Consider the following 41329-nt stretch of genomic DNA (forward strand, 5'->3'; position numbering starts at 1 on the left):
GGCGTTTCCGGGCCCCGGACCCATCCCGCCCCCGGCGCCCCTTCGCGCGGTCCGGGTTCCGCCGGCCGCGCGCTCCCGCGTTCTCATCAGTCTTTTATTTCGGCCTTATCGAGTCATCACGCGCCGTACCTAGCTTGCGGCCATGTTCTTCACCTACCTGAGGCGCGAACTGCGCCGCCGCAGAAGAGCGGCCCTCGTCGTCGCCTCCGGTCTCGCGCTCGGCATCGCGCTGGTCGTCGTGGTCTCCTCCGTCTCGGCCGGCATGGGCAGGGCCCAGGACAAGGTCCTCCAGTCCCTCTACGGCCTCGGCACCGACATGACGGTCACCAAGGCCGCCTCGCCCACCGCGAACGCCTCCGACCGTCCGCGCTTCCGGTTCGACGCGCAGGACGACGACTCCGGCGCGCAGCAGAGCACCGACCGCGTCATGGTGCAGGGCTTCCAGACCCTGGCGGCGACGACCGTCGCCCAGGTCGGCAGGCAGAGCGGGGTCGCCGACGCGGTCGGCGGGCTGAGCCTGCGGGTCGTCAAGATCGACGGGCAGTTCACCCGCGGCCAGTTCCAGCAGAACGGCGGCGGCACCGGCGGCGGCCAAGGCGGCGGCGGTCGGGCGAGCGGCGGCCCGCAGGGCGAAGTGCAGGGCGGCGGCGCCAACTTCGACGTCGACAACTACTCCGTCTACGGCGCCGACGTCACCGAGCCCGCACTCGGCCCGCTGACCTCCTCCACCATCACCGCCGGCCGCACCTTCAAGGCCACCGAGACCGACGGCGCGGTCGCCGTCGTGGACTCCGCGTACGCGAAGGAGAAGTCGCTCAAGGTCGGCTCCACGCTCACCGTCAGCGGCGTCAAGTTCTCGGTGATCGGCATCGCCACGGCCGACAGCGGCGACGCCGCCGCCAACGTCTACATCCCGCTGACCCGGGCCCAGACCCTCGCCGACGCCAAGGACAAGGTCACCACGATCTACGTCAGGGCGACCGACTCGAAGAAGATCGGCAGCGTCAAGTCGGCCATCCAGAAGAACGTCTCGGGCACGACGGTGACCACCTCCGCCGACCTCGCGGACACCGTCTCCGGCTCCCTGTCCACGGCCTCCTCGCTCGCCACCAGCGTCGGCACCTGGCTGTCCGTCGCGGTGCTGATCGCCGCCTTCCTGGTCGCCGGCCTGCTCACCTCCTCGGCCGTCTCCCGGCGGGTGCGGGAGTTCGGCACGCTGAAAGCGCTCGGCTGGAAGTCCGGCCGCGTCACCCGGCAGGTGGCCGGCGAGGCCATGGTCAACGGACTGCTCGGCGGAGCCCTCGGCATCGCGCTCGGCCTGGCGGGCGCGTACGCCGTCACCGCGATCAGCCCCACGTTGCAGGCCCAGCTGGGCGGTGGCGGCGCCCAGGGCGGCCCCGGCGCGGGCGGCGGCTTCGGCGGTCCCGGCCGCCGCGCGGCGGCCAGGACCCTCGACGTCGCCCTGACCGCGCCGGTGAGCGTCACCACCGTGGCCGTCGCGGTGGGCCTCGCCGTGGCCGGCGGACTGATCGCGGGCGCCTTCGGCGGCTGGCGGGCGTCGAGGCTGCGTCCCGCGGACGCGCTGCGCCGCGTCGAGTAGCCCACCCACCCACCGAACCCAGACCCAGGAGCGCAGTCCCCATGTACGAACTCACCGGCGTCACCAAGCGCTACACCCGCGGCAGGGACACCGTCCTCGCCCTCGACGGCGTCGACCTGACCGTCCCGGACGGCGACCGGCTCGTCATCCAGGGCCCCACCGGCGGCGGGAAGTCCACGCTGCTGCAAATGCTCGGCGCGCTCGACCGGCCCGGCGAGGGCGAGATCGTCCTCGACGGCGTCGACCTGGCCAAGCTCTCCGAGGCCAGGCTGACGAAGGTGCGCAGCGAGAACATCGGCTTCGTCTTCCAGTCCTTCAACCTCATCCCGACGCTCACCGCGCAGGAGAACGTCGAGACGGCCCTCGTCCCGCTCGGCGTGAAGACCCGGGAGCGGCGCGAGCGGGCCGCCGAGGCGCTGGTCTCCGTCGGCCTCGGCGAGCGCCTGCGGCACCTGCCCTCCGAGATGTCCGGCGGCCAGCAGCAACGCGTCGCGATCGCCCGCGCCCTGGTCAAAAAGCCCAAGGTGCTGCTCGCCGACGAGCCCACCGGCAACCTCGACGAGAACATGCGCGACGAGATCATGGACGTGCTGCACACTCTGTGGGAGGAGCACGGGCTGACCTTCGTCATGGTCACCCACGACTCCGCCATCGCGAAACGGGCCCCCCGGGTCGCGACCATCCGCAAGGGCAGGATCACGGTGAAGGAGAACGCCGCGTCCGCCTGACCGGGACCCCGCGGCCCCGGCCGACGCCACCCCGGCGCTGAGCCCTGAGAGAACGCCCGCCGGAAGGGACGCCTCCGGCGGGCCGTTCGTGCTTGCGTGGGCCCATGACGGCACCACAGACGGACCAGACGCCCACCACGCCCACCACCGTCGAGTACATCCGGTACACCATCCCCGAGGACCGCTCGGCGGAGTTCCTGGCCGCGTACAGCCGCGCCGCGCGCGAACTCGCGGCCTCCCCGCACTGCGTGGACTACGAACTCGCGCGCTGCGAGGAGGACTTCGGCCACTTCATCCTGCGCATCACCTGGACCTCCACCGAGGACCACCTGAAGGGCTTTCGCACCTCCGACCTGTTCCCCGCCTTCCTCGCGGAGATCCGCCCCTACGTCGGCGACATCGACGAGATGCGCCACTACAAGGCCACGTCCGTGCGCGGCGCCGGCTCCGCGGTGCCCACGCTGTACGAGTGGGCCGGCGGCGCGGAGGCCTTCACACGGCTGACCGAGGCGTTCTACGCCAAGGTGCTCCGGGACGACCTGCTCGCCCCGGTCTTCGCCGGCCTCGCCCCCGAGCACGCCGAGCACGTCGCCCTCTGGCTCGCCGAGGTCTTCGGCGGCCCGCGGACCTACTCGGCGACCCAGGGCGGCCACAGCCACATGGTCGCCAAGCACGCCGGCCGCCACATCACCGAGCCCCAGCGCCGCCGCTGGGTCGAGCTCATCCAGGACGCCGCCGACGAGGCCGGCCTGCCCACCGACGCCGAGTTCCGTTCGGCGTTCCTCGCCTACGTCGAGTGGGGCACCCGCCTCGCCGTGCACTTCTCGGGCCCGGACGCCACGCCGCCCGCCGAGCAGCCGGTGCCCCGGTGGGGCTGGGGCGCGGCTCCCCCCTACCGGGGCTGAACCGGACGGGCCGCGGGGCGGCGGACCGGCCCGCGCGCTCTCAGACGGACGGCGTGCGGGGGGACCCCGCCCGGGTGGCGTCGGCGCCCCAGCTCGCCAGCAGGCGCAGCGCCTCCGCCGACGCCGTCCCCGGCTCCGCGTGGTAGGTCACCATCACCTGCTCGCTGCCGTCCGACAGCCTGAACCCCTCGAAGTTCAGCGAGAGCTCGCCGACCAGCGGATGCCTCATCCGCTTCACGCCGTGGCTCTTCTCCTTGACGTCGTGCGTCGCCCACAGCCGCCGGAAGTCCTCGCTCTTCACCGACAGCTCGCCCACCAGCGCGGACAGCCGCGGATCGTCCGGATAGCAGCCCGCCTCCATGCGCAGCACGCACACGATGTCGATCGCCTTCTGCTCCCAGTCCACGAAGAGGTCCTGGTAGTCGGGGCGCAGGAACGTCAGCCGGGCCCAGTTGCGCTCCGGCGCCGGCAGCTCGCCCCAGTCACCGAAGAGCGCCGCCGCCATCCGGTTCCACGCGAGGATCTCCGAGCGCCGCCCGATCACGTACGCCGGGACCGCGTCCATCGCGTCCAGCAGCTGCTGCAACGCCGGCCGCGCCTGCGGGGACCGCGCCGCCTGCTTCTTCTTGTGCTTGGGCTTGGCGAGGTGGGTGAGGTGGGCGTGCTCGGCGTCCGTCAGCCGCAGGGCGCGCGCGATGGCGTCCAGCACCTCCGCCGACACGTTCCGCCCGTTGCCCTGTTCCAGGCGGGTGTAGTACGCCACCGAGACACCGGCCAGCTGCGCCAGCTCCTCGCGCCGCAGCCCCGGCACCCTGCGGTGCCGGCCGAAGTCGGGCAGCCCGACGTCCTGCGGCTTCAGCCGGGCCCGCCGGGTGCGCAGGAACTCGCTGAGCTCGGCCCGCCGGTCGAGCGGGGCGCCGGCGGGTTCGGGGCGTTCGTCCATGTCGTCCAGTATTCACGGTCGTACGCACACCATCCTGACCCCGCCAGTGGTAGGCACGGCAGACGTACGCAAAGGCGTGACCTGGGTGAATCGCCGACGGCGGGGCAGGCTGGGTGCCGTGCCCGGTTCGGAAAGGCAGGCCGGGCACGACGCAACCCCCGCTAGGAGACCCCCGGCATGACCACCACCGTCGCCGCGTACGCAGCCCCCGCCGCCAAGGCTCCCCTGGAGCGCACGACCATCGAACGCCGAGCCGTCCGCGAGTTCGACGTCCTGATCGACATCGAGTTCGCCGGCATCTGCCACTCCGACATCCACCAGGCCAGGGAGGGCTGGGGCGAGGCGATCTTCCCGATGGTGCCCGGCCACGAGATAGCGGGCGTCGTCTCCGAGGTCGGCCCGGGCGTCACCAGGTTCGCCGTCGGCGACCGGGTGGGCGTCGGCTGCCTCGTCGACTCCTGCCGCGAGTGCGACAACTGCAAGGCCGGTCAGGAGCAGTACTGCACCGGGGGCGGCGTCGGCACGTACAACGCCGTCGGCAAGGACGGCGAGCCCACCTACGGCGGCTACGCGCAGAAGATCGTGGTCGACGAGAACTTCGTCGTCCGCATCCCCGACGGCCTCGCCCTGGACGTCGCCGCCCCGCTGCTGTGCGCCGGCATCACCACCTACTCCCCGCTGAAGCGCTGGAACGCCGGCCCCGGCAAGAAGGTCGCCGTCCTCGGCATGGGCGGCCTCGGCCACATGGCGGTCAAGATCGCCCACGCGCTCGGCGCCGAGGTGACCGTCCTGTCCCAGTCGCTGCGCAAGAAGGACGACGGCCTGAAGCTCGGCGCGGACCACTACTACGCCACCAGCGACGAGAAGACGTTCCAGGAGCTCAGGGGCTCCTTCGACCTCATCCTCTCCACGGTCTCGGCCCCGCTGGACTTCAACGCCTACCTGTCGCTGCTCAAGGCCGAGGGCGCGCTGGTGAACGTGGGCGCCCCCGAGGAGCCGATCTCCCTCAACCTCTTCTCGGTGATCGGCGGCGGCAAGACCCTCGCCGGTTCCGCGATCGGCGGCATCGCGGAGACCCAGGAGATGCTGGACTTCTGCGCCGAGCACGGCCTGGGCGCCGAGATCGAGCTGATCGGCGCGCGGGAGATCAACGACGCCTACGAGCGGGTGCTCGCCAGCGACGTCCGCTACCGGTTCGTGATCGACGCCTCGACGATCTGACGCTCCGCCGGCCGGGTGCCGGTGGTCCGGAAGCCGGTCGTCCGTGACCGTCGGGAGACGCGACCGTCGGGAGAGGGCCGGCTTCCCGGGACGGGCAGGGCCCCCGGAGCACGCCTCCGGGGGCCCGCGTCGTCCGCTCGGCGTCGTCCGCTCGGCGCCGTCCGGGGCGCGGGCGGACGCCGTGGGCGGACATCGCAGGCGGGTCGGCAGGGGCGGGTCAACGGGGCGGTTCAGCGGGGACGGCGAAGGTCTCCCCGTGCCCGTAGGACCGTACGAGGACCCCGCCGCCCGGAGCCGGGCGCAGGGAGTGGGCCCGGCCGAGCCCCGCCACCCGCGCACGCCCGTCCGCGACCTCGACCAGCGTGTTCTCGTCGACGGCCACCCCGTGCGCGAGCCGCCCGCCGGCCACGAGGGCGGCGGCCCGGCCCGACGTGCCCCACTGCGCGGCGTGCACGTCCACCCCGAACGGCACCAGGCCCAGCCCGGCCCGCAGCTCGACCTCCTCCAGATCCTCGGCGGCGTCCGACGGACACACCGGGACTCCGTCCACCAGCCACCCTCCGACCACCGCGTCCCGCGCCGCGATCACGGCGCCGGCCGAGAACCCGGCGTAGGGGAGACCCCGCGAGGCGAGCACCTGGCCCACCCCGCCGGCGAACGCCTCCTGGTAGGCGGGCGTCAGGCCCCCGCAGACGAACACCCCGTCCACGGCCGGGAAGTCGCCGGGACCCCCGGCGTCCTCCGTGTCCTCGGGGTACCCGGTGTCCTCGGTGTCCTCGGTGTCCTCGGCGTCCTGAAGACCCTTGGACAACGCCCCGGGATCGAACCGCCGCCCGAGGGGCAGCAGCAGCGGCACCGGGGCACAGGCTCCCGCCCGGCGCAGCGCGGCGTCGTACCGGTCGAACTCCGCGGCCCCGTCGCCCTCGTCGACGACGACGCACAGGATGCGCGGAACGGCCCCCGCACCGCCGCGGGAACGCGCCGCCGCCCGCAGGAACGGCCCGTGGACGACGTCGGCCACCGACTCGTCCCAGCCGCCGCCGACCAGGAACACCGGCGCCCGGCCCCCGCCTGTCGCGTCGCCGCTCACGCGCGCAGCCCCCGCAGTCCGTCGGAGGCGGCCATCAGCATCCCCAGGCCCCGGGTGTCGGTCGCGGGTTCACGCATCTGGTTGGTCACGTACGCCACCGTCATGCGCGACTCGGGCTCGATCATGACCGTCGAACCGCCCCAGCCGCCCCACCCGTAGGTCCCGCCGAAGCGGCCGTAGCCGAGGCCCCAGCTGACCGGCATGCCCAGGCGGCGGTCCTGGCCGGCGAACTGCTCCTCCCAGGCGCGCTCGCACCCCGCCCCGGACAGCAGCCGCACCCCGCCCACCGTGCCGCCGCAGGCAGGGACCGACTGGACCAGGGCGACCGAACGGGCGTTGCCGAAGCCGCTCGCGGCGGGGATCTGCGCCCGCCGCCAGGCCACACTGTTGCCGTCCCGCACCCGCAACGCGGTCGGCGCGGGCGACGCGCCCGCCTCGCCCGGCCGGTCGGCGGAGTCCTCCGAGGCCGTCGTCGCATCCGACGCGGCGGCGCTCGCGGTGTAGTCCTCGCCCCGCGAGGGCGGCGGGACCGCCGGGGCCACCCGGTGGTCGTCCCGCGCCGACAGCCCGATGTGGAAGTCCGCGCCCAGCGGGCCCGCGATCTCCTCGGCGAAGAACGCGCCCGGCATCCGGCCGGTGATCCGGCGGACGACCTCGCCGACCAGGAACCCCTGGGTCAGCGAGTGGTAACCGGCGGCGCTGCCCGGCTCCCATCGCGGGGCCTGTGCGGCCAGCCGTCCCGTGGCGGTCGGCCAGTCGTGGAGCTCCGCCACCGGCCAGACCCAGTCGGGCAGCCCCGCGGTGTGCGAGAGCACGTGCCGGACCAGCACGCCCTCCTTGCCCGCCGCGGCGAACTCCGGCCAGTACCGGGCCACCGGCGCGTCCATGTCGAGCTCGCCCCGGTCGGCGAGCACCAGCGCGCACAGCGCCGTCATCGTCTTCGTGACGGACCAGACGTTGACCAGGGTGTCGCGCTGCCAGGGAACCGTGCGCCCGGCGTCGGCGAATCCGCCCCAGACGTCGACCACCGGCTCACCGTCCACGAACACGGCCACCGAGCCCCCGACGTCCCCCTCGTCCAGCGCGGCGGCCAGCGCGGCGGGCACCGCGGCGAACAGATCGTCGTACGACCCCTGAATGTCAGCCATGACGCCATCTAGCACCCACGGCCCGGGCCCCGGCAACCGAATTCCGCCCCGGCGCCGGTGAACGCGCCAGGGGCGCCCGCCCGGACGGGCCGCGGCCCCTCCCCCCGACGAGGGGCCGCGGACCGTCCGGCGGCCAGGGGCCGGCCGAGGACCGGCTACCGGTCGCCGTCGTCGGCGAACGTCCACACCGCGTGGGCGCCGGGGCCCACGGTGAGCGTCGAGTGGCCGAGCCGCTCCACGTGACGGTCCTTCACGGGCCGGTTGAGCGACATCTCGACCCGCTGCATCCCCGCCCGGGCGCGCGGGACGGCGTCGAGGCGGATGGTCGTGCCGCCGCCCTCCGCGACGACGCCACCGCCCGGCAGCGTCCGCACGGCGAACCCGCCGGCCCGCAGCAGCGGCAGGGTGTCGGCGAGGTCGTCCGCGGTGATCCCGATGCGGACGGAGGTCACGTCCCGCATCAGATGGGTGCGGTAGTCGTCGGACAGGTAGCGCTCCCGGCCGACGTCACCGGGGAAGCGCTCCGGTTCGGTGTGGCCGCGGGGATCGGCGAAGTACTCCGGCCGGTACTCCATCGCCCACGCCTGGAAGGCGTCGTACTCGGTGCTGGTGAGGAGGGCGTCGAACCACGGCACGGGCACACCGTCGCCGAAGTCCTTGGTCTGGAGGAAGTCGACGGGCGTGGCCCCTTCGCTCTTCATGCGCTCGGCGACGGTCGCCAGGTCTCCGTCCCGTTCGGTCGACAGGCCCAGCCCGGCGGCGCCGAGGACGCCGTCCGGTCCGGGGAGGTCACCGACCCCGAACAGCTCCAGGTAGGTCTCACGGCCCATCAGATAGCGGCCGGTCCAGGTCTGCCCGCCGCTGCCGGTCGTGGTGCGGACCTGGAAGGAGGCGAAGTCCCTGAGATAGGCGGAATGCTCGATGGCGTCGGCGGTCTCCCGGTCGAGAACGCCGTAGGAGTGGTTGTAGAACAGCACCTGCCGGTCGTGCGAGGACGAGCGGCTCCCGTCGGCCTGCGCCGCCCCCACCCCACCTCCGAGGACTCCGGCCAGCGCCACGGCGAACACGACGATCATCTGTAATGTCCGGCGAATCAGCATGCGAGCGATCGTAGGCCGGGCCCGCCCGGACGTCGGCTCATTTCGAACGACCTCGAAATGCTTGACACACGCCGAGCGGGAGTGCGGTCGGCTTGCCGGTCGCCGGCGCGGATTTCGGCCTCCAGTCACGTTGACCTGTGGGTTGAGTGGGTCCGACGGGCTTCGACGAGTGGATGTGCGAGACGGCCGTCGCTGGATAGAGTCGTCCGGTGACAATTGGTTGCGGGGACAACCAGAGTGTCTTTCGGCTGCCGACGTCCTGGGGAGGGCCTGCAGCAGATGAGTCGTCGCTCTACTCGTTCCGTCGGCGTCTGGGCCGAGATGCAACGGCAGCACCAGCGCCGGCTGGAGGCCGAAGCCAGACAGCGGAGGCAGGAGGCGCAACAGGCGCGCGCCTACCAGCGCCGGGCCGCGCAGAGTCACCGCGAGTACCGCCAAGCGGAGGCACAGCGTCGCACGGAAGAGCTGGACGCGCAGGTCGCGTCCCTGCAAGGCCTTCTCGCCGTCGGCTGCCAGGCACAGCCCTTCAGGGCTGCGTCACTCATGCGGGCAGAAGACGTCCAGCCGTTCAGCCCCGGACCGCTGGCCTACCCAGCGCCCATGCCAAGCCCGGAGCAGTACCAGGCGCAGGGCGGCTGGACCGCGAACCGTCGTGCGCAGGCGCAGGCCGAAGCCCGTGCACGCTTCGAACGGGATTGGCAGGCGGCGCAGGCTGCAGAGACCCAGCGGCAACAGCAGCTTGCCGTGGCGCAACGGGAGTACGAGCAGTGGGCCCATGCCCAACTGGCGGACGTGCGTCGGCACAATGCCGCGATTCGCGAAGTGATCGACGGCGTCCGACACGGGGACCCCGACTCCGTGGTCGAGTACTTCACCGCAGCGCTCTACTCGTCGGGCACGTGGCCTGAGGAATTCCCTCGGCAGGTTTCGGCGGCCTACGATCCGGCGGCCCGGCAGTTGGTCCTCGACTGGGAACTGCCCGGATTCGGCGTGGTCCCCGAAACGAAGTCCGTGCGATACGTGTCCTCGCTCGACCAGGACAAGGAAACCCCTCGCCCGGTGAGTCAGCGGCGGGCTCTGTACAGGGAAGTTCTCGCACAGTCTGCGCTGCTCGTCGTCCACGAGCTCTTCGCCTCCGACGAGCTGGGCGCGCTCGAGTCGGTGACCATGAACGGATTCGTGGACGAGCACGACCCCACGACGGGACGGCGCGGTCACATCTTTCTCGCGACGGTCATGGCTTCGCGGTCGTCGTTCCGCGAGCTGCACCTGACCCAGGTGGACGCCGTCAGCTGCCTGACCGACGGTCTTCGCGGGCAACTCTCGGCGCGACCCGACCAACGTGCCCCGGTGCGGCCGAGCCGTCGGCCGCACGATGTCGGCCATCGCGTCGTCGCCCACGGAAGCACTGAGGAACCCGATCTGTACGACATGGATCCGATCGCATTCGAAAACCTTGTGGCCGAGCTCTTCCAGGCCATGGGCATGCAGGCGGTGACCACCCAGCGCTCGAACGACGGCGGTGTGGACGTCGACGCCACGGACCCGACGCCGATCCGCGGCGGCAAGATCGTCGTGCAAGTGAAGCGATACCGCAACACCGTGCCGCCCACGGCGGTGCGCGACTTGTACGGGACCGTTCAGGACGCCGGCGCCAACAAGGGCGTCCTCGTGACGACGTCGGGGTTCGGACCCGGTTCGCACACCTTCGCCAACGGCAAGCCTCTGGAACTGATCTCCGGAACGGAGCTCGTCGACCTGCTGCATCGTCATGGCCTGCGTGGGCGACTGGGCGAAGCCGGTCGTCCGGTCACCGCGCCGCCGACACCGGTCGGCCCGGCTCAACTGCCCCCCGACTACAACATCCTGGGCATGTCGTGGACCGGCGAGGTCGCCCTGGACGTGTGCGCCCTCGTGTGCCGGGGGAGCCGCGTCCTCAGCGACGATCACTTCGTGTTCTTCAACAACCCCGGGACGCCGGACGGCTCGGTGCGCGCCCTTCCCGCGTCCGCCCCGGACAAGGCCGCGATCTGTGTCGCCTTCGACGGCCTGCCGGACACGGCCGACCGGTTCGTACTCGTCGCTGCCGTCGACCCGGAGGTCAACCCGGACGCCGACCTCTCCGGTTTCACGGACGCCCGGATCCGACTTCTCGATCCAGGGATGACCGAGCTGGGACGCCTCGAGGTCTCCGACGGCCGGCCGCACGAGACGGCCCTGGTGCTCGGCTCCTTCCGGCGCAGGTCCAACGGGGACTGGGACTTCGTCCTCGGTGGCAAGGGGTACACAGGCGGCTTGGAAGAACTCGTCCAGGACTACGGCGTCGACGTCGAGTAGGTCAGCAGGCGTTCGGGCGGCAGGGCAGCCGTCCCCGGATCCGGGCAGCCGGGCGCGCGACCGTGCGCACGGACGTCCACGGCGGGATCGAGCGGACCCGCGCCCGCGCTCCCGCGGCCCCGCCGCACCGGTCCGGCACCGACGAAGGCGGTACAGGTACAGCTGGTCCCCGTCCGCTGTCGCGGTCACCGGTGCAGGTGGGGCAGTCCCTCTTCGGGCTCCGGGTAGACACGCTCCGCGGGGAGGAGGGCTCGTGCCGCGGGCAGGTCGCCGTTGCGGACGTGGGCGTGCATCGCGTGCGCGAGGGGGGTGACGTCGGTGATGGAGACCGTCCACTCGTCCGCGTAGCGGCGTGCGGCCTCGCCCGCGAGGCCGAGTTGCAGCGAGCGGTGGGGGAGCGGCCTCAGGTGCAGATCCCGTTCCGGGTCCCACTGGACCCGCGCCGGGGCCCGGCTCAACCGCCGCTTCCATTCGGTCTGGTCACCGTGCAGCTCCGGGACGAAGTGCGAGAGGCACGCGTTGCGCAGCGCCCACTCGAAGCCCTCGCGGGTGATCTCCACGGCGAGGACGGTCTCCTGCCCCTCCTTGGCGCCCCACCCGCAGCGGTACATCATCCACAGGAAGCTGGGCTTGATCCATGTCATGCGGTCCCGCTTCCACGCCGGTGGGAAGCGGCCGTCGCGGACGGCGGGGAGGGCGATGCCCGGTGTGTACGCCTGGTAGACGGTGATCGTGGACGGCGAGTACACCGCCCGGATCTCGTGTCGTGCTGCTTCCATGGCGTACAGCGTGCGGGGCGGGCGGGCCGGGCGGCCACCGGATTTCGCCGGGCCGGCCCGCCCCGTCGGGGTCAGTGGGGCATCGTCGCCGGGCTGCCGCCGTTCGCCTCGTATCCCGCGACGGCCATCGCGCGGTGGACGGCGAACTCGCCGGCCGGGTCGGGGGAGAGCGTCCAGGGCAGGGCGCCGACGTGGCCGTCCACGTGGACGAGCTGGCTCATGGCCTCCGACCACCGTTCGGAGCGCACGAGGAAGAACACGAGCAGGTGGCGGACGTGCGCCAGCATCGGGTCGTCGGGCCGGGCCGCCTGCACGGCGAACAGGGCGCCGTGCACCGCCTTGGTCACGACCTCGCTCTGGTAGAAGCTGCGGACCAGGTTCACCTCGGGGAGGTGCTCGAAGACCGCGAAGAGGGGCATGGCCGCGAGGAGGGAGCCCCGCGGGGCCCTTGCCGCCGCGGACTCCGCGAACTGGTAGGCCAGCTCACGCGAGCCGTGCCACTTCTCGCACCAGTAGTGCAGCGCCGCCAGATGCGCCCCCATGTGGGCCGGATCGCGGTCCAGGATGTTCAGCCAGAGCTGCTCGAACTCGGCCTGCGAGTACCGCAGACCGCGGGCCACCGACAGCTCGACGATGTACGGGACCGGGTCGTCGGGGGACAGCAGCGCCGCCTGGCCGCACGCGTCCCGCGCCTCCTCCATGATGATCCGGAAGTCGTCGGTGCCCGGCGTCGACGTCCGCCAGGCCTGCTGCACCAGGAACTCGGCGTGCACCGCGGCGCCGCCCGCGTCCTTCGGCGCCTCGGTGCGCCACACCCGCAGCCACTGCCCGCCCGGGGCCTCGCCGACGCCGCCCGGCCGCTGCTGAAGCTCCAGCGCCGCCGCGCCCGCGAAGGCCTGCACGCGCTGCCAGCGCAGCTCGCCCCGCGTCTCGGTGCCGGCCAGCAGCTGCTGCGCGGCCCGGTAGTCCTGCGTGTGCTGCACCACGTCCAGGACGTCGACCAGGTCGTGGTCGGGGCCGGGCATGCGGACGTCCAGCTCGTCGGTCGGCAGGAATCCGTACGTCGCCGGGTCCGCCGCGTCCGGGTGGTCCGCCGGCACCAGCCCGACGACACCGCGCCGGCGACGCACGAGGGACAGCATCACGTAGCCGATCAAGACCAGCGCCACCAGGCCCCACAGAATCTCCATGCCACAAGCGAACCAGACCGCGCCGACAAATGGCGAACCCGCCCCCCGGCCTGTGGACAACCCGGAGCCCGGCCCGGCCCCGGCGGCTGCGCCGGACGGCCGGCCCGCGCCGGGGCCGCGAGCGGACTACCCTCGGTGCCCATGAGCGACAGGCACATCAGTCAGCACTTCGAGACCCTCGCGATCCACGCGGGCAACACCGCCGATCCCCTCACCGGCGCGGTCGTCCCCCCGATCTACCAGGTCTCGACCTACAAGCAGGACGGCGTCGGAGGCCTGCGCGGCGGCTACGAGTACAGCCGCAGCGCCAACCCGACCAGGACCGCCCTGGAGGAGAACCTCGCGGCCCTGGAGGGCGGCCGCCGAGGTCTCGCGTTCGCTTCCGGACTGGCGGCCGAGGACTGCCTGTTGCGTACGCTGCTCAGCCCCGGCGACCACGTCGTCATCCCCAACGACGCCTACGGCGGCACCTTCCGCCTCTTCGCGAAGGTCGTCGCGCGGTGGGGCGTGGAGTGGTCGGTCGCCGACACCAGCGACCCGGCCTCCGTGCGCGCCGCGATCACCCCCAAGACCAAGGCCGTGTGGGTGGAGACCCCCTCCAACCCGCTTCTGGGCATCACCGACATCGCCGCCCTCGCCCAGGTCGCCCGGGACGCGGGCGCGAAGCTGGTCGTCGACAACACCTTCGCCACGCCGTACCTCCAGCAGCCGCTCTCGCTCGGCGCGGACGTCGTCGTGCACTCCCTGACCAAGTACATGGGCGGCCACTCGGACGTGGTCGGCGGCGCGCTGATCACCGGCGACGCGGCACTGGGCGAGGAACTGGCCTACCACCAGAACGCGATGGGCGCGGTCGCCGGGCCCTTCGACTCCTGGCTCGTGCTGCGCGGCACCAAGACGCTGTCGGTGCGCATGGACCGCCACAGCGAGAACGCCGGCAAGGTCGCCGACATGCTGACCCGGCACGCGCGCGTGACGCACGTGCTGTACCCGGGTCTGCCGGAGCACCCCGGGCACGAGGTCGCCGCCAAGCAGATGCGGGCCTTCGGCGGGATGATCTCGTTCCGGGTCGCCGGCGGCGAGGAAGCGGCCGTCGAGGTCTGCAACCGGGCCAAGGTGTTCACTCTGGGCGAGTCCCTGGGCGGCGTCGAGTCCCTCATCGAGCACCCGGGGCGGATGACGCACGCGTCCGTGGCCGGGTCCGCCCTGGAGGTGCCCGCCGACCTCGTCCGCCTGTCCGTGGGCATCGAGAACGTCGACGACCTCCTCGAGGACCTCCAGCAGGCCCTCGGCTAGTTCGCACGGCCGGGCTGCCGGGCGGCCCGGCAGCCGGACGGTCGGACGGCCGTGCGGCGGCCTCGGCGCGAGGCCCGGTGCTCACCAGTCCCGGAGCGGTGGAGTCGTCTCGGACGGCGGCTCCACCCAGGGCTGCACCACGATCGCCCAGACCACGAACGCGACGGCCGCCGCGCACAGCAGCAGCCACATCAGCCGTCGGGCCGCCCTGCGGCGGCGCACCATGCGGCTGCCCCGGCGTACGACCTCCGGGTGGAGGTCGGCCGGCACGTGCGGCGGCGGCGTCCGTTCCATGATCAGGCGGACGGCGGCCTCCCGTTCGGCGCGGTTCACGACGCGGCCGCCTTCGCCCGGGGCGCCGCGGGCGCCTGCGCGCGGGGCGGGCGCAGCAGGGTCGTGGTGGCCCGGTCGCAGAGCGTGCGGACACGGTCCGCCGGCAGGCCGAGCAGGGCCGCCGCCTGCTCCTCGGCGACGCCCTCGTACAGCCTGAGGACCAGCACGAGGCGCTCCTGCGGGGTGAGACGGGCGAGCGCGCCCCCGGCCGCAGGGCGAGGCCCGGGAGACCGCGGCGCCGGGCCGCGGCGCAGGCCCGGGACGCGGCCGGGGGGCAGGAGGCGGTCGAGCGGCAGGGCGTCGTACAGGCGCCGTGCGTACTCGTGCCAGGCGTCGTGGGCGAAGCGGGTCGCCAGCTGCTCGCGGGCGCGGTCGTACGGGTCCTCGCCGCGCAGCCGGTCCCAGCACGCGTACGTGCGCGCGAGGGAGCGCGTCAGCAGGCGGCGCGCGCGGGGGTTGTCCGCCGGGGACTCGGCCGTGAGCAGGGTGGCGGCGTGCAGCAGCCGCCCGCCCGCGCCGGCCACGAACGCCTCGAACTCCCTGGCCCGGCGGGTCTCCTGGGCCGTACGACGCTCACGCACACCGAGCCTCCCGCCTGACGGCGTCCCCCGGGGCGGCCATCTGCCCCGGTCTCATATGAGGCCCGGGGCGGGCTGCCGGTCAAGAGTCGCGCACCCCCGTCGGAAAGTCGTTCCGCGCGCGTGCCGCGGGTTCAGGAGGCGGGCGGCGCGGGCTCGGCGCCCGGGAGGCCGTGAGCGGCCATCCGTGAGGAGAGGGCGGTGTTGAAGCGCGTGAGGAGCGCGCAGAACGTCTCGCGCTCCTGCGGCGCCCAGTCGTCGGTGAGCTCGGCCATCAACTGCCGCCGCGAGGAGCGGACTTCCTCCAGGCGGGCCTGTCCGCGCGGCGACAGCTGGAGCACCACGGCCCGGCCGTCCTCGGGGTGCGAGGTCCGCTTGACCAGGCCGGTGTCGACGAGCGGAGCCACCTGCCGGGTGACGGTCGACGAGTCGATGCCCATGCTCGCCGCGAGAGCCTTGACGCCCATGGGGCCCTCGTTGTCGAGGCGGTTGAGCAGCAGGTACGCGGCGCGGTCCATGGAGTTGCGCACCTGCCCGACGCCGCCGAGCCGGGTCTGCTCGGCCCGGCGTGCGAACACCGCGACCTCGTGCTGCAAGGTGTCGAGAAGACCGGTGTCACCGACTGTCGTCATGTCCATCGACATTTCAGGTGTTGTGGGCATGGCCGGAGGCTCACTTCATCGAGGGGTGGCTGGAATGGGGGACAGAGTACGCGGCTCGAAGGCGGGTCGTACCGGCGCTGCGCAAACCGATCTCGGAGGTTGGTCACAGCGGTCGTTCCCGCCTGTGAACTGCGATGCTGGTGTCATGAGCTACGGCACGGCTGACTCCTTTCGCCCCGTCACCCTCGACGACGTGCGCGGCGCCCGGAAGATGCTCGCGGGCGTGGCGCGGGCGACCGCGATGGAGGGCAGCAGGCACCTGACCCAGCTGGTGGGGGCGCCGGTCCATTTCAAGTGCGAGAACCTCCAGCGGACGGGGTCGTTCAAGCTGCGCGGGGCGTATGTGCGCATCGCCGGGCTGCTGCCGGAGGAGCGGGCGGCCGGGGTGGTCGCGGCGAGCGCGGGCAATCACGCGCAGGGCGTGGCGCTGGCGTCGTCGCTGCTGGGAGTGCATTCCACGGTGTTCATGCCGAAGGGCGCGCCGCTGCCGAAGATCAGCGCCACCCGGGAGTACGGCGCCGAGGTGCGCCTGCACGGCCAGGTGGTCGACGAGACGCTGGCCGCGGCGCAGGAGTACGCGGCCGAGACGGGTGCGGTGTTCATCCACCCCTTCGACCATCCCGACGTCATCGCGGGGCAGGGCACGGTCGGCCTGGAGATCCTGGAGCAGTGCCCGCAGGTGCGGACGATCGTCGTCGGGATCGGCGGCGGCGGTCTGGCGGCGGGCATCGCGGTCGCGGTGAAGGCGCTGCGGCCGGATGTGCGGATCGTGGGCGTGCAGGCGGCGGGAGCGGCGGCCTACCCGCCCTCGCTGGCGGCCGGGAGGCCGGTGGCGCTGGGCGGTCCGGCGACGATGGCCGACGGCATCAAGGTGGGCCGCCCGGGGGACGTGCCGTTCGCCCTCGTCCGCGAACTGGTGGACGAGGTCCGCACGGTCACGGAGGACGAGCTGGCCGCGGCGCTGCTGCTGTGCCTGGAGCGGGCCAAGCTGGTCGTCGAGCCGGCCGGGGCGAGCCCGGTGGCCGCGCTGCTCGGCGCGCCGGACGCCTTCGAGGGCCCGGTCGTCGCGGTGCTGTCCGGGGGCAACGTCGACCCGGTGCTGATGGAGCGCGTGCTGCGGCACGGCATGGCCGCGCAGGGCCGTTACCTGGCCGTGCGGCTGCGGCTGACGGACCGGCCGGGCGCGCTCGCCTCCCTCCTGGGGACGCTGTCCGCGGTGGACGCCAACGTCCTGGACGTCAGTCATCTGCGGACCGACCCCCGGCTCGGGCTGACGGAGGCCGAGGTCGAACTGCACCTGGAGACGAAGGGCCCGGCGCACTGCGGCGAGGTCGGCCGGGCGCTGCACGACGCCGGGTACACCGTCATCGACTGAGCCGCTCCCCTCACCCCGCCCACGGCCGGGCCCGGGCCGCCGGCTCCGGGCCTTCGGCCTCGACGCCGGGCCTCCGGTTCCGGCTCCCGTCCGGGCCGGAAACCTTCCGATCACTCGTTCGGGTAAGTCCATTGTGAGACGCGATACATCGCGTTATGGTGTGTCGCGAGCCGCCGCCGCGATTTCGCCATGGGGCGGAACGAAAAGTGCAAACCTAGGCTTTCCGAAGAATCCCCGACGACGTGGAGACTCATATGCCAGGCGCCATCTATGCCGAAGGCCTGGTGAAGACCTTCGGTGACGTAAAGGCTCTGGACGGCGTCGACCTCGACGTGCCGCAGGGCACGGTCCTGGGCCTGCTCGGGCCCAACGGCGCGGGCAAGACCACCGCTGTCCGCTGTCTGACCACCTTGCTGCGCCCCGACCGGGGCCGGGCGGTGGTCGCCGGCTTCGACGTGCTCAGGCAACCCGACGACGTACGCCGCTCGATCGGCCTGTCCGGCCAGTTCGCCGCGGTCGACGAGTACCTCACCGGCCGCGAGAACCTTCAGATGGTCGGCCGGCTCTACCAGATGAGAGCCGGTGCGGCGAAGGCGCGGGCCGCCGAGCTGCTCGACCGGTTCGATCTCGCGGACGCCGCCGACCGCACCGCCAAGACCTACTCCGGAGGCATGCGCCGCCGCCTCGACCTGGCCGCCGCGCTGGTGGTCTCGCCGCCCGTGATGTTCATGGACGAGCCGACGACCGGCCTCGACCCGCGCAACCGCCAACTGCTGTGGGAGGTGATCAAGCAACTGGTCTCCGACGGCACGACCCTGCTGCTGACCACGCAGTACCTCGAGGAGGCCGACCATCTGGCGCACGACATCGCGGTCGTCGACCACGGCCGGGTCATCGCCCGCGGCACCTCCGACGAGCTCAAGGCCCGCACCGGCGGCGAGCGCGTGGAGGTCGTGGTGCACGAACGCGACCACATCACGACGGCACAGGAGGTGCTCTCCGGCTTCGGCAAGGGCGAGACCACCGTCGAACAGCACACCCGCAAACTCACCGTGCCGGTGACCGGCGGCGCGAAGCTGCTCGCCGAGGTCATCCGCGAGCTCGACGCCCGCGGCATCGAGATCGACGACATCGGCCTGCGCCGCCCCACCCTCGACGACGTCTTCCTGTCCCTGACCGGACACGTTGCCGAGGCGAAGGCGGAGGAGAGCGAAACCCGGGGACAGGGCAAGAAGGAGACCGTCGGATGAGCGCCGTGAACGATTCCCTGGTCATCGCCCGAAGGAATCTGATCAGGATGAGCCGGATCCCGGAGATGATCATTTTCGGGCTGATCCAGCCGATCATGTTCGTGGTGCTGTTCACGTACGTCTTCGGCGGCTCGATGAACGTCGGGGGCTCGACCGATCCCGACGTGTACAAGAACTTCCTGATGGCGGGCATCTTCGCGCAGACGGTCACCTTCGCGACCGCCGGAGCCGGCGCGGGCATCGCCGACGACATGCACAAGGGCCTGATCGACCGCTTCCGCTCGCTGCCCATGGCACGCGGCGCGGTCCTGACCGGCCGGACCATCGCCGACCTCGCCCAGACCGCTCTGACCCTGCTCGTCCTGGCCGTCGTCGCGCTGCTGGTGGGCTGGCGCCCCGGCTTCGCGGAGCCCACCAACTTCGGCAGGATCCTGGCCGGCTTCGGGCTGCTGCTGCTCCTCGGCTACGCCTTCACCTGGATCGGCGCCCTCATCGGCCTGACGGTCCGCACCCCCGAGGCGGCCACCTCCGGAGGTCTGATCTGGCTCTTCCCGGTCACCTTCATCTCCAACGCGTTCGTGGACTCCTCGCAGATGGCGTCCTGGCTGCAACCGGTCGCCGAGTGGAACCCGTTCAGCGCCACCGTCCAGGCGTGCCGCAAGCTCTTCGGCGACCCCGGGGTCTCACCGTCCGACGCGTGGCCGATGGCCCATCCCGTCTGGGCCTCGCTCATCTACTCGGTGGTGATCATCGCGATCTTCCGCACGCTCGCGGTGCGCAAGTACCGCTCGGCGACGGCGTGAGGGGGTGCTCCCTCCGAGTCGGCGATGCGGTGACGCGGCGCGGGCGGGCGGGAGCGGGGGCCGGGAGCGGGGCCCCGGCGCGACGAAACCCCCGGCGGCACGAGGCGCCGGGGGCTCGTCGGAAGGCCCGCGAAGGGACCGGAAAGAGACCGGAAGGGGAAAAGGTCCGGGAGGACGCGCCGGCTCAGCCGTCGTAGGGCACGGCCTTGAGGATGCGCACGGAGGCCTTCTTGCCGTTCGGCAGCTCGTACTCCGCGTCCTCGCCGACCTTGTGACCGATCACGCCGGTGCCCAGCGGGGACTGCGGCGAGTAGGTCTCGATGTCGGAGCTCGCGTACTCGCGCGAGGCGAGCAGGAAGGTCATGGTGTCGTCCTCGTCGCCGTCGAAGGCGATCGTCACGACCATGCCGGGCGCCACCGCACCGTCCGCGGAGGCCGGAGCCTCGCCGACCTTGGCGTTCTCGAGAAGCTGGGTCAGCTGGCGCACACGGAGCTCCTGCTTGCCCTGCTCCTCCTTGGCCGCGTGGTACCCACCGTTCTCGCGCAGGTCCCCCTCCTCGCGCGCCGCGGCGATCTTCTGGGCGATCTCCGTGCGCGCAGGACCAGTAAGGTACTCAAGCTCGACCTTGAGCTTGTTGTACGCCTCCTGGGTCAGCCAGGTGACGGACTCGCTGGTCTGGGTCACAGGTGCTCCTCGTCGGTACTGGGAAGTCAAAGCATCGCCCTACCCACAAGCATGTTCCTCAGGTGATGGGCGAAACCACGAGCCTAACAATTCAGTGGCCGTAGGGGGAGGACATAAGCCACCAGAATTACGTCGGCGCAGGTCAGCGTGCACGTTTTGCGGAGGAATCCGGCCCTGTGGGCGACCCGGGGTCAGTCCGCGTGGCAGCCGAGCAGCTCGGCCGTCGTGCCCTTCGCCGTCGTGCGCAGCGTGACCACCTTGTCGATGCGCGAGTCCGCGCCGGAGAAGCGGAAGTCCGCCCGGCCCACCTCGGCGCCCTCGGCGGACTGCGAGCGCACCGTGCAGTAACCGCTCGTGCCGGAGTCCTTGCGGACCTCCAGATGGACTTCCACGGCGTCGTCCGAGGTCGCCTTGAACGCGATCACCTCGGCGCTGATCTTGTTCTGGCCGACGTAGTGGTAGGCGAAGTAGCCCATCAGGGCCAGGAGCAGCGCGCCCAGGACGGCGCCGGCGATCTTGAGCTTGTGGTCGGCGCGCTCGTCCGAGGAACGGCCGTAGCGGCCCTCGGGCAGGCGCGTGCTCGCCGTGCTCATGATCGTCCTCTCGGCGCGGAATTTTTCGTCCCCCGGTTCGGTCACTATAGAAGCCTGCGATCGCGCCGGGTCACTCCGGGCGCCGACTGACCGAGGATTGAGTCTTGACTGACCAGCTGCGACTGATGGCCGTCCACGCCCACCCCGACGACGAGTCGAGCAAGGGCGCGGCCACCATGGCGAAGTACGTATCCGAGGGGGTGGACGTGCTGGTCGTGACCTGCACGGGCGGGGAGCGCGGCTCCATCCTCAATCCCAAGCTTCAGGGCGACACGTACATCGAGGAGCACATCCACGAGGTGCGCAAGAAGGAGATGGACGAGGCCAGGGAGATCCTCGGCGTCAAGCAGGAATGGCTCGGCTTCGTCGACTCCGGGCTGCCCGAGGGCGACCCGCTGCCGCCGCTGCCCGAGGGCTGCTTCGCCCTGGAGGACGTCGACGTGGCGGCCGGCGAGCTGGTGAAGCAGATCCGCTCCTTCCGTCCCCAGGTGATCACCACCTACGACGAGAACGGCGGCTACCCGCACCCCGACCACATCATGACCCACAAGATCTCGATGGTGGCCTTCGAGGGCGCGGACGACACCGAGAAGTACCCCGAGGCAGAGTTCGGGCCCGCGTACCGTCCGGTGAAGCTGTACTACAACCAGGGCTTCAACCGTCCCCGCACCGAGGCGCTGCACAACGCGCTGCTCGAGCGCGGCATGGAGTCGCCCTACGGCGAGTGGCTCAAGCGCTGGGCGGAGTTCGGACAGCGCGAGCGCACGCTCACCACGCACATCCCGTGCGCCGACTTCTTCGAGATCCGCGACAAGGCGTTGATCGCCCACGCCACGCAGATCGACCCCGACGGCGGCTGGTTCCGCGTTCCGATGGACGTCCAGCGGGAGGTCTGGCCGACGGAGGAGTACGAGCTCGCGAAGTCCCGCGTCGACACCTCCCTCCCCGAGGACGACCTCTTTGCGGGCATCCGCGACAATGCCTGACATGAGCGCAAGCGTGAGCCTGGCAATGACGCACCTCGTCCCCCTCGCCAAGGAGGTCGACGAGAACAAGGTCACCCCCGGCGTCCTCGGCTTCATCGTCTTCGCGGCGATGGCGGTGGCGGTGTGGGGCCTGATGAGGTCCATGAGCAAGCACATGGGCAAGGTCGACTTCAAGGAGCCGGCGGACCCGGAGAGCGCCTCCGACGGCACGACGGCGAACGCCTCCGCGGCCGCCGCGCCGGGCACGAAGGCCGGCGGCAGGACGACGGACAGGCCCACCTCGGCCGGCTGAGCACCCGCCGCCGGCGACCGACGCCGGCGGCCGGTGCGCGCGACGAGCCGACGAGCGGCGCGCGCGGGGGCGGGGGCAGGGGTACCGGCACCCGCCCCGACCCGCCGACGTCGCGCCGCACCCTCGCTCACGCCACGTCGATGTCACGTCACGTCGGCGTCACGCCACGTCGACGCCGGGTCACGCCGCCGCCGGGCGTGCCCGCTGCCCGGAGCCCCGCACGGCGGCCGACGCCCGCCCGGGCCGTACCCGCGCGGTGCGGGTCAGTTCGGGGGCGGGTCCACTGCCACGCCCATCACCTCGCGGGCGGCTCTGCCCGGGACCAGACCGAGGCGCCAGGCCTGCCAGCCCGACTCCAGGCGCACCCCTCGCTCCAGCAGCAGGCCGTAGGCCTCCAGGCACTCGGTGAGTCCGGTGTCGCGCAACGGGTGGTCCGCCCGGGCCAGCACGGCCAGCTCCTCCTGCGCCACCGCCGTCCCGACCTCCACGCCGCCCGGCGCCGCGTACGGGAGCAGGGTGCAGCGCAGGAAGCGCGCCCAGTCCTCGCCGCGCCGGTCGCCGTAGGACGCGAACAGCGCCGCCGCCTCCTCGCACAGGGCCAGCGCGGCCTGGGCCCGCGCGTTGCCCGCGTCGACGATCGCGAGCTCCAGGCAGGTCCAGGCCTCGCCGTGGGCGACCCCGATGCGCTGGAAGTCGGCGCGGGCGTCCACCAGGAGCTGACGGGCGAACCCGGAGTTGCGCAGTGAGCCGGTCTGGGCGGCGCGCTGGTCGCGGGTGACCCGGGCCGAGTGGTGGCGGGCGCAGGCCAGACCGTAGACGTCCCGCATCCGGGAGAACAGGGAGCGGGAACGTTCCAGCTCGCGCACGGCGTGGTCCAGGTCGCCGGTCTCCTCCAGGGCCAGGCCCAGGTAGTAGACCGTCCACGCCTCGCCGCGCGCGTCCTCGTTGTCCCGGTGGCGGGCCGCCGCCCGGCGCAGGTCCTCCGCGGCCGGGCCGGGATCGCCGGCGATCAGCCGGGCCCGGGCGAGCTGGGTGCCGGCCCAGGCCTCGCCCCGGGCGTCGCGGGTGCGGCCGTACAGGTCGAGGGCCCGGCGCAGGTCGCCCTGCGCCCGCTCGACGTCGCCGCGCCGCAGGTGCAGCTGCCCCAGCTGGAAGTGCGCCCAGGCCTCGCCGTGCACGGAGCCGCCCTCACGGTGCAGGACCAGGGAGCGGGTGAGGAGGTCCAGGGCCTCGGCCAGATGCGCCCGGTCGCGTTCCACCGCCGCCAGGGCGTGCATCGTCCAGGCGCGGTCGGTGGCCAGCTCGGGCGCGGCCTGAAGCTCCATCGCCTCCCGCAGCTTCGCCGCCGCCTCGGTGAGCTGGCCCTGATGGTGCAGGGTGATGCCCAGCGAGCACAGGGCGCGTGCCGCGCCCGCGTCGTGATGGGCCTGGAGGTAGAGGTCGACGACCGAGCTCAGGGTCGTGCGGGCCTTGTCCAGCTCGCCCAGCTGACGCGCCGCGATGCCGGTGCGCCACTGCACCGAGCGCACCAGCAGGTCCTGGCCGACCGACTGGGCCAGTTCGCTGATCTCGCCGAGCCGGTACAGGTCTCCGCGCAGCAGGCAGTAGTCGCACAGATCGCCCAGCAGGCTCATCACGGCGTTCTGGTCGACGCCCTCGGCGTGCCGCAGCGTCGCCGTGATGAAGCTCGACTCGTCGTCCAGCCAGCGCAGCGCCTCGTCGAGGGAGGTGAAGCCGTGCGGGGTGAACCGGTCCGAGCGGGTCGACATGTTCCCGTCGACCAGCCGCAGCACCGAGTCGGCGAGCTCGGCGTAGCTGACGATCAGGCGTTCCTGCGCCGCCGCTCGCTCGCTCTGCGGCTCCTCGTCCTGGAGCCGGGCCTGGGCGAAGGCGCGGACCAGGTCGTGCAGGCGGTAGCGGTCGCCGCGGACGTGGTCGACGAGTCCGGCGTCGGCGAGGGCGGTGAGATGGCGGGCCGCCTCCGCGCGGTCGGTGGCGAGCAGCGCGGCGGCCGCCGCCGCGCCGAGGGAGGCCCGTCCGGCCAGCGCGAGCCGGCGCAGGAGGGTGCGGGCCGCGTCCGGCTGGTCGGTGTAGCGCAGCCACAGCGCCCGCTCCACGGGCTGCACCGGGCCGTACGCGCCGAGGTCCGCCGCCAGCGCCCGCGGCGAGCGCGGGCCGAGGGAGGAGCCCGCCACGCGCAGCGCCAGCGGCAGCCCGCCGCACAGCCGGGTGATCCGGTCGGCGGACTCGGCGTCGTAGGGCCCGGATAGGTCCTGCGCTGCCGCGGCCAGCAGTTCCTCCGCGCCCGCGGCGTCCAGGGGCCGCACGGCGAGCTCGTGCACCCAGGGGGACAGCTCGGGGGGCAGCGCGAGCGGGGAGCGGGCGGTCACCAGGACCAGGCTCTCGGAGCGCTCGGGGACGAGCGCGCGGACCTGCTCGGGGTCCGAGGCGTCGTCGAGGACGATCGTGACCGGCAGCCCGGTCAGATGCTGGTGGTACAGCTCGCCGAGCCGCTTGACCTGCTGTTCCGCCGAGGAGCGCTCGCGGAAGAGGAGCTGCTCGCGGGGTGCGCCGAGACGGTTCAGCAGATGCAGCAGGGCGTCCCGGGTGGGCAGCCGCCGCTCCCGCGCGCCGTCTCCGCGCAGGTCCACCACGCACGCGCCGCGGAACTGGTCGCGCAGATCGTGCGCGGCGCGTACCGCGAGCGTGGTGCGGCCGCTGCCGGGGTCGCCGTGCAGCACGACCACGGTGGGCCGGGTGCCGGTGCCGGCCCGTGAGGCCTGCACCCACTGCCGGATCTGCGCGAGTTCCGTCCTGCGTCCGGCGAACGGGCCCGCGAGCTCGGGCAGTTGGGCGAACGACTGCTCCAGCACGGTCCGCCCGCGGGCCGCCGCGCTCTTGTCGGTGCCGCGCAGCCGCGGCCCGGGGAGCTTCTTCGAGCCGGTCGTCGCCCGCAGCACCCGCTGCTGGTCCAGGAAGGGCCGGATGCCGCGCACCTCCAGCGCCGTGAGCCACTGCAACCGCAACTGTTCGGCGCCGCCGGGCTGTCCCGCCTCGCCGGCCCGGTGGTGGGCGGCCGGCAGATGCGTGCCGGCCACCTTGACGACGGTCGCGGCGGCCCCGACGACCCCGACGGTCACCCCCGCGCCCAGAGCCGCGCCCGCCCCGGTGCCGAGCGCGAGGTCCGCGACCGTGGCCGTCACGGCGGCGACGCCCGCCACCAGCAGGGGAGTTCGGCCGCCCTCGCGTGCGTAGCGCTGCGCGAAGCTGATGCGCCGGGCCTCCGTCTCGTCCAGGGCGCGCGCGTACGCCTCGTACTCCTCGGCGGCGGTCTGCGCCATGTCGTCCAGCGCGCCGCGCGCCCGCGTCATCAGCGCCTGCCGGTCGGCGCGCCCCCCGGACCGGCGCACCTCCTCCTCCACGGCCCGCGCCAACAACCGCTCGGCGTCCGCCCTATGACCGTCCCGCATCTACCGTCCCCCTCCGGCGGTCACCGCTTTCCTTGGTCAAGTGTGCTGCGGCCGGCCGCGCGGCGCGAGAGGGCGGGGGCCCGGCGATCGCCGCCCGGGAATCGGGGGCGTCCTGCCGGACGTCCGTCAGGCCAGGACGCCGAGGCTCCACTCCAGGACCGCCGCGGCGCTGTGCATCTTCGCCTCGGCCTGGGTGAACGCGATCGAGCGCGGTCCGTCCAGCACGGCGGCGGTGACTTCGTCGCCCCGGTGCGCGGGCAGATCGTGCATGAAGACCGCGTCGGGGCTGGCTTCCATGACGGCCTCGTCGACCCGGAAGGGAACGAACTCCTCGCGCCAGTCGGGGGAGTCCTTCGACGTGCCGGTGGTCTGCCACCGCGTCGTGTAGACGACGTCGACGTCCTTGGGCATGGCGACGGTGTCGTGCTGCTCGGTGACGGTGGAGCCGTGGCGGGCCGCCAGCTCCTCGGCCCGTGCCAGGATCTCCGGATCGAGGCCGTAGCGCCTCGGGGTCCGCAGGTGGAACTCGGTTCCGGGGTAGCGCGGAAGGGCGAGAGCCAGAGCGGCGGCGGTGTTGTTGCCTTCGCCCATGTAGAGCACCCGCCGTCCGGTCAGGTCTCCGAAGTGCCCGGCCATGGCGGTCAGATCGGTCAGCGCCTGCGTCGGATGCTCCTGCGCCGCCATGGCGTTCACCACCGCCATCCGGTCCTGGGAGGCCAGCGCGCGCAGCTCCTCGACGCTGCCCACCGTGCGCGCGACCAGGGCGTCCAGCATGCCTCCCAGGACCCGGCCGGTGTCCGCGGCGGTCTCGCCCGTGTTGACCTGGAGATCGTGCGGGCCGTAGGTGATCAGGCGCGCGCCGAGCCGGAGGGCCGCGGAGGAGAACGCCGTACGCGTGCGCGTCGACGTGGCGCGGAAGTAGACGCCGACGACGGCGCCGCGCAGGGTCTCGTCCGGCCACGCGCCGGAGGCGAACCGGGCTCCTCTGTCCACGATGCGGTACAGGTCGGCATCGGGGATGTCGACCAGCGAGATGAGGTGGTTACGGGCCATTGCGCGACTCCTGTGCATAGCGGGCTTGGCAATGTAGGGGCGCCGTTTATCAGGGCGGTATCGGCGTCGCAGCCGCGTCGGATGAGCGTGCGATAACAGGCTGAAAGTGCTGCTCCCTACGGTCGGGCACCGTGTCGGACGTGCATGTGCGCCCCGGCCTTACGAGTTGTCGACGAAGGACAGGAGCCAGCAGCGTGGACCGTCGTGCGACGCGCAATCCGATCGGGTCGAGCCTGGGAGGCGATGGGGCGGCGATGTCGCTGCCCGCACTGGTCGAGGCGCAGGTGCGGCGGGCTCCCGGGCACCCGGCCGTCGTCTTCGGACCGACCGCGCTCAGCTATGCCGAACTCGACCGTCGGGCCAACCGGCTGGCCCGACGGCTCATCGAGGCCGGAACGGGCCCCGAGGACGTCGTGGCGCTCGCCGTGCCGAGGTCGGCGGACGCCGTGGTCGCCCTGCTGGCCGTGCTGAAGACCGGGGCGGCGTACCTGCCGGTCGACCCGCGCTACCCCGCCCGGCGGATCGCGTTCATGCTGGGCGACGCCCGTCCCTCGGTCGTGCTCACGACCGCCGCCACCCGCGCCCTGCTGCCCGGCTCCACGGCCCCTGTCCTCCTGCTGGACGACATCGACCTGACCTCCGGCGACGACAGCGCCCCCGGCGTCACGGTCCGTCCGGACAACGCGGCCTACGTCATCTACACGTCCGGCTCCACGGGACTGCCCAAGGGCGTGGTCGTGCCGCACTCGGGCGTCGTGAACCACATGCTGTGGCAGGCCGACCGCTGGAGCGTCGACGCGTCGGACGTCGTCCTCGCCCGGACCGCGTTCAGCTTCGACGCGTCCGGCTCGGAGATCTGGCTGCCCCTGATCGCCGGCGCGACGATCTGCATGGCGCCCGACGACGTGGTGGGCCTGCCGCACCTGCTGATCGAGTACGCCGCCGCACACGGCGTCACCGTCGCCCAGTTCGTTCCGTCGCTGCTGGCGGTCGCGCTGCCCGCGATCCGCGACACCTCCGGTCTCGCCCTGCGCCTGCTCTTCGTCGCGGGAGAAGTGCTGCCGCCCTCCCTGGCGGACGAGGTCGTCACCAAGCTGGACCTGCGACTCGGCCACCACTACGGCCCGACCGAAGCGTCGATCGACGTGACGGCGTTCGAGGTGCGGCCCGGCAGGAGCCACCGGAACGTTCCCATCGGGTCCCCGGTCGCCAACACCCGGGTGCACGTCCTCGACGGCGCGCTGCGCCCGGTGGGACCCGGTGAGGAGGGCGAGCTCTACGTCGAGGGCGTCCAGCTCGCCCGCGGCTACCTGGGCCGGGCCGGCCTGACGGCCCTGCGGTTCGTCGCCTCCCCGTTCGCCGAGGGCGAGCGCATGTACCGGACCGGGGACCTGGCGAGGTGGAACGCCGACGGCCTCCTCGAATTCGCGGGCCGGGCCGACGACCAGGTGAAGATCCGCGGCTTCCGGATCGAACTGGGCGAGATCGAGGCGGCCGTCACGGAACTGGCCGAGGTGTCCGGGGCGGCCGTGACCGTGCACGAGGGCCGTCCGGGACAGCAACGCCTCGTCGCGTACGTCGTGGGCGCGGTCGAGGCCGCCACGGTGCAGGAGCGGCTGGCCGCCAGGCTGCCCGAGCACATGGTGCCCTCGGTGTACGTGATGCTCGACGAGCTGCCGCTCGCGCCGAACGGCAAGCTGGACCGCGCCGCGCTGCCGGCCCCGGAACTCACCGCCGCAGCCGGCCGCGCGCCCCGAACGGCCGCCGAGGAGGTCCTCGCCGGACTCTTCGCCGACGTCCTGGGCCTCGACCGCGTCGGCGCCGACGACGGGTTCTTCGACCTCGGCGGCGACTCGCTCCTCGCCGCCCGGCTGATCAGCCGCATCCGCACCGCGTTCGACCGCGAGGTGTCGGTCCGCGCCCTCTTCGAGGCGCCCACCGTCGCCGGTCTGGCCGCCCGTCTCGACGAGGCCGGAGCGGCCCGGCCACCGCTGACCCGCGGCGAGCGCCCCGACCCCATGCCGCTGTCGCACGCGCAGCGCGGCCTGTGGTTCCTGCACCGGCTCGAAGGCGCGAGCGCCACCTACAACATCCCCCTCGTGCTGCGGCTGACCGGAGAGGTGGACGCCGAGGCGCTCCGCGCCGCCGTCCGCGACGTCTCCCGACGGCACGAGACCCTGCGGACGGTGTTCCCGGAGACGGACGGCGTCGCCCGCCAGGACGTGCTCGACACGCTCGCCGCGCTCACCGTCGTCAGCACCCCCGACATCGACGGCGCGGTGCTCGCGGCGGCCCGCCACCCGTTCGACCTGCACAGCGAGGCGCCGCTGCGAGCCACCCTGTTCTCGCGGCCCGGCACGGACGAACACGCCCTCCTGCTCCTGATGCACCACATCGCGAGCGACGGCTGGTCCGAACGCCCGCTGATCGAGGACCTGTCCCTGGCCTACGCCGCCCGTCGCGTCGGCGGCGAACCGGTCTGGGACGAACTGCCGGTGACCTACGCCGACTTCACCCTCTGGCAGGGCGAGGCGGACGGCGTCGGCTTCTGGCGGACCGCGCTCGCCGGGCTGCCGCAGCGCGTCGAGCTCCCCACCGACCGGCCCCGGCCTCCGGCCGCGAGCTTCCGCGGTGACGAGGTGCGCACCCACCTCGACGCCGAGCTGCACCGGGCGGCCACCGTGCTCGCCCGCTCCACCGGCCGCACCGTCTTCATGGTGGTGCAGGCCGCTCTCGCCGCGCTCATGACCCGGCTCGGCGCCGGCGCCGACATCCCGCTCGGCACCCCGACCGCCGGACGGCCCGACGAGCAACTCGACGGCCTCGTCGGCTCCTTCGTCAACACCCTCGTGCTGCGCACCGACACCTCGGGCGACCCGACCTTCCGTGAACTCCTGGACCGGGTGCACGGCACGGCCGCGGCCGCCTACCCGCACCAGGACGTGCCGTTCGACCGGCTGGTCGAAGCGCTCAACCCGGCCCGGTCCCTCTCGCACCACCCGCTCTTCCAGGTGATGCTCACCTTCGAGACCCTCGGCACGGCCGCACCCGCCCTGCCCGGTCTCACCGTCGAGGTGGACGAAGTCCCCACCGGCGTCGCCAAGTTCGATCTCGACCTGCGCCTGCGGGAGCGCTTCTCCGACACCGGCGTTCCGGCCGGAGTGGACGTGGTCGCCGAGTACGCGACCGACCTCTTCGACGGCTCCTCGGTCGACACGCTCATCGCCCGGCTCGCCCGGCTGCTGCGTGCCGCCGTGGCCGACCCCGAACGCCGGATCTCCACGATCGACCTGCTCACCGCGGACGAACGCGCCGTGCTCCAGGGCCGACGCGAACGGGTCGTCGACGAGCACGGCGAGCCGGTGCCCGACGGCGTGGTCGGCGTCCTCGACGGCGCCCCGGCCCGGTACACCCCCGACGGCCGTCTCGAGCGCCTGTGCGCGCCCGTCCTCGTCGGGGGAGCCCCGGTCGACGTGTCCCGCACCGTCGGGACCCTGCTCGCCCACCCCGCGCTCGTCGACGCGACGGTGACGGACGGTCTCGTCGCCTACGTCGTGACCGCCCCCGGCCTCTCCGTGCGCTCCGTCGACCTTCGCGACCACCTCGCCCGTGTGCTGCCCGACTTCCTCGTGCCGGACGCCTACGTCACCGTCGCCGAGCTGCCGCGCACCGAGGACGGCCGTCTCGACGTCGCCGCACTGCCCTCTCCGGCCGTCGAGGACCCCGCATCGACGGGCTCCTTCGAGGAAGAGCTGCTGACCTCGCTCTTCGCCGAGGTGCTCGGCCTGCCCGAGGTGGGCCCGAACCAGGGCTTCTTCGACCTCGGCGGCGACAGCATCGTCTCCATCAAGCTGGTCAGCCGTGCCCGGAAGGCGGGGCTGCGCATCACGCCGCGGGACGTCTTCGAGCACAAGACCGTCGCCCGCATCGCCGCCGCCGCCCGCACGGCCGCCCCCGCCGTCCCCCTCGCCCAGGACGTCGCCACGGGCCCGCTGCTGCCCACACCGGTCATGGCGGACCTGCGCGACCTCGGCGGCCCCGTCGACGGCTACCACCAGTCGATGCTGCTCGTCGTGCCGGCCGGGCTCGGCGCCGAGCGTCTGACCGCCGCGCTCCAGGCCGTCCTCGACCGGCACGACGCGCTCCGGCTGACCCTGGACCAGGAGGGGGGACTCGGCATCCCCGCGCCGGGCGGCGTCACGGCGACCGTCCGCCGCGTGGACGCCGCCGGCGCCGGCGCCGACGCGCTGCGCGAGGCGATCGACGAGCACGGCAGGGCCGCCCAGGCGGAACTGGACCCCCACCGGGGCGACCTGGTGCGCGCGGTGTGGTTCGACGCCGGGACGGAGCCCGGGCGGCTGCTGCTGCTCGTGCACCACCTCGCCGTGGACGGCGTCTCGTGGCAGCCCCTCCTCGGCGACCTTCGGGCCGCCTGGGAGGGAGAGGCCCTCGAACCGGTCGGGACCTCGTTCCGGCGCTGGAGCGCGCTCCTCACGGAGGAGGCGCACCGGCGCACCGGCGAACTGCCCTTCTGGCGATCGGTGCTGGAGACGCCCGACCCGCTCCTCGGCGACCGGCCCCTGGACCCGGCGACCGACGTCCGGGCCGACGCCGGGACGCTCACGCTCACCCTGCCGGCCGACGTCACCGAAGCGCTGCTCACCTCGGTCCCCGCCGCCGTCCACGCGGGAGTGCGGGACGTGCTGGTCACCGGCCTGGCGCTGGCCGTCGCCGCGTGGCGCGGCCGGCGCGGAGCCGACGCGGGCGCGCTGCTCCTCGAACTGGAGGGGCACGGCCGCGAGGACATCGTGCCGGGCCTGGACCTCAGCCGTACGGTCGGCTGGTTCACCAGCGCGTTCCCCGTCCGCGTCGACCCGGGCGGCGCGGACGGCGTCCGCGCGCTGAAGCGGGTCAAGGAGCAGCTGCACGCGGTGCCCGGCAACGGCATCGGATACGGGTTGCTGCGGCACCGCAACGCGGGCACCGCCGGGGAACTGGCGGCGTACGGCCGCCCCCAGCTGGGATTCAACTACCTGGGCCGTCACGACGCTCCGGCACTCGCCGACTGGGCGCCCGCGCCCGAGGCTCCCGCGCTCGGCGCGGGCTTCGACGACGCCGCGCCGCTCGGCCTGGCCCTCGAACTCGACGCCGTGACCGTCGACCACGCCCACGGGGCACGGCTCGTGGCGACCTGGACCTGGTCGCAGGCCCTGCTGGCCGAGGACGACGTGCGCGAGCTGGCGCACGGCTGGTTCGCCTCGCTCACCGAGCTCGCGGCCGTCGAAGGCGGCGGACTGACCCCGTCCGACCTGCCCCTCGTGGACCTCTCCCAGGGCGACATCGAGGCGCTGGAAGGGGCACTGCCGTCCCTGGCCGACGTGCTGCCGCTCGCCCCGCTCCAGGAGGGCCTGCTCTTCCACTCCCTGTACGACTCGGGCGCCGACCTCTACGCCGTCCAGGAGGTCTTCGCGCTGAGCGGCCCGCTGGACCCCGGAGCGCTGCGCACCGCGGCGTCCACCCTGCTCGACCGCTACCCGAACCTGCGGGCGGGCTTCCACCACGAGGGCCTGCCCCGGCCCGTCCAGGTGATCGTCGACGGCCTCGAACTGCCGTGGCGGGAGGCCGACCTCTCAAGACTCGCCGGGGCCGAGCGCGAGCCCGCCCTCGCCCGGATCGTGGCCGAGGCGCGCGCGGAGCGCTTCGACCTGGCCCGGCCGCCGCTGCTGCGCTTCACCCTGGTCAGGCTCGCCGAGGACGAGCACCGGCTGGTCGTCGTCAACCACCACATCCTCTTCGACGGCTGGTCCATGCAGGTGCTGCTCGACGAGCTGTTCGCGCTCTACCGCGGCGAGACCCTCCCCGAGCCCGCCGCGTTCCGCGACCACCTGGCCTGGATGGCGCGACAGGACCGTACGGCGGCGCACGAGGCCTGGCGGAACGCGCTCGACGGGCTCGCCGCACCGACCCTCCTCGCCGAGCCGGGCACGGCGGCGCCCGCCCGCCCCCTCCAGGTCTTCTGCGACCTGCCCGACACCGTGTCCGAGCGGCTCCAGGACCGGCTGCGCGAGGACGGGATCACCCTCAACACCGTCGTCCAGGCCCTGTGGAGCCTGCTGCTCCGCACCCGCACCGGACAGCAGGACGTGGTGTTCGGCTCCACGTACTCCGGGCGGTCCGCGGAGCTGGCCGGCAGCGAGGCGATGGTCGGCATGTTCATCAACACGCTGCCCGTTCGCGTCCGGCTCGACGCGACGGAGTCCCTGCGACGGCTGATGCAGCGCGTCCAGGACGAGCAGTCCCGGCTGATCGCGCACCAGTACCTCGGACTCAACGACGTACAGCGGCTCCGGGGACAGGGCGACCTGTTCGACACGCTGACCATCGTCGAGAACTACCCGCACGACGACGTGTGGGAGCCCGCGCCCGGCCTGCGCGCGAGCGCGCTGGAGGACCACGACGCCACCCACTACCCGCTGACGCTGTCGGTGCTCCCGGGGGCGCGGCCGACACTGCGCCTGGAGTACCGGCCGGACCTGCTGGACGGTGCGCAGATCGACGTGCTCGCCGCCGACCTCGTCCGCCTGTTCACCGCTTTCGTCGACGACGCCTCCGTGCCCGTGGGCGAACTCGTCCGGACGCAACCGGCCGTGGCCGCCGCCGCTCTCGCCGCCCCGCCCGCCGCCGAACCGGTCACGGCGCCGGCGGACGGTCCGGCCGACGCCGCCGCGGTCGCCGTGCCCCTCTCCTTCCGTGCGCCGCGCACCCCGGAGCAGGAGATCCTCTGCGGTCTCTTCTCCGCCGTGCTCGGCGTGCCGACCGTCGGCATCGACGACAGCTTCTTCGACCTCGGCGGCCACTCGCTCACCGCGATCCGCCTGCTCAGCCGCATCCGCTCGATGTTCGACGTGGAACTGACCATCCGGCACCTGTTCGAGGCGCCCACCGTCGCCGAACTCGCCGAACGGATGACGGGCGCCGAGCAGTCCCGGCTCGCCCTCGGCCCCATGCCGCGGCCGGAGCACGTCCCCGTCTCGGCGGCGCAGTGGCGCCTGTGGTTCCTGTACCGGCTCGAAGGCCGCAGCGCCACCTACACCGTGCCGCTGCTGCTGCGCATGTCGGGAGCCCTCGACCGGGAGGCCCTCGAAGCCGCTCTCGGCGACATGGTGGCGCGGCACGAGAGCCTGCGCACCCGCTTCCCCGAAGTGGACGGGCAGCCCCACCAGCTGATCGTCGACGCCGAGCAGCCGGACGTCACCCTGGTCGAGACCGACGAGGACGGGCTCGCCGAGCAACTCGCCGTCGCCACCCGGTACGGCTTCGACCTCGCCACCGAACTGCCGCTGCGCGTCACCTTGTTCCGGCTCTCGCAGACCGAGCACGTCCTGCTCTTCCTGCTGCACCACATCGCCAGTGACGGCTGGTCCGACGCGCCCTTCGCGCGGGACCTCTCCGTCGCGTACGGCGCCCGGACCGAGGGGCGGGCGCCGGCCTGGCCCGCGCTGCCCGTCCAGTACGCCGACTACACGCTCTGGCAGCGCGAGCTGCTCGGTTCCGAGAACGACCCGCAGAGCCTGCTGTCACAGCAGCTCGCCTACTGGCGGAAGACGCTCGCCGGGCTCCCGGAGCAGCTGGAGCTGCCCACCGACCGGCCGCGGCCGTCCGCCGCGAGCTTCCGCGGCGAGGAGGTCCACTTCGAGCTCGACGCCGACCTGCACGCCCGGCTGCTCGAACTCGCCCGCCACACCAACACCACGCTCTTCATGGTGTTCCAGGCGGCGGTGGCCGCGTTGCTCACCCGGCTCGGCGCCGGCGACGACATCCCGCTCGGCGGCGTCATCGCCGGACGGACCGACGAGGCGCTCGACGAACTGATCGGCTTCTTCGTCAACACCCTGGTGCTGCGCACCGACACCTCGGGGAACCCGACCTTCCGGGAACTCCTCGCCCGGGTCCGGGAGACCGACCTGGCCGCGTACGCGCACCAGGACGTGCCGTTCGAGCGGCTGGTCGAGGTGCTCAACCCGACCCGCTCCCTCGCGCACCACCCGCTGTTCCAGGTCATGATCCTGTTCCAGAACAACGCCGAGGCGGACCTGAGCCTGCCCGGTCTGCGGGCCGGTCTGGAGGACGTCGGCTCCGGCGTCGCCAAGTTCGACCTCGACTTCGACATGCAGGAGAAGCACGGCCCCGACGGCGAGCCCGCCGGTCTGTCGGGGCTGGTCGAGTACGCCACCGACCTCTTCGACCGGTCCACCGTGCAGGACGTCGTCGACCGGCTCGCCCGGCTGCTGAAGGCGGTCGTCGCCGACCCCGACCAGCGGCTGTGGCGGACGGACATCCTGGCCCCGGCGGAACACCGGGAACTGCTGGAGCAGTGGACCGCACCCGTTCCGCCGTCCGAGCGGACCACCGTGCCCGCGCTCTTCGAGGCCGCCGTCGCCGCGCACCCCGAGGCGACCGCCGTCGTCGAGGGCGCGGAGCGCCTGACCTACGCGCAGCTGAACGCCCGGGCGAACCGGCTCGCCCACGCCCTCGTCGCCGAGGGAGTGGGGCCGGAGTCCGTGGTCGCGCTCGCCCTGCCGCGCGGCGCCGACCTCGTGGTGGGCGTCCTCGGCGTCCTCAAGGCCGGCGGCGTCTACCTGCCGCTGGACCCGGACTACCCGGCCGAGCGCATCGCCTTCGTCGTGCAGGACGCTCGCCCGTCCGTCGTCGTGACCAGCCGCCGCGCGGACGTGGCACTGCCCGACGGCAGCACCCGACTCGTCCTGGAGGAGCTCGCCGACGGTCCCGTCACCGACCCGGCACGCCCGACCCTGAGCCCCGACAACGGCGCGTACATCATCTACACGTCCGGCTCCACCGGGCAGCCCAAGGGCGTCCTGATCCCCCACCAGAACGTCGTGCGGCTCTTCACGGCGACGGACCACTGGTTCGGCTTCGACGAGTGCGACGTGTGGACGCTGTTCCACTCCTACGCGTTCGACTTCTCCGTCTGGGAGCTGTGGGGACCGCTGCTGCGCGGCGGCACGCTCGTCGTGGTGCCGCAGGACGTGAGCCGCTCCCCGCGCGACTTCCTGCGGCTGCTCGGGGAGGAGCGCGTCACCGTCCTCAACCAGACCCCCTCGGCCTTCTACCAGCTCATGCAGGCCGACGAGGAGAACCCCGGCACGGACCTCGCGCTCCGGTACGTGGTCTTCGGCGGCGAGGCCCTCGACCCGGGACGGCTCTCGTCCTGGTACGACCGGCGCCCCGACGACTCTCCCGCGCTGGTCAACATGTACGGCATCACCGAGACCACGGTGCACGTCACCCACCACGCGCTCGACCGCGCCTCGGCGGCCGCCACCGCCGCCAGCGTCGTCGGCGTCGGCATCCCCGACCTGCGCGTGTACGTCCTCGACCAGGGCCTCCAGCCCGTCCCGGCGGGCGCCACCGGCGAGCTCTACGTCGCCGGCGCGGGCCTGGCCCGCGGCTACCTCGGCCGCCCCGGCCTCAGCGCACAGCGCTTCGTCGCCGACCCGTACGGGCCGCCCGGGACCCGCATGTACCGCACGGGAGACCTGGCCCGCCGGGCCGCGGACGGCACGCTCTCCTACTTCGGCCGTGCCGACGACCAGGTGAAGATCCGCGGCTTCCGCATCGAGCTGGGCGAGATCGAATCGGCGGTCCTCGACGCGCCCGACGTCACGCAGGCCGCCGTGATCGTGCGTGAGGACCAGCCGGGCGATCCGCGGCTCACCGCGTACCTGGTCGGCGGCGACCCCGCCCGCGTCCGCAAGCACGTCGCGGACGTGCTGCCCGCCCACATGGTCCCCGCCGCCTTCGTCGCGCTCGACCGGCTGCCGCTCACCCCGAACGGCAAGCTCGACCGCAAGGCCCTGCCCGCGCCCACCCCGTCCGCCGCCGCGGAGGGCCGCCGACCGCGCGACCCGCGCGAGGAACTCCTCGCGGTCCTCTTCGCCGACGTGCTGAACGTGGACCGTGTCGGGATCGACGACAACTTCTTCGAGCTGGGCGGGCACTCGCTGCTCGCCACCCGGCTGATCAGCCGCATCAGGTCCGCGATGGGCGTGGAGGTGCCCGTCCGGGCGCTCTTCGAGACGCCGACCGTCGCCGGGCTCGCCTCCTGGACCGGCCAGGCCGGCGAGGCCAGGCGCGCGCTGGAGCCCATGGAGCGTCCCGAGCGGGTGCCGCTCTCCTTCGGCCAGCGCGGACTGTGGTTCCTGAACCGGCTCGAAGGGCCCAGCTCGACGTACAACGTGCCGCTCGTCATGCGCTTCTTTGGCCCGCTCGACGTCGCCGCGCTGCGGACCGCCCTGCACGACGTGGTCGCCCGGCACGAGGGGCTGCGCACCCTGTTCCGCGAGGCCGACGGCACGCCGTACCAGCACATCGTGCCCGCGGACGAAGCGGTGGTGGACCTGATCGTCGCCGACGTCGACGACGAGCGGCACCTCGAGGCCGCACTCGCGCAGGCCGCGCAGTACCACTTCGACCTCGTGAGCGAACTGCCCATCCGCTGCACCCTGTTCCGGCTCGGCGACGAGGAACACGCCCTGCTGCCGCTCATGCACCACATCGCCAGCGACGGCTGGTCGGAGACCCTGCTCGGCGACGACCTCTCCGTCGCCTACGCGGCACGGGCCGAGGGGCGTGCCCCGGGCTGGGCGCCGCTGCCGGTGCACTACGCGGACTACACCCTGTGGCAGCGCGACCTGCTCGGCCGCGAGGACGACCCCGACAGCGCGATCTCCCGGCAGCTCGCCTACTGGACCGAGACCCTGCGCGGCCTGCCGGAGCTCGTGAACCTTCCCACCGACCGGCCCCGGCCGCCGGTGGCCACGTACGGAGGCGCCGAGGCGCCGCTGCGCCTGGACGCCGCCCTGCACGACGCCCTGCTGCGTCTGGCCCGACAGGGCAACACCACCCTGTTCATGACGATCCAGGCCGGCCTGGTCGCCCTGCTGAGCAGGCTCAGCGGCGACACCGACATCGCCGTCGGAACCCCGGTCGCCGGGCGCACCGACGAGGCGCTGGAAGACCTGTTCGGCTACTTCGTCAACACGCTCGTGCTGCGCACCGACGTCTCGGGCGACCCCACGTTCACCGAGCTGCTGGAGCGCGTGCGCGAGACCGACCTGGCCGCGTTCGCCCACCAGGACGTGCCGTTCGAGCGCGTCGTCGAAGTGGTCAACCCGGTGAGGTCGCTCGCACGGCACCCGCTCTACCAGGTCATGCTGACGTTCGAGAACTTCGACGAGGTCAAGCTGACCGTCCCCGGCCTCGAGACCCGACTCGAGGACGTGGTCGGCGACGCCGCCAAGTTCGACATGGACGTCCGCCTGCAGGAGAGGTACGGACCGGACGGCGAGCCCGCCGGGATCGTCGGCGAGATCGAGTACGCCACCGACCTCTTCGACCGGGCGACGATGAACGCGTTCGGCGACCGGCTGATCCGGCTGCTCACCGCGGCCGCAGCCGACCCGGCCGCGCCGTTCACCGCCCTCGACCTGCTGTCCGACGACGAGCGGGACACCGCCCTCGTGGACGCCGACGGACGCCTCGTGCCCCCGGGCGTGGTGGCCACGCTCGCCTCGGGGGAGCTGGCACGCCGCAGCCCCGACGGCGACACCGAGCTCCTCGGGCGTCCCGAGGACGTGCGCATGGTGCGCGGCTTCCGCGTCAACCCCGCGGAGGTCGCGGCCCGGCTGCGCCAGGTCTTCGCCGACGCCGCCGTCGTCGCGGGCTCCGCCCGGGTCGTCGCCCACGTCGTCCACGACGGCGACGCCACGGGGGCACGGCGCCTCGCCGGGTCCGTGCTGCCCGACTACCTCGTGCCCGCCGAGTTCGTCGTCGGCACGGAGATCCCCGCCGTGCTGCCGGCCGAGGACCTCGCCACCGCCGCCGCCCGGCGCAGCCCGCGCACCCCCGCCGAAGAGATCATCGCCGCTCTCTTCGCCGAGACGCTGGGCGTCGCCGCCGTCGGCGTCGACGACAACTTCTTCGACCTCGGCGGCCACTCGCTGTCCGCGATCCGGCTGCTCAGCCGCATCCGTTCGCAGCTCGGCGCGGAACTGTCGGTCCGGTCGCTGTTCGCCGAGCCCACGGTGGCGGGGCTCGCCACCCTGATCGACGGCGCGACCGCCGGCCGGCCCGTCCTCGGCCGCCGGGAGCGGCCGGCACGCGTGCCGCTCTCCTTCGCCCAGCAACGGCTGTGGTTCCTGCACCGGCTCGAAGGGCCGAGCACCACGTACAACGTCCCGCTGCTGATCAGGCTCACCGGCGCGCTCGACGCGGCGGCCCTCGAAGCGTCGCTGGGCGACGTCGTGGCACGGCACGAGTCGCTGCGCACGGTGTTCCCCTCCGACGCCGACGGCACCCCCTACCAGCGGGTGCTCGGGGTCGACGAGGCCAGGCCCGTGGTGGCCACCGGCGTCGCGGACCCCGCCGAGGCGGCCCGGCACGTCTTCGACCTCGAGACCGAACCCCCGTTGCGCGCCACGCTGTTCGAGGACGGCCCGGACGAGCACCGGCTGCTGCTGCTGCTCCACCACATCGCCGGCGACGGCTGGTCGACCGGCGCGCTCGCACGGGACCTGTCGACCGCGTACGCCGCCCGGCTCGCCGGACGGGCGCCGCGCTGGCCCGGACTGCCCGTGCAGTACGCCGACTACACCCTGTGGCAGTCCGAACTGCTCGGCGCCGAGGACGATCCGGAGAGCCTCGTCGGACGGCAGCTGGCGTGGTGGAAGGACGCCCTCGACGGCATGCCCGAGCTGCTCGCCCTGCCGACGGACCGGCCGCGGCCCGCCGAGGCGACGCACCGCGGCGCCGAGGTCGGCATCCGCATCCCCGCCGAACTGCACGGCAGCCTCCAGGCGGTGGCGCGGGAGACCGGCACGACCCTGTTCATGGTCCTCCAGTCGGCTCTCGCCCTCATGCTGTCCAAGCTGGGCGCGGGAACCGACGTCCCGATCGGCACCCCGGTCGCCGGACGCACGGACGACAGCCTCCAGGACCTCGTCGGGTTCTTCGTCAACACCCTCGTCCTGCGCACCGACGTGTCCGGATCCCCCTCCTTCCGCGACCTGCTGGGCCGCGTCCGGGAGGCGGACCTGGCCGCGTTCGCCCACCAGGACGTGCCGTTCGAGCGACTGGTGGACGTCGTGCGCCCCGGGCGCTCGCTGGGCCACCACCCGCTGTTCCAGGTGATGCTCGTCTTCGAGAACGACGACGAGGACGACTTCGCCCTGGCCGGCCTGACCGCCTCGTTCGACGAGGACGTCGACATGGGAGCGGCCCGCTTCGACCTGACCCTGCACGTGCGGGAAGCGGTCGGCGCGGACGGCACGGCCGAGGGTCTCGGCATCGACCTGGAGTACGCCGAGGACCTCTTCGACGCCGCCACGGCGCAGCGCATGGCCGCGCAGTTCGTCCACCTGCTGGAGACGGTGAGCGCCGACGCGGACGTCGTCGTGGACCGGATCGCGCTGCCGCACGCCGTGCACGGCCGCGCCGCCGAGGCGCCCGCGAACCCGCCCACCCTGCTCGAACTGATCGGCGCGCGGCCGGCGGACGCCGTCGCGATCGTCGACGGCGACGTCGAGACGACGTACGGGCAGCTGCTGGCCCAGCCGCCCGCCGGGGTCCTGGCGGCGGTCGTCAGCGGTGAACCGTTCGTCCTGCGCACCCGCACCGGCCGGCCCGTCGTCGTCCCGCAGGACGTCGTCGCGGCCCGCGTCGCGGCCCGCCAGAGCGTCCACGGCCTGGACGGCACGGACTGCGTCCGGTCGACGGCCGCACCCGGCACGGCGGGCGAGATCGACGAGGTGCTCTGGCCCCTTACCGCCGGTGCGCGCGTCGTCCGCGCCCACCGCACGGCCTCACCGCTCGACGCCGCTGCGCACGGCGCCACCACACTGCACGTCACGCCCTCCGAGCTGGCCGTTCTCCTCGGCGACCCGCTGCTGCCGGAGGCCGGCCTGCGGCGGGTGTTCTGCTCGGGCGAGGCCCTCGCCGAGCCGTTGCAGCGCGCCTGGTTCGACGCCGTGGACGTGCCGCTGTGGCACGGCTACTCGCTGACCGAGGCCGCCGGCCCCGTCACGGAGCGCGCCTGCGACCCCGACGACTGGAACACCGTGGTGCCCCTCGGCGCCCCGCTGCCCGGCACCGTCCTGTACGTCCTCGACGCCGGCCTGTGCCCGGTTCCGCCGGGCGTCGTCGGCGAGCTCCACGTCGGCGGGCCGCTGCTCGGCTCCGCGCCGACGGTGGTCGCGGATCCCTTCGGGGACGAGGGCGCGCGGATGGTCCCCACCGGGGACCTGGCCCGCTGGACCGCCGACGGCGAGCTGGAGTTCGTCGGGGAGCCCCTGCCGATACCGGGCTTCACGGCCTACCCGACGCAGCTCGAGGCCGTCCTCGCCGAACACGACGGCGTCGCCCGGGCCGCCGTGGCGGTACGGGACGGATCCCTCGTCGCCCACCTGGTGCCGGCCCACGGTCGCACCGTCACGCCCGGCGCCGTCACGGCCTTCGCCCGGGCGTCCCTGCCCGATCATCTCGTCCCGGCCGCCCTGGTGGTCCTGGACCGGCTGCCGCTGACCGCGGACGGACGGGTGGACCGCGACGCGCTGCCGTCGCCCAGTCCCGCCGGCGCCGAGGCGGACCGCGGCCCCGGCACGCCCACGGAGGAGATCCTCCGCGGGCTCTTCGCCGAGATCCTCGGCGTCCAGCAGGTCGGCGTCGACGACGGGTTCTTCGAACTCGGCGGACACTCGCTGCGCGCCACCCGGCTGATCAGCCGCATCCGCACCACGTTCGGCGTCGAACTGCCCGTCCGTGCGGTGTTCGAGTCGCCGACGGTGGCGGGTCTGGCGTCGCGTGTGGCGGGTGCGGGTGTGGCGCGGGCGGCG

25 protein-coding genes are annotated in these 41329 nt (G+C 73.2%); 12 read left to right on the top strand and 13 right to left on the bottom strand.

Annotated elements, in window-relative coordinates; genetic code table 11:
* Positions 1–142: 142 nt before the first annotated feature.
* The 3 genes from KMS84_RS22015 (at position 143) to KMS84_RS22025 (ending at position 3233) form a co-directional block, all read left to right on the top strand.
* The gene (locus KMS84_RS22015) at positions 143–1600 is read left to right on the top strand and encodes an ABC transporter permease (protein ID WP_256918133.1); all 1458 of its coding nucleotides are present in this window, start codon (positions 143–145) and stop codon (positions 1598–1600) included.
* 41 nt (positions 1601–1641) lie between these two features.
* Positions 1642–2328, top strand: coding sequence for an ABC transporter ATP-binding protein (locus tag KMS84_RS22020; protein WP_256918134.1), 687 nt, complete (start codon positions 1642–1644; stop codon positions 2326–2328).
* 104 nt (positions 2329–2432) lie between these two features.
* Positions 2433–3233 (top strand): group II truncated hemoglobin, encoded by an 801-nt coding sequence (locus tag KMS84_RS22025; protein ID WP_256918135.1) that lies wholly within the window; start codon positions 2433–2435, stop codon positions 3231–3233.
* Positions 3234–3273: 40 nt separating this feature from the next.
* On the opposite strand, the gene KMS84_RS22030 is transcribed toward KMS84_RS22025, so the two are convergent.
* Positions 3274–4176, bottom strand: a complete 903-nt coding sequence (locus KMS84_RS22030; protein WP_256918136.1) for a helix-turn-helix domain-containing protein — start codon at positions 4174–4176, stop codon at positions 3274–3276.
* 177 nt (positions 4177–4353) lie between these two features.
* Here KMS84_RS22030 and KMS84_RS22035 point away from each other — a divergent pair, with 177 nt between their 5' ends.
* Positions 4354–5397 carry an NAD(P)-dependent alcohol dehydrogenase gene (locus KMS84_RS22035; RefSeq protein WP_256918137.1) on the top strand — a complete coding sequence of 348 codons (1044 nt, stop codon included), beginning with the start codon at positions 4354–4356 and terminating at the stop codon, positions 5395–5397.
* 217 nt (positions 5398–5614) lie between these two features.
* On the opposite strand, the gene KMS84_RS22040 is transcribed toward KMS84_RS22035, so the two are convergent.
* The 3 genes from KMS84_RS22040 to KMS84_RS22050 all read right to left on the bottom strand — a co-directional run bounded on the left by KMS84_RS22040 (position 5615) and on the right by KMS84_RS22050 (position 8711).
* Entirely contained in the window at positions 5615–6487 is an 873-nt protein-coding gene (locus KMS84_RS22040) for a type 1 glutamine amidotransferase family protein (protein ID WP_256918138.1), read from the bottom strand.
* The gene (locus tag KMS84_RS22045) at positions 6484–7635 is read right to left on the bottom strand and encodes a serine hydrolase domain-containing protein (protein ID WP_256918139.1); all 1152 of its coding nucleotides are present in this window, start codon (positions 7633–7635) and stop codon (positions 6484–6486) included. Before KMS84_RS22045 ends, KMS84_RS22040 begins: the two co-directional genes overlap by 4 nt.
* A 155-nt stretch (positions 7636–7790) precedes the next feature.
* On the bottom strand, positions 7791–8711 hold the full coding sequence (locus KMS84_RS22050) for a DUF5829 family protein (protein ID WP_256918153.1): 921 nt from the start codon (positions 8709–8711) through the stop codon (positions 7791–7793).
* Positions 8712–9014: 303 nt separating this feature from the next.
* Between KMS84_RS22050 and KMS84_RS22055 the strand changes: the two genes are divergently transcribed.
* Positions 9015–11072, top strand: a complete 2058-nt coding sequence (locus tag KMS84_RS22055; protein WP_256918140.1) for a restriction endonuclease — start codon at positions 9015–9017, stop codon at positions 11070–11072.
* 185 nt (positions 11073–11257) lie between these two features.
* Here KMS84_RS22055 and KMS84_RS22060 read toward each other — a convergent pair whose 3' ends face one another.
* Positions 11258–11851, bottom strand: coding sequence for a DUF4291 domain-containing protein (locus tag KMS84_RS22060; protein WP_256918141.1), 594 nt, complete (start codon positions 11849–11851; stop codon positions 11258–11260).
* A gap of 71 nt (positions 11852–11922) precedes the next feature.
* The gene (locus KMS84_RS22065) at positions 11923–13041 is read right to left on the bottom strand and encodes a hypothetical protein (protein ID WP_256918142.1); all 1119 of its coding nucleotides are present in this window, start codon (positions 13039–13041) and stop codon (positions 11923–11925) included.
* A 141-nt stretch (positions 13042–13182) separates the two neighbouring features.
* Here KMS84_RS22065 and KMS84_RS22070 point away from each other — a divergent pair, with 141 nt between their 5' ends.
* Positions 13183–14337 carry a cystathionine gamma-synthase gene (locus KMS84_RS22070; protein ID WP_256918143.1) on the top strand — a complete coding sequence of 385 codons (1155 nt, stop codon included), beginning with the start codon at positions 13183–13185 and terminating at the stop codon, positions 14335–14337.
* Positions 14338–14418: 81 nt separating this feature from the next.
* Here KMS84_RS22070 and KMS84_RS22075 read toward each other — a convergent pair whose 3' ends face one another.
* From KMS84_RS22075 to KMS84_RS22085, 3 genes are all read right to left on the bottom strand, one after another.
* Positions 14419–14670, bottom strand: coding sequence for a hypothetical protein (locus KMS84_RS22075; RefSeq protein WP_256918144.1), 252 nt, complete (start codon positions 14668–14670; stop codon positions 14419–14421).
* Positions 14667–15251 (bottom strand): sigma factor-like helix-turn-helix DNA-binding protein, encoded by a 585-nt coding sequence (locus KMS84_RS22080; protein WP_256918145.1) that lies wholly within the window; start codon positions 15249–15251, stop codon positions 14667–14669. The genes KMS84_RS22075 and KMS84_RS22080 overlap by 4 nt, the downstream gene beginning before the upstream one ends.
* A 131-nt stretch (positions 15252–15382) precedes the next feature.
* Positions 15383–15892 carry a MarR family winged helix-turn-helix transcriptional regulator gene (locus tag KMS84_RS22085; protein ID WP_256918154.1) on the bottom strand — a complete coding sequence of 170 codons (510 nt, stop codon included), beginning with the start codon at positions 15890–15892 and terminating at the stop codon, positions 15383–15385.
* A 163-nt stretch (positions 15893–16055) separates the two neighbouring features.
* Between KMS84_RS22085 and ilvA the strand changes: the two genes are divergently transcribed.
* From ilvA to KMS84_RS22100, 3 genes are all read left to right on the top strand, one after another.
* Entirely contained in the window at positions 16056–17285 is a 1230-nt protein-coding gene (gene ilvA / locus KMS84_RS22090; RefSeq protein ID WP_256918146.1) for a threonine ammonia-lyase, read from the top strand.
* Between the two features lie 254 nt (positions 17286–17539).
* Entirely contained in the window at positions 17540–18535 is a 996-nt protein-coding gene (locus KMS84_RS22095; RefSeq protein ID WP_256918147.1) for an ATP-binding cassette domain-containing protein, read from the top strand.
* On the top strand, positions 18532–19338 hold the full coding sequence (locus tag KMS84_RS22100; protein WP_256918148.1) for an ABC transporter permease: 807 nt from the start codon (positions 18532–18534) through the stop codon (positions 19336–19338). The genes KMS84_RS22095 and KMS84_RS22100 overlap by 4 nt, the downstream gene beginning before the upstream one ends.
* A gap of 184 nt (positions 19339–19522) precedes the next feature.
* On the opposite strand, the gene greA is transcribed toward KMS84_RS22100, so the two are convergent.
* Positions 19523–20023 (bottom strand): transcription elongation factor GreA, encoded by a 501-nt coding sequence (greA, locus tag KMS84_RS22105; RefSeq protein ID WP_069770917.1) that lies wholly within the window; start codon positions 20021–20023, stop codon positions 19523–19525.
* 191 nt (positions 20024–20214) lie between these two features.
* Positions 20215–20616 (bottom strand): DUF4307 domain-containing protein, encoded by a 402-nt coding sequence (locus tag KMS84_RS22110; protein ID WP_069770918.1) that lies wholly within the window; start codon positions 20614–20616, stop codon positions 20215–20217.
* A 125-nt stretch (positions 20617–20741) separates the two neighbouring features.
* Between KMS84_RS22110 and mca the strand changes: the two genes are divergently transcribed.
* The gene (gene mca / locus KMS84_RS22115; protein ID WP_256918155.1) at positions 20742–21602 is read left to right on the top strand and encodes a mycothiol conjugate amidase Mca; all 861 of its coding nucleotides are present in this window, start codon (positions 20742–20744) and stop codon (positions 21600–21602) included.
* A complete protein-coding gene (locus tag KMS84_RS22120; RefSeq protein ID WP_256918149.1) occupies positions 21595–21894 on the top strand; it encodes a hypothetical protein in 300 nt (99 codons plus the stop codon). The genes mca and KMS84_RS22120 overlap by 8 nt, the downstream gene beginning before the upstream one ends.
* 263 nt (positions 21895–22157) lie before the next feature.
* On the opposite strand, the gene KMS84_RS22125 is transcribed toward KMS84_RS22120, so the two are convergent.
* Both KMS84_RS22125 and KMS84_RS22130 read right to left on the bottom strand, forming a co-directional pair.
* Positions 22158–25364, bottom strand: a complete 3207-nt coding sequence (locus KMS84_RS22125; protein ID WP_256918150.1) for a tetratricopeptide repeat protein — start codon at positions 25362–25364, stop codon at positions 22158–22160.
* A gap of 126 nt (positions 25365–25490) precedes the next feature.
* Positions 25491–26417: an ornithine carbamoyltransferase gene (locus KMS84_RS22130; RefSeq protein ID WP_256918151.1), complete on the bottom strand. Its 927-nt coding sequence runs from the start codon at positions 26415–26417 to the stop codon at positions 25491–25493.
* A 254-nt stretch (positions 26418–26671) separates the two neighbouring features.
* Between KMS84_RS22130 and KMS84_RS22135 the strand changes: the two genes are divergently transcribed.
* A partial coding sequence (locus KMS84_RS22135; protein ID WP_256918152.1) for a non-ribosomal peptide synthetase occupies positions 26672–41329 on the top strand: 14658 nt, incomplete at its 3' end.

Origin of the sequence: Streptomyces hilarionis (assembly GCF_024539675.1) — a bacterium.
GTDB classification, from domain to species: Bacteria; Actinomycetota; Actinomycetes; order Streptomycetales; family Streptomycetaceae; genus Streptomyces; species Streptomyces hilarionis.

What these genes read in the sequence shown, in the direction of transcription:
- KMS84_RS22015 (WP_256918133.1), top strand. Translation starts at nt 143, where the DNA reads ATGTTCTTCACCTACCTGAGGCGCGAACTGCGCCGCCGCAGAAGAGCG.
- KMS84_RS22020 (WP_256918134.1), top strand. Translation starts at nt 1,642, where the DNA reads ATGTACGAACTCACCGGCGTCACCAAGCGCTACACCCGCGGCAGGGAC.
- KMS84_RS22025 (WP_256918135.1), top strand. Translation starts at nt 2,433, where the DNA reads ATGACGGCACCACAGACGGACCAGACGCCCACCACGCCCACCACCGTC.
- KMS84_RS22030 (WP_256918136.1), bottom strand. Translation starts at nt 4,176, where the DNA reads ATGGACGAACGCCCCGAACCCGCCGGCGCCCCGCTCGACCGGCGGGCC.
- KMS84_RS22035 (WP_256918137.1), top strand. Translation starts at nt 4,354, where the DNA reads ATGACCACCACCGTCGCCGCGTACGCAGCCCCCGCCGCCAAGGCTCCC.
- KMS84_RS22045 (WP_256918139.1), bottom strand. Translation starts at nt 7,635, where the DNA reads ATGGCTGACATTCAGGGGTCGTACGACGATCTGTTCGCCGCGGTGCCC.
- KMS84_RS22050 (WP_256918153.1), bottom strand. Translation starts at nt 8,711, where the DNA reads ATGATCGTCGTGTTCGCCGTGGCGCTGGCCGGAGTCCTCGGAGGTGGG.
- KMS84_RS22055 (WP_256918140.1), top strand. Translation starts at nt 9,015, where the DNA reads ATGAGTCGTCGCTCTACTCGTTCCGTCGGCGTCTGGGCCGAGATGCAA.
- KMS84_RS22060 (WP_256918141.1), bottom strand. Translation starts at nt 11,851, where the DNA reads ATGGAAGCAGCACGACACGAGATCCGGGCGGTGTACTCGCCGTCCACG.
- KMS84_RS22065 (WP_256918142.1), bottom strand. Translation starts at nt 13,041, where the DNA reads ATGGAGATTCTGTGGGGCCTGGTGGCGCTGGTCTTGATCGGCTACGTG.
- KMS84_RS22070 (WP_256918143.1), top strand. Translation starts at nt 13,183, where the DNA reads ATGAGCGACAGGCACATCAGTCAGCACTTCGAGACCCTCGCGATCCAC.
- KMS84_RS22085 (WP_256918154.1), bottom strand. Translation starts at nt 15,892, where the DNA reads ATGTCGATGGACATGACGACAGTCGGTGACACCGGTCTTCTCGACACC.
- ilvA (WP_256918146.1), top strand. Translation starts at nt 16,056, where the DNA reads ATGAGCTACGGCACGGCTGACTCCTTTCGCCCCGTCACCCTCGACGAC.
- KMS84_RS22095 (WP_256918147.1), top strand. Translation starts at nt 17,540, where the DNA reads ATGCCAGGCGCCATCTATGCCGAAGGCCTGGTGAAGACCTTCGGTGAC.
- KMS84_RS22100 (WP_256918148.1), top strand. Translation starts at nt 18,532, where the DNA reads ATGAGCGCCGTGAACGATTCCCTGGTCATCGCCCGAAGGAATCTGATC.
- KMS84_RS22110 (WP_069770918.1), bottom strand. Translation starts at nt 20,616, where the DNA reads ATGAGCACGGCGAGCACGCGCCTGCCCGAGGGCCGCTACGGCCGTTCC.
- mca (WP_256918155.1), top strand. Translation starts at nt 20,742, where the DNA reads ATGGCCGTCCACGCCCACCCCGACGACGAGTCGAGCAAGGGCGCGGCC.
- KMS84_RS22120 (WP_256918149.1), top strand. Translation starts at nt 21,595, where the DNA reads ATGCCTGACATGAGCGCAAGCGTGAGCCTGGCAATGACGCACCTCGTC.
- KMS84_RS22125 (WP_256918150.1), bottom strand. Translation starts at nt 25,364, where the DNA reads ATGCGGGACGGTCATAGGGCGGACGCCGAGCGGTTGTTGGCGCGGGCC.
- KMS84_RS22130 (WP_256918151.1), bottom strand. Translation starts at nt 26,417, where the DNA reads ATGGCCCGTAACCACCTCATCTCGCTGGTCGACATCCCCGATGCCGAC.